At 71.1% G+C, this 55,647-nt stretch carries 53 protein-coding genes, 2 tRNA genes, 1 rRNA gene and 1 other RNA gene (1 of these 57 only partly in view); 36 read left to right on the forward strand and 21 right to left on the reverse strand.

Translation table 11 applies throughout. From position 1 onward, the window contains the following. Positions 1 to 91: ribosomal RNA gene (rrf, locus tag AB0M83_RS24900) — 5S ribosomal RNA — on the forward strand; the annotation flags it as partial. 217 nt (positions 92 to 308) lie between these two features. On the opposite strand, the gene AB0M83_RS24905 is transcribed toward rrf, so the two are convergent. Next, the gene (locus tag AB0M83_RS24905) at positions 309 to 749 is read right to left on the reverse strand and encodes an Lrp/AsnC family transcriptional regulator (protein ID WP_364520732.1); all 441 of its coding nucleotides are present in this window, start codon (positions 747 to 749) and stop codon (positions 309 to 311) included. A 111-nt stretch (positions 750 to 860) separates the two neighbouring features. On the opposite strand from AB0M83_RS24905, the gene AB0M83_RS24910 reads away from it, so the two are divergent. The 5 genes from AB0M83_RS24910 (at position 861) to AB0M83_RS24930 (ending at position 6,737) form a co-directional block, all read left to right on the forward strand. Next, positions 861 to 1,292: a rhodanese-like domain-containing protein gene (locus tag AB0M83_RS24910; RefSeq protein ID WP_364520733.1), complete on the forward strand. Its 432-nt coding sequence runs from the start codon at positions 861 to 863 to the stop codon at positions 1,290 to 1,292. A 19-nt stretch (positions 1,293 to 1,311) separates the two neighbouring features. Beyond that, positions 1,312 to 2,061, forward strand: coding sequence for a type 1 glutamine amidotransferase (locus AB0M83_RS24915; protein WP_364520734.1), 750 nt, complete (start codon positions 1,312 to 1,314; stop codon positions 2,059 to 2,061). 95 nt (positions 2,062 to 2,156) lie between these two features. Then, on the forward strand, positions 2,157 to 3,290 hold the full coding sequence (locus AB0M83_RS24920) for an inorganic phosphate transporter (RefSeq protein WP_364520735.1): 1,134 nt from the start codon (positions 2,157 to 2,159) through the stop codon (positions 3,288 to 3,290). Between the two features lie 30 nt (positions 3,291 to 3,320). After that, positions 3,321 to 6,296 (forward strand): bifunctional [glutamine synthetase] adenylyltransferase/[glutamine synthetase]-adenylyl-L-tyrosine phosphorylase, encoded by a 2,976-nt coding sequence (locus AB0M83_RS24925; RefSeq protein ID WP_364520736.1) that lies wholly within the window; start codon positions 3,321 to 3,323, stop codon positions 6,294 to 6,296. Between the two features lie 15 nt (positions 6,297 to 6,311). Further along, positions 6,312 to 6,737, forward strand: a complete 426-nt coding sequence (locus AB0M83_RS24930) for an acyl-CoA thioesterase (protein WP_364520737.1) — start codon at positions 6,312 to 6,314, stop codon at positions 6,735 to 6,737. A gap of 292 nt (positions 6,738 to 7,029) precedes the next feature. On the opposite strand, the gene glnA is transcribed toward AB0M83_RS24930, so the two are convergent. Next, positions 7,030 to 8,454 (reverse strand): type I glutamate--ammonia ligase, encoded by a 1,425-nt coding sequence (gene glnA / locus AB0M83_RS24935; RefSeq protein WP_364520738.1) that lies wholly within the window; start codon positions 8,452 to 8,454, stop codon positions 7,030 to 7,032. 270 nt (positions 8,455 to 8,724) lie between these two features. Here glnA and AB0M83_RS24940 point away from each other — a divergent pair, with 270 nt between their 5' ends. Then, the gene (locus AB0M83_RS24940; protein ID WP_364520804.1) at positions 8,725 to 9,114 is read left to right on the forward strand and encodes an RDD family protein; all 390 of its coding nucleotides are present in this window, start codon (positions 8,725 to 8,727) and stop codon (positions 9,112 to 9,114) included. Between the two features lie 58 nt (positions 9,115 to 9,172). Here the strand turns inward: AB0M83_RS24940 and AB0M83_RS24945 are convergent, their stop codons facing one another. Next, the gene (locus AB0M83_RS24945; protein ID WP_364520739.1) at positions 9,173 to 9,901 is read right to left on the reverse strand and encodes a DUF4191 domain-containing protein; all 729 of its coding nucleotides are present in this window, start codon (positions 9,899 to 9,901) and stop codon (positions 9,173 to 9,175) included. Positions 9,902 to 9,966: 65 nt separating this feature from the next. Between AB0M83_RS24945 and AB0M83_RS24950 the strand changes: the two genes are divergently transcribed. The 6 genes from AB0M83_RS24950 to AB0M83_RS24975 all read left to right on the forward strand — a co-directional run bounded on the left by AB0M83_RS24950 (position 9,967) and on the right by AB0M83_RS24975 (position 14,643). Then, entirely contained in the window at positions 9,967 to 12,048 is a 2,082-nt protein-coding gene (locus tag AB0M83_RS24950; RefSeq protein WP_364520740.1) for an ATP-dependent DNA helicase UvrD2, read from the forward strand. 273 nt (positions 12,049 to 12,321) lie between these two features. Next, positions 12,322 to 12,579: a hypothetical protein gene (locus tag AB0M83_RS24955; RefSeq protein WP_364520741.1), complete on the forward strand. Its 258-nt coding sequence runs from the start codon at positions 12,322 to 12,324 to the stop codon at positions 12,577 to 12,579. A 150-nt stretch (positions 12,580 to 12,729) separates the two neighbouring features. After that, the gene (locus tag AB0M83_RS24960) at positions 12,730 to 13,086 is read left to right on the forward strand and encodes a WhiB family transcriptional regulator (protein WP_086682990.1); all 357 of its coding nucleotides are present in this window, start codon (positions 12,730 to 12,732) and stop codon (positions 13,084 to 13,086) included. Beyond that, positions 13,083 to 13,337 (forward strand): hypothetical protein, encoded by a 255-nt coding sequence (locus AB0M83_RS24965; protein ID WP_364520742.1) that lies wholly within the window; start codon positions 13,083 to 13,085, stop codon positions 13,335 to 13,337. The genes AB0M83_RS24960 and AB0M83_RS24965 overlap by 4 nt, the downstream gene beginning before the upstream one ends. A 251-nt stretch (positions 13,338 to 13,588) precedes the next feature. After that, positions 13,589 to 14,461 (forward strand): methyltransferase domain-containing protein, encoded by an 873-nt coding sequence (locus tag AB0M83_RS24970; RefSeq protein WP_364520743.1) that lies wholly within the window; start codon positions 13,589 to 13,591, stop codon positions 14,459 to 14,461. Next, a complete protein-coding gene (locus AB0M83_RS24975; RefSeq protein WP_364520744.1) occupies positions 14,458 to 14,643 on the forward strand; it encodes a hypothetical protein in 186 nt (61 codons plus the stop codon). The genes AB0M83_RS24970 and AB0M83_RS24975 overlap by 4 nt, the downstream gene beginning before the upstream one ends. Positions 14,644 to 15,217: 574 nt before the next feature. Here AB0M83_RS24975 and AB0M83_RS24980 read toward each other — a convergent pair. The 3 genes from AB0M83_RS24980 to AB0M83_RS24990 form a co-directional block, all read right to left on the reverse strand. Continuing rightward, positions 15,218 to 16,102 carry a hypothetical protein gene (locus tag AB0M83_RS24980; protein WP_364520805.1) on the reverse strand — a complete coding sequence of 295 codons (885 nt, stop codon included), beginning with the start codon at positions 16,100 to 16,102 and terminating at the stop codon, positions 15,218 to 15,220. Between the two features lie 162 nt (positions 16,103 to 16,264). Continuing rightward, the gene (locus AB0M83_RS24985) at positions 16,265 to 17,605 is read right to left on the reverse strand and encodes an AarF/ABC1/UbiB kinase family protein (protein ID WP_364520745.1); all 1,341 of its coding nucleotides are present in this window, start codon (positions 17,603 to 17,605) and stop codon (positions 16,265 to 16,267) included. 60 nt (positions 17,606 to 17,665) lie between these two features. Beyond that, a complete protein-coding gene (locus AB0M83_RS24990; RefSeq protein WP_364520746.1) occupies positions 17,666 to 18,712 on the reverse strand; it encodes a hypothetical protein in 1,047 nt (348 codons plus the stop codon). A gap of 230 nt (positions 18,713 to 18,942) precedes the next feature. Between AB0M83_RS24990 and AB0M83_RS24995 the strand changes: the two genes are divergently transcribed. Then, positions 18,943 to 19,452, forward strand: coding sequence for a M48 family metallopeptidase (locus AB0M83_RS24995; protein ID WP_364520747.1), 510 nt, complete (start codon positions 18,943 to 18,945; stop codon positions 19,450 to 19,452). A gap of 385 nt (positions 19,453 to 19,837) precedes the next feature. On the opposite strand, the gene AB0M83_RS25000 is transcribed toward AB0M83_RS24995, so the two are convergent. Then, a complete protein-coding gene (locus AB0M83_RS25000; protein ID WP_364520748.1) occupies positions 19,838 to 21,202 on the reverse strand; it encodes a zinc-dependent metalloprotease in 1,365 nt (454 codons plus the stop codon). A 91-nt stretch (positions 21,203 to 21,293) separates the two neighbouring features. On the opposite strand from AB0M83_RS25000, the gene AB0M83_RS25005 reads away from it, so the two are divergent. After that, positions 21,294 to 22,400, forward strand: coding sequence for a S16 family serine protease (locus AB0M83_RS25005; RefSeq protein ID WP_364520749.1), 1,107 nt, complete (start codon positions 21,294 to 21,296; stop codon positions 22,398 to 22,400). On the opposite strand, the gene AB0M83_RS25010 is transcribed toward AB0M83_RS25005, so the two are convergent. Continuing rightward, complete coding sequence (locus tag AB0M83_RS25010) at positions 22,397 to 22,927, reverse strand: PPA1309 family protein (protein WP_364520750.1); 531 nt, start codon at positions 22,925 to 22,927, stop codon at positions 22,397 to 22,399. The genes AB0M83_RS25005 and AB0M83_RS25010 overlap by 4 nt on opposite strands. Positions 22,928 to 23,059: 132 nt before the next feature. Between AB0M83_RS25010 and AB0M83_RS25015 the strand changes: the two genes are divergently transcribed. Together AB0M83_RS25015 and AB0M83_RS25020 are read left to right on the forward strand one after the other, a co-directional pair. Further along, the gene (locus tag AB0M83_RS25015) at positions 23,060 to 26,083 is read left to right on the forward strand and encodes a UPF0182 family protein (RefSeq protein WP_364520751.1); all 3,024 of its coding nucleotides are present in this window, start codon (positions 23,060 to 23,062) and stop codon (positions 26,081 to 26,083) included. 67 nt (positions 26,084 to 26,150) lie between these two features. Beyond that, positions 26,151 to 26,224, forward strand: a tRNA-Met gene (locus AB0M83_RS25020). 279 nt (positions 26,225 to 26,503) lie between these two features. On the opposite strand, the gene AB0M83_RS25025 is transcribed toward AB0M83_RS25020, so the two are convergent. Then, entirely contained in the window at positions 26,504 to 26,854 is a 351-nt protein-coding gene (locus tag AB0M83_RS25025; RefSeq protein ID WP_364520752.1) for an FAD-dependent monooxygenase, read from the reverse strand. Positions 26,855 to 27,129: 275 nt separating this feature from the next. Here AB0M83_RS25025 and AB0M83_RS25030 point away from each other — a divergent pair. From AB0M83_RS25030 to AB0M83_RS25060, 7 genes are all read left to right on the forward strand, one after another. Then, a tRNA-Met gene (locus AB0M83_RS25030) sits at positions 27,130 to 27,206 on the forward strand. A gap of 379 nt (positions 27,207 to 27,585) precedes the next feature. Beyond that, positions 27,586 to 28,086, forward strand: coding sequence for a helix-turn-helix transcriptional regulator (locus AB0M83_RS25035; protein ID WP_155544585.1), 501 nt, complete (start codon positions 27,586 to 27,588; stop codon positions 28,084 to 28,086). Between the two features lie 63 nt (positions 28,087 to 28,149). Further along, on the forward strand, positions 28,150 to 29,253 hold the full coding sequence (gene prfB / locus AB0M83_RS25040; RefSeq protein WP_364520753.1) for a peptide chain release factor 2: 1,104 nt from the start codon (positions 28,150 to 28,152) through the stop codon (positions 29,251 to 29,253). Between the two features lie 111 nt (positions 29,254 to 29,364). Beyond that, positions 29,365 to 30,054, forward strand: coding sequence for a cell division ATP-binding protein FtsE (ftsE, locus tag AB0M83_RS25045; protein ID WP_364520754.1), 690 nt, complete (start codon positions 29,365 to 29,367; stop codon positions 30,052 to 30,054). Between the two features lie 54 nt (positions 30,055 to 30,108). Beyond that, entirely contained in the window at positions 30,109 to 31,002 is an 894-nt protein-coding gene (gene ftsX, locus AB0M83_RS25050) for a permease-like cell division protein FtsX (RefSeq protein WP_364520755.1), read from the forward strand. A gap of 46 nt (positions 31,003 to 31,048) precedes the next feature. Next, positions 31,049 to 31,531 carry an SsrA-binding protein SmpB gene (gene smpB, locus AB0M83_RS25055; RefSeq protein WP_013223156.1) on the forward strand — a complete coding sequence of 161 codons (483 nt, stop codon included), beginning with the start codon at positions 31,049 to 31,051 and terminating at the stop codon, positions 31,529 to 31,531. Next, positions 31,528 to 32,424, forward strand: a complete 897-nt coding sequence (locus tag AB0M83_RS25060; RefSeq protein WP_364520756.1) for an amidohydrolase family protein — start codon at positions 31,528 to 31,530, stop codon at positions 32,422 to 32,424. Before smpB ends, AB0M83_RS25060 begins: the two co-directional genes overlap by 4 nt. Here the strand turns inward: AB0M83_RS25060 and AB0M83_RS25065 are convergent. From AB0M83_RS25065 to AB0M83_RS25085, 5 genes are all read right to left on the reverse strand, one after another. After that, the gene (locus AB0M83_RS25065; protein WP_364520757.1) at positions 32,414 to 33,736 is read right to left on the reverse strand and encodes an acyltransferase; all 1,323 of its coding nucleotides are present in this window, start codon (positions 33,734 to 33,736) and stop codon (positions 32,414 to 32,416) included. The two genes, AB0M83_RS25060 and AB0M83_RS25065, sit on opposite strands and share 11 nt — an antisense overlap. A 93-nt stretch (positions 33,737 to 33,829) precedes the next feature. Continuing rightward, positions 33,830 to 34,054: a hypothetical protein gene (locus AB0M83_RS25070; RefSeq protein ID WP_364520758.1), complete on the reverse strand. Its 225-nt coding sequence runs from the start codon at positions 34,052 to 34,054 to the stop codon at positions 33,830 to 33,832. A gap of 117 nt (positions 34,055 to 34,171) precedes the next feature. Continuing rightward, positions 34,172 to 34,813: a response regulator transcription factor gene (locus AB0M83_RS25075; RefSeq protein WP_284749430.1), complete on the reverse strand. Its 642-nt coding sequence runs from the start codon at positions 34,811 to 34,813 to the stop codon at positions 34,172 to 34,174. A gap of 39 nt (positions 34,814 to 34,852) precedes the next feature. Next, on the reverse strand, positions 34,853 to 35,983 hold the full coding sequence (locus tag AB0M83_RS25080; protein ID WP_364520759.1) for a sensor histidine kinase: 1,131 nt from the start codon (positions 35,981 to 35,983) through the stop codon (positions 34,853 to 34,855). Next, a complete protein-coding gene (locus AB0M83_RS25085) occupies positions 35,980 to 36,654 on the reverse strand; it encodes a sensor domain-containing protein (RefSeq protein ID WP_364520760.1) in 675 nt (224 codons plus the stop codon). Before AB0M83_RS25085 ends, AB0M83_RS25080 begins: the two co-directional genes overlap by 4 nt. A 159-nt stretch (positions 36,655 to 36,813) precedes the next feature. Between AB0M83_RS25085 and ssrA the strand changes: the two genes are divergently transcribed. Continuing rightward, positions 36,814 to 37,182: a transfer-messenger RNA gene (gene ssrA, locus AB0M83_RS25090) on the forward strand. 1,164 nt (positions 37,183 to 38,346) lie between these two features. Then, entirely contained in the window at positions 38,347 to 38,556 is a 210-nt protein-coding gene (locus AB0M83_RS25095; RefSeq protein WP_364520761.1) for a hypothetical protein, read from the forward strand. Here AB0M83_RS25095 and AB0M83_RS25100 read toward each other — a convergent pair whose 3' ends face one another. From AB0M83_RS25100 to AB0M83_RS25110, 3 genes are all read right to left on the reverse strand, one after another. Continuing rightward, positions 38,557 to 39,753, reverse strand: a complete 1,197-nt coding sequence (locus tag AB0M83_RS25100) for a GGDEF domain-containing protein (protein ID WP_364520762.1) — start codon at positions 39,751 to 39,753, stop codon at positions 38,557 to 38,559. 181 nt (positions 39,754 to 39,934) lie between these two features. Further along, on the reverse strand, positions 39,935 to 41,152 hold the full coding sequence (locus AB0M83_RS25105) for an MFS transporter (RefSeq protein ID WP_364520763.1): 1,218 nt from the start codon (positions 41,150 to 41,152) through the stop codon (positions 39,935 to 39,937). Positions 41,153 to 41,249: 97 nt separating this feature from the next. Continuing rightward, positions 41,250 to 42,032 (reverse strand): IclR family transcriptional regulator, encoded by a 783-nt coding sequence (locus AB0M83_RS25110; RefSeq protein WP_364520764.1) that lies wholly within the window; start codon positions 42,030 to 42,032, stop codon positions 41,250 to 41,252. Positions 42,033 to 42,224: 192 nt separating this feature from the next. On the opposite strand from AB0M83_RS25110, the gene hutH reads away from it, so the two are divergent. From hutH to AB0M83_RS25145, 7 genes are all read left to right on the forward strand, one after another. Further along, positions 42,225 to 43,751, forward strand: coding sequence for a histidine ammonia-lyase (gene hutH / locus AB0M83_RS25115; protein WP_364520765.1), 1,527 nt, complete (start codon positions 42,225 to 42,227; stop codon positions 43,749 to 43,751). Between the two features lie 2 nt (positions 43,752 to 43,753). After that, complete coding sequence (gene hutU / locus AB0M83_RS25120) at positions 43,754 to 45,406, forward strand: urocanate hydratase (protein ID WP_364520767.1); 1,653 nt, start codon at positions 43,754 to 43,756, stop codon at positions 45,404 to 45,406. Further along, complete coding sequence (locus AB0M83_RS25125; protein WP_364520768.1) at positions 45,403 to 46,599, forward strand: allantoate amidohydrolase; 1,197 nt, start codon at positions 45,403 to 45,405, stop codon at positions 46,597 to 46,599. The genes hutU and AB0M83_RS25125 overlap by 4 nt, the downstream gene beginning before the upstream one ends. Further along, positions 46,596 to 47,951 (forward strand): formimidoylglutamate deiminase, encoded by a 1,356-nt coding sequence (locus AB0M83_RS25130; RefSeq protein ID WP_364520769.1) that lies wholly within the window; start codon positions 46,596 to 46,598, stop codon positions 47,949 to 47,951. Before AB0M83_RS25125 ends, AB0M83_RS25130 begins: the two co-directional genes overlap by 4 nt. Beyond that, a complete protein-coding gene (gene hutI, locus AB0M83_RS25135) occupies positions 47,939 to 49,084 on the forward strand; it encodes an imidazolonepropionase (protein ID WP_364520770.1) in 1,146 nt (381 codons plus the stop codon). Before AB0M83_RS25130 ends, hutI begins: the two co-directional genes overlap by 13 nt. A 107-nt stretch (positions 49,085 to 49,191) precedes the next feature. Further along, on the forward strand, positions 49,192 to 49,962 hold the full coding sequence (locus tag AB0M83_RS25140) for an FAD-dependent monooxygenase (RefSeq protein WP_364520771.1): 771 nt from the start codon (positions 49,192 to 49,194) through the stop codon (positions 49,960 to 49,962). Continuing rightward, positions 49,959 to 50,345, forward strand: a complete 387-nt coding sequence (locus AB0M83_RS25145) for an FAD-dependent monooxygenase (protein WP_364520772.1) — start codon at positions 49,959 to 49,961, stop codon at positions 50,343 to 50,345. Before AB0M83_RS25140 ends, AB0M83_RS25145 begins: the two co-directional genes overlap by 4 nt. Here the strand turns inward: AB0M83_RS25145 and AB0M83_RS25150 are convergent. Beyond that, the gene (locus AB0M83_RS25150; RefSeq protein WP_364520773.1) at positions 50,329 to 51,195 is read right to left on the reverse strand and encodes a lipase; all 867 of its coding nucleotides are present in this window, start codon (positions 51,193 to 51,195) and stop codon (positions 50,329 to 50,331) included. The two genes, AB0M83_RS25145 and AB0M83_RS25150, sit on opposite strands and share 17 nt — an antisense overlap. 81 nt (positions 51,196 to 51,276) lie before the next feature. Then, positions 51,277 to 52,695 carry an acyltransferase gene (locus tag AB0M83_RS25155; RefSeq protein WP_364520774.1) on the reverse strand — a complete coding sequence of 473 codons (1,419 nt, stop codon included), beginning with the start codon at positions 52,693 to 52,695 and terminating at the stop codon, positions 51,277 to 51,279. Between the two features lie 200 nt (positions 52,696 to 52,895). Here AB0M83_RS25155 and AB0M83_RS25160 point away from each other — a divergent pair, with 200 nt between their 5' ends. Further along, positions 52,896 to 54,020 carry an inorganic phosphate transporter gene (locus AB0M83_RS25160; protein ID WP_364520775.1) on the forward strand — a complete coding sequence of 375 codons (1,125 nt, stop codon included), beginning with the start codon at positions 52,896 to 52,898 and terminating at the stop codon, positions 54,018 to 54,020. Positions 54,021 to 54,028: 8 nt separating this feature from the next. Beyond that, the gene (locus AB0M83_RS25165; protein WP_364520776.1) at positions 54,029 to 54,250 is read left to right on the forward strand and encodes a hypothetical protein; all 222 of its coding nucleotides are present in this window, start codon (positions 54,029 to 54,031) and stop codon (positions 54,248 to 54,250) included. Here the strand turns inward: AB0M83_RS25165 and AB0M83_RS25170 are convergent. Beyond that, positions 54,232 to 54,978: a hypothetical protein gene (locus AB0M83_RS25170; protein WP_364520777.1), complete on the reverse strand. Its 747-nt coding sequence runs from the start codon at positions 54,976 to 54,978 to the stop codon at positions 54,232 to 54,234. The genes AB0M83_RS25165 and AB0M83_RS25170 overlap by 19 nt on opposite strands. Then, on the reverse strand, positions 54,975 to 55,184 hold the full coding sequence (locus AB0M83_RS25175) for a hypothetical protein (RefSeq protein WP_086863938.1): 210 nt from the start codon (positions 55,182 to 55,184) through the stop codon (positions 54,975 to 54,977). The genes AB0M83_RS25170 and AB0M83_RS25175 overlap by 4 nt, the downstream gene beginning before the upstream one ends. 26 nt (positions 55,185 to 55,210) lie before the next feature. On the opposite strand from AB0M83_RS25175, the gene AB0M83_RS25180 reads away from it, so the two are divergent. After that, positions 55,211 to 55,647 carry the 5' portion of a dienelactone hydrolase family protein gene (locus AB0M83_RS25180; protein WP_364520778.1) on the forward strand. Its footprint extends 271 nt past the window's final position, so the window shows 437 of its 708 coding nt (coding positions 1-437); its start codon is at positions 55,211 to 55,213; the stop codon falls past the right edge of the window.

The raw sequence follows: 55,647 nt of genomic DNA on the forward strand, positions 1-55,647 counted from the left end.
GCCCGGTCCCATTCCGAACCCGGAAGCTAAGCCTGATAGCGCCGATGGTACTGCAACCGAAGGGTTGTGGGAGAGTAGGACACCGCCGAACTTACTTAAGGGCAAGGGCCCCGGTTGAGAACCTATGGTTCTCCCGGGGCCTTTTCTCATGCCTGCATCCACTCAGCCCGACCGTCCAGGTACGCGAGCCGACTTTCTGGGTACGCGGGCCGACGGTCCGGGTACGTGTGTTGTCCGTTCAATCACGAGAGATGCCTTCCCAGACACGCGAGCTGCCTCCCCGATCACAGCCGCGAAGCCGCAGCCGGCTACGGCCGAGGCACCGGCCGGCTCCGCAGCGGGCTCGACAACACCAGCGACGTCGTCGTCTCCCCGTACCGCTGCACCTTCTCGACCAGCTCCTCCAGCTCCGCGGTGCTCCGGCACAGCACCCGCAGGATCCAGCACTCGTCTCCGGTGACGTGGTCCGCCGAGACGACCTGCGGCAGCGGCAACACGACCGTCCGGAACCGCGGCGTGTCCAGGCTCCGCACCCGGGCCCGCACCATCGCTTCGATCGGCAACCCCAGCTTCGTCGTGTCGACGCGGGCCGCGTAGCCCGTGATCACTCCGCGCTCCTCGAGACGGCGCACGCGCTCCGTCACCGCCGAGCCCGACAGCGACACCCGGCGGCCCAGTTCCGAAAAGCTGAGCCGGCCGTCCGCCTGGAGGAGCTCGAGCAAGTGCCAGTCGACGTCGTCGAGGTCCACCGTGATTCTCCCGGGTGTGCGGGGCCGGAACGGGGAAATCCCCGGCCGGCCCGGGCTTCCACGCCGATTCTGCCCTGTGTCCGGACGCCCGTGACCAGCAGGATTCAGGGCATGACCACCGCACGCACGCTCACCGTCCCCGCGCCGGCTCCCGAAGCCGCCATGACCTACTTCGGCGCCGAACTCGCCTTCGAGGTCGATCCCGACGATCTCGTCCGTGACCTCGAAGCCGGCCACACCGACGGCTACGTGGTCGTCGAGACGCGGTCCGAAGAGGCCTACGCCCAAGCCCGCATCCCCGGCGCCATCAACCTGCCCTACCGGGACATGACGGCCGAGACGACAGCTCACCTCGACAAGCAGCTCGTCTACGTCTGCTACTGCGAGAGCATCCACTGCAACGCCGCCACCAAGGGCGCTCTCAAGCTCGCCGAGCTCGGGTTCACGGTGAAACGGCTCTCCGGTGGCATCACCGCCTGGATCGCCGCCGGCTACCCCGTCGAAGGAGCCGGACAAACAGCCGGGATCCGCTGCGCCTGCTGAGCCACCTACCCTGAAAAGCGTGACACGACTGCTCATCATCCAGCCGGACGCGTCGGACCCGCTCGGCCCCCTCGGCGACTGGCTCACCGACGCCGGCGCGGAGCTCGACCTCCGACTGCTGCCGAAGGACGACCTGCCCGCCGACCCCGACGGCTACCAGGGCGTCGTCTGCCTCGGTGGCGGAATGGCCGCGGAGGACGACGCGGAACACCCGTGGCTCGCCGACGTCCGGCGCCTGCTGGCGAAGGCCGCGACGAAGAGGATCCCGACCCTGGGCATCTGCCTCGGCGCCCAGCTGCTGGCCGTCGCGACCGGCGGCCGCGTCGAGCCCGGGCCGGACGGGCCCGAGGTCGGTCCGCACCTCGTCGCCAAAAAGGACGCGGCGTGGACCGACCCGCTCTTCGCCGAGCTGCCGCTCATGCAGGACGTCCTGCAGTTCCACACCGACGCGATCACCCGGCTCCCGCCCGGCGCCGACCTGCTCGCTTCCGCGCCGCTGTACCAAAACCAGGCTTTCCGGTTCAACCGTTGTGTCTACGGTGTCCAGTTCCACATCGAGACGACGCCCGCCGTCGTCGAGAGCTGGGCCGCCGACGAGCCCGAGATGGCGGAATTCGCCCGTCCGGGCTCACTCGACCACGACGCGCTGATCACCGTGCACGCCGACATCGAAGAAACCTGGCGCCCGTTCGCGCAACGGTTCGTCCGGTTGGCCGCCGGAGAGCTCCAGCCCGCCGCCGACAGTCAACGCTCCTTACCACTGGCTTAACGCCTGGGATCACAATCAGCAACAGCCTGTTAACGCCAGGCGTCACCCGTCAGGTACCTTGCGGAAGGAGTCCCCACAAGGGTTCGGAGGTCGGGGTGGAGCCCTCGTTGCTGGTCGTGATCGTGGTAGTCACGGCCTTGGTTTTCGATTTCACGAACGGGTTCCACGACACCGCGAACTCGATGGCGACGTCGATCGCGACCGGGGCCCTCAAGCCCCGCGTGGCCGTCGCGATCTCGGCGGTGCTGAACCTGGTCGGCGCGTTCCTGTCGGTGGAGGTCGCGAAGACGATCTCCAGCGGTCTGGTGGACGACACGAAGATCGGCCCGTCGGTCGTCTTCGGCGGGCTGATCGGCGCGATCGTCTGGAATCTCGTGACGTGGTTCGTCGGCCTGCCGTCGAGTTCGTCGCACGCCCTGTTCGGCGGCTTGATCGGCGCCACCTGGGTTTCGGCCGGCGCCGACTCGGTCCACTTCGGAAAGATCGTCGAAAAGGTGCTCGTGCCGGCCGCGGCGAGCCCGGTGATCGCCGGCGTCGTCGCGATGCTCGCGACGTACTTCGTCTACCGCTTCCTCGTCCGCGGCCGCCCGGCCACGCGCGGGTTCAAGGTCGGCCAGGTCGTCTCGGCGTCGCTCGTCTCCCTCGCCCACGGCACCAACGACGCGCAGAAGACCATGGGCGTCATCACGCTCACGCTCGTCACCGCCGGCAGCCTGCCCGCGGGCGCGTCGCCACCCTTCTGGGTGATCATCAGCGCCGCCTGCGCCCTCGCGCTCGGCACCTACCTCGGCGGCTGGCGCATCACGCACACCCTCGGCAAGGGCCTCACGGACATCGAGGGCCCGCAGGGCTTCGCCGCCCAGACGAGCTCGGCGCTGGTCATCCTCGTCTCGTCCCGGCTGGGCTTCCCGCTGTCGACGACGCACGTGTGCTCCGGCGGGATCGTCGGCTCCGGTGTCGGCCGCCGGGAGGCGCCGGTGCGCTGGCGGATGGCGGGCCGGATGGTCCTCGCGTGGCTCTTCACGCTGCCCGCCGCGGCGATCGTCGGTGCGATCTCCGGCAAGATCGCCTCGCTCGGCGCCGCGGGCACCATCGCCGTCGGCGTCGTCGGAATCGGGGTGGGGGCCGGGATCTGGCTGCTCTCCCGTCGGCACCCCGTCACCGCACACAGCTTCCAGGTCCCCGAGCCGACGCCCGCCGGGACCGAACCGGGCCGGCTGGCCGCCTGAACCCGGTCGCCCGGGATACGGTGGTTCGTGATGGCAGACCGCGCGCGTTCGACCGCTTCGGCGGCGAGGTACGGCTTCACCGATGCCCGTGCCGAGGGTCAGTTGCGCGCGGCCGGCTGGTGGGACGACGGCGGTCCGGTCGAGGCCGCCGCCGACGTCCTCGCGGCGTTGTCCCGCACCGCGGATCCGGACCTCGCGCTGCGCGGGATCGACCGCATCCGCGAGGCCGACGAGGGTGAGTGGACCCGGCTCGAAGAGCAGCTGCGCGCCCACCGGACCTTCCGCGGCCGCTTCCTCAGCGTGCTCGGGACGTCGAGCGCGCTCGCCGACTTCCTCGCCGCGAACCCGGAGCAGTGGCAGTCGCTCACGAGCGACAAGTGCACGGACTCCGCCTGCTACCGCGAAAACCTGCGCGCGTCGCTCGTGCGTGAGGACGGTTCGGTCGTCACCGGCCTCGAAGCCGAGCAGGCCCTCAAGATCGCCTACCGCGGCCAGCTGCTCGGCATCGCCGCCGCCGACCTGGGCCACCTCGTCGAAGCCGGGCTCGAGCACCCGGGCTACGCCGAGGTCGCGGCGCAGCTGACCGAGCTGGCCGAGGCCGCGCTCGCCGCCGGGCTCGCCGTCGCCGAAGCCGAGGCCGGCGCGCCGGCCGAGGGCACCCTGGCGATCATCGCCATGGGCAAGTGCGGCGGCCGGGAGCTCAACTACGTCAGCGACGTCGACGTCATCTTCGTCGGCGCCGACGACCTCGGCGTCGCGACGCGGCTGGCCAGCACGACGATGCGGGTCGTCGGGAAGGCGTGCTTCGAGGTCGACGCCGCGCTGCGCCCCGAAGGCAAGGCCGGCGCGCTCGTCCGCACCCTGGAGAGTCACCAGGGCTACTACCAGAAGTGGGCCAAGACCTGGGAGTTCCAGGCCCTGCTCAAGGCGCGCCCGGTGGCGGGTGACGCCGAGCTCGGCCGGCAGTACGCCGAGATGGTCGCGCCGCTGGTGTGGTCGGCGGCCGACCGGGACAACTTCGTCGGCGAGGTGCAGCAGATGCGCCGTCGCGTCGAGGGGCACGTGCCGTCCGAACACGCCGAACGCGAGCTCAAGCTGGGCCGCGGCGGGCTGCGGGACGTCGAGTTCGCCGTGCAGCTGTTGCAGCTCGTGCACGGCCGCGTGGACGCCGACCTCCGCTCGCCGTCCACGATGGACGCGCTCGCCGCCCTCGGCGAAGGCGGCTACGTCGGCCGGCAGGACGCCGCCGAGCTCGGCGCGTCGTACGAGTTCCTGCGGATGATCGAGCACCGGCTGCAGCTGCGGCGGCTGCGCCGGACGCACCTGTTCCCCGCGACGTCGGACACCGACGAGCTGCGGATCCTGGCGCGGGCCAGCGGGATCAAGGCGAGCGGCGGGAAGAGCCAGGGCGAGGCGCTGCTGGCCGAGTTCCGCAAGCACGGCAAGGGCATCCGGCGCCTGCACGAGAAGATCTTCTACCGGCCGCTGCTGCAGTCCGTCGCGAACGTGCCGACCGAGGCGCTGCGCCTGACCACCAAGCAGGCCGCGAGCCGGCTGGCCGCGCTCGGCTACACCGCCCCCGACGGCGCGCTCCAGCACATCAAGGCCCTCACCTCCGGCGTCTCGCGGCGCGCCGCGATCCAGCAGGCGCTGCTGCCGGTGCTGCTCGACCTCCTGGCCGACACGCCCGACCCCGACGGCGGCCTGCTGTCGTACCGGAAGGTGTCCGAGGCGCTCGAAGACACCCCGTGGTACCTGCGGGTGCTGCGCGACGAGGGCACGGTCGTGGAGAACCTGGCGGCCCTGCTCGGCACGTCCCGGCTGGTGCCGGATCTGCTCGTGCGCGCGCCGGAGGTGCTGCGGCTGCTCGGCGACCCGGCCCGGCTGCTGGGCCGGACGCCCGCCGAGGTGGCGACGTCGCTGCGGGCCGCCGTCCGGCGTCAGCCCGGGTTGAACGCCGCCGTCGCGGCCGCGCGTTCGTTGCGGCGGCACGAGCTGCTGCGGATCGCGTGCGCCGACCTGCTCGGCCTGCTCGACGTGCCCGCGGTGTGCGAAGCGCTGTCCAGCGTGTGGGTGGCCGTGTTGCAGGGCGCGCTGGCCGCGGCGTTCCGGCAGCGCCAGGCGGAGCTGGGCCGCACGCCGGCGCGCATCGCCGTGATCGGGATGGGCCGGCTCGGCGGCGCCGAACTCGGCTACGGCTCCGACGCCGATGTCCTCTTCGTGTGCGAGCCGTCCGAAGGGGTCTCGGACGCCGACGCGGTGAAGTTCGCTTCGTCGGTCGCGGAGACCGTCCGGAAGATGCTGGGCGCGCCGAGCTCGGACCCGGCGCTGGAGGTCGACGCCGACCTGCGGCCGGAGGGCCGGAGCGGGCCGCTGGTGCGGACGCTGGAGTCGTACCGCGCGTACTACGCGCGCTGGGGCGAGGTGTGGGAGGCGCAGGCGCTGCTGCGCGCCCGGTTCGTCGCGGGCGACGACGACCTCGGCGAGCGCTTCATCGCGATGATCGACCCGATCCGCTACCCCGAGGGCGGCCTGGACGCGACGAAAGCGCGCGAGATCCGCCGCATCAAGGCCCGCGTCGAGACCGAGCGGATGCCCCGCGGAGCCGACCCGACCCGCCACACGAAGCTCGGCCGCGGCGGCCTCGCCGACGTCGAATGGACGGTCCAGCTCCTGCAGCTCCAGCACGCTTGTACGGTTCCGGGGCTGCGGACGACGTCGACGCTGGACGCGCTGGCCTGCCTGCCGGAGGCGGGGCTGGCCGAGCAGTCCGAAGCGGACTCACTGCGTGAGGCGTGGCTGCTGGCGACCCGGGTGCGCAACGCGGGGATGCTGGTGCGCGGCAAGGCCGTCGACGAGGTGCCGGGCGGGGGTCGCGACCTGGCCGCGGTGGCGCGGGTCCTCGGCCAGTCGGCCGCGGACGACCCCGGCGAGTTCCTCGACACGTACCGCCGCCTCACCCGGCGGGCGCACACCGTGGTGGAGCACCTGTTCTACGAGGCCTGACCTACAGTGGGGTTCGTGACTGAACGCGAGCCGTTCCGGACCCGGATCAAGGTCCGGCACTACGAGCTGGACACCCTGGGCCACCTCAACCACGCCGTCTACCACTCGTACGGCGAGGTCTCCCGCCTCGAGCTGCTCGAAGCGGCGGGCGCGCTGAAGGGACTTCCCGGCGTGGCATCGGTGCTGCTGGAGACGCACGTGGTGTTCCGCCGCGAGCTGCGCGCGGGCGACGAGGTCGACGTGACGTGCGACGTGAAGTTCGGGAGTGGCAAGACGTTCTCGATGGACTCGAACATCTACAAGGCCGACGGGACCCTGGCCGCGGAGATCACCTGCACGATGGGGCTGATGGACCTGGAGATCCGGAAGCTGGTGGCGGACCCGCGCGGAAAGTTCGAAGCCGCGGGCGCGGACCTGAAGCTGCTGTCGACCTCGGAATGAGAAACGCCGGCGGCGAGGGCTGTTCGCTCCTCGCCGCCCCGGGCCGGCGTCGAACGATGAACCCCGGGACGGCCAGGGCGACTGTCCCCGCACCAATGACCAGCAGGCCGAGGCCGGTCAGCACGTGCCGGTTTGAGGCGACAAGCGGATAAAAGAACGGGACGGCGGTCGGGGTATTCCCCTCGACCGCCGTCCCGTGTCCGGTGGGCCGTCACCCGTTGACCTTCACGGCCCGGTGACGGCCTGGCTGGGGCTCCGACCCGCGTAACGCCTGGTCAAAGCCCCGCGCCGATCACACGTCGTAGTACAGGGCGAACTCGTACGGGTGCGGGCGCAGCCGCAGCGGGTCGATCTCGTTCTCCCGCTTGTAGGAGATCCACGTCTCGATCACGTCCGGCGTGAAGACGCCGCCCTCGAGGAGGTAGTCGTGGTCGGCCTCGAGGGTGTCCAGCACCGTGCCGAGGTCGCCCGGGACCAGCTTGACGTTCTTGGCCTCCTCGGGCGGGAGCTCGTAGAGGTCCTTGTCGATCGGGTCCGCCGGCTCGATCTTGTTCTTGATGCCGTCGAGCCCGGCCATCATCATCGCCGAGAACGCCAGGTACGGGTTGCCCGAGGAGTCCGGGCAGCGGAACTCGGCGCGCTTGGCCTTCGGGTTGTTGCCCGTGATCGGGATGCGGACGCAGGCCGAGCGGTTGCGCTGCGAGTAGACCAGCGAAACCGGCGCCTCGAAGCCCGGCACCAGGCGGTGGTAGGAGTTCACCGTCGGGTTCGTGAAGGCCAGCAGGCTCGGCGCGTGCTTGAGCAGGCCGCCGATGTAGTGGCGCGCGGTGTCCGACAGGCCGGCGTAGCCCGACTCGTCGTGGAACAGCGGCTGGCCGTCCTTCCACAGCGACTGGTGGCAGTGCATGCCCGAGCCGTTGTCGCCGGCGAGCGGCTTCGGCATGAACGTCGCCGTCTTGCCCGCCGCGAACACCGTGTTCTTCACGATGTACTTGAACAGCTGCAGGTCGTCGGCCGCGTGCAGCAGCGTGTTGAACTTGTAGTTGATCTCGGTCTGGCCGGCGGTGCCCACCTCGTGGTGCGCGCGCTCGATCTCGAAACCGGTGTTCGTCAGGTTGCGGACGATGTCGTCGCGCAGGTCGGCGAAGTGGTCGACCGGCGGGACGGGGAAGTAGCCGCCCTTGAACTTCGTCTTGTAGCCCTGGTTGCCGCCGACCTCGTCGGCGCCGGTGTTCCACCAGCCCTCGATCGAGTCGATCTCGTGGAACGAGGCGTGCTCGGCGGAGTCGAAGCGGACCGAGTCGAAGATGTAGAACTCGGCTTCGGGGCCGAAGTACACGTTGTCGGCGACGCCGTACTCGGAGATGTACTGCTCGGCCTTGCGCGCGATGTTGCGCGGGTCGCGGCTGTACGCCTCACGGGTGAACGGGTCGTGCACGAAGAAGTTGAGCGCGAGCGTCTTCGCCTTGCGGAACGGGTCGATCCGGGCCGTCGCCGGGTCCGGCAGCAGCAGCATGTCGGATTCGTGGATGGACTGGAAGCCGCGCACCGAGGAGCCGTCGAACGCGAGACCCTCTTCGTAGGCCTCGTCCGTGAAGGCCTTCGCGGGGACCGTGAAGTGCTGCATCACGCCGGGCAGGTCGCAGAACTGGACGTCGATGACTTCGACGTCCTCATCGGCGATGAGGCGCTGGATGTCGTCTGGAGTAGTGGGCACCCTCGGTGACTCCTTCTCGTTCGAGCTCGTACGGCAGTGCTCTCTTCGGCTCACGCTAAGAGGGCGGTGTTGCCCGACCGTCACCCGTATGTTTCGCGGGTGTTAACGGGTGGGTGGATACCGGCTATCCGACCAGGGCGGATGTGGTCCGCGCCACCGGCATACCCTGGATGGGTGGCGAGATGGACCGGTGAATGGCTGCCCGGCACCGGCGAGGGCCGGCAGGACGCTGATCAGCGCGAGTCGCGCTGGCCGGGCGAGAAGTTCGGTTTGCCTGAATCGGGCGTGGGCTCGGCGGCGAGCGGGGGCGCGCGGCTGCTCGGGCTGGTCGTCGACCTCGTCATCGCGGCCCTGGTCACGGCCATCTTCCTGCACCCCAGCCTGCAGGACCCGGTCGCGATGCAGAACTTCAACCTCTGGTCCGGCGGCGTGTGGGCGGTCATCTCCGTCGTGTCCGCCGGCTTCTTCGGGTTCACCCCCGGGATGGCCGTCACCGGCATCCGCGTCGCCCGGCTCGACGGCGCCGCGCTGGTCGGCCCGCCGCGCGCGCTGGTCCGGGCGGTGCTGACGTTCCTGATCATCCCGGCGGCGGTCCGCAACGCCGACGGCCGCAGCTGGCTCGACCGGCTGACCGGCACCGTCGTCATCCGGATGCGCTGACCGCACCCACGAGAAAGGCCCCGTCCGGCGCGGACGGGGCCTTCGTCGTCGGGGCGGGTCAGCGACGGCGGATCGTGCGCTGGACGTTGCGCATCTTCGCGCCGGCCGGCATCGGGCCCTTCGGCATCGCCGCGCCGCGGTTGCCGAGCGCCGCCAGCTTCGCCTCCAGCGCGTCGACCTGGGCCGGCTTGAGGTTGCGGGGCAGCTTCATCAGGAAACCCTGGAGCTTCTTCAGCGGGATCTGGCCCTCTTCGTGGCCGATCGTCACGTCGTAGATGGGCGTCTCACCGACCAGGCGGGAGACGCGCTTCTTCTCCTGGGCGAGCAGCGTCTTGACGCGGTGCTGCGCGCCCTCGGCGACGAGCACCACACCCGGGCCGCCCAGCACGCGGTGCACGGCGTCGAGCTGCGTGGTCGCCGCGACGGTCGGCGTCACCTTCCACTTGCCGCGGAGGTTCTCCAGCGCCCACGCCGCGGCGCCGGGCTGGCCGTCGGCCTTCGAGTAGACGGTCTTCTGGACGCGCCGGCCGAAGATGATCATGGCGACCAGGGCGCCGAGCACCAGGCCCAGGGGCAGCAGCACCCACTGCGCGTCGAAGAAGAAGCCGACCCCGAACAGGACGCCGGCGACGACGACGATCGACCCGACCATCCATGGGATGAGCCACGGGTCTTCCTTGCGCTGCATCTTGAAGGCCTCGAAGAGCTGGCCCCGGCGGGCCTTGCTCGCCGCGCGCTTCTCCTTCTTGGCCTGCTTGGCCGCTTCCTTGTCCTGCTTACCCGCCATATGACCAGGATACGGCCGCGTGCCCCTGCCCCGATTCCCCGTCCCCCTCTGCGAGGATGCCGGACGTGACCGGCGTACTTTCACCCAAGAGCCTGAACCGTTTGCTCGATGGTCTCGACCCGGAGCAGCGCGCCGCCGCCAGTGCCCCGCGGGGGCCGGTCTGCGTGCTCGCCGGGGCCGGCACGGGCAAGACCCGCACCATCACCCACCGGATCGCCCACCTCGTCCGGTCCAGGCACGTTTCCGCCGGTCAGGTGCTCGCCGTCACGTTCACGACGCGGGCCGCGGGGGAGATGCGGACGCGGCTGCGCGGCCTCGGCGTCGAGGCCGCGCAGGCCCTGACGTTCCACGCCGCCGCCCGCCGCCAGCTGCGCTACTTCTGGCCGCGCGTGGTCGGCGACCGGCCGTGGGACCTGCTGGAGAACAAGTTCCGCTACGTCGGCCAGGCCGCGACCCGGGCCAAGCTCGGTACCGAGACCGAGGTCCTGCGCGACCTGGCGAGCGAGATCGAGTGGGCGAAGGCGTCGCTGATCAGCCCGGACGACTACCCGGCCGTCACCGCGCGCATCCAGCGCGACATCCCGGCGCCGGCCGCGCAGATCGCCCAGGTTTACCGCACGTACGAAGAGCTGAAGAACGCCGCGCAGGTGCTCGACTTCGACGACCTCTTGCTGCACACGACGGCGGTGCTCGAAGAGCACGGCGTCGTCGCCGAGGAGTTCCGCGACCGCTACCGCTGCTTCGTCGTCGACGAGTACCAGGACGTCACGCCGCTGCAGCAGCGCCTGCTCGACGCGTGGCTCGGCGGCCGCGACGACCTGACCGTCGTCGGCGACGCCAACCAGACCATCTACTCCTTCGGCGGCGCGTCGCCGAAGTCGCTGCTCGAGTTCACCCGGCGCTATCCGGACGCGACCGTCGTCCGGCTCGAGCGCGACTACCGGTCGACCCCCGAGATCGTCTCGCTGGCGAACCGGGTCATCGGTGCCGCGCGCGGGCGGCCGGCGGGTTCGCGGCTGAAGCTGATCGGCCAGCGCGCGCCGGGGCCGGAGCCGCGCTTCGCCGAGTTCGACGACGAGGCGGTCGAGGCCGAGGCCGTCGCGCGGCGGGTCCGCGAGCTGCTCGACGGCGGCGTCGCGGCGAGCGAGGTCGCCGTGCTGTACCGGGTGAACGCGCAGTCGGAGGCGTACGAGTCGGCGCTGACCGAGGCCGGCATCCCGTACCTGGTCCGCGGCGGCGAGCGGTTCTTCAACCGGACCGAGGTCCGGCAGGCGATGTCGGCGCTGCGGGCCGCGAGCGGCGACGGCAGCTCCGACCTGGTCACGACGGTGCGGTCGGTGCTTGCCCGCGTCGGGCTCACCGAGTCGCCGCCGGCGGGTGGCGCGGCCAAGGAACGGTGGGACGCGCTCCTGGCGATCGTCGAGCTGGCCGAAGAGCTGGCTTCGACGGTCGAGGACGCGGACCTGCCGCGCTTCAACGCCGAGCTCGACCAGCGCGCCGCGGCCCAGCACCCGCCGACGGTCGAGGGCGTGACGCTGGCGTCGCTGCACGCGGCCAAGGGCCTGGAGTGGGACGCGGTGTTCCTCGTCGGCCTGGCCGAGGGCACGATGCCGATCCTGCACGCCGGCGACGACGAGGCGGCGATCGAAGAGGAGCGGCGGCTCTTCTACGTCGGCGTGACGCGGGCTCGCGAGCACCTCTGGCTGTCGTGGGCGCTGGCCCGCACGCCGGGAGCGCGGCGCAACCGGCGGCGCAGCCGTTTTCTCTACGGCCTGATCCCCGAGGACCACCCGGCCGCCCGGGCGGCGCGCACCCAGCAGAAGCCGGCGACGCCGGTCAAGACGCGCTGCCGCGTCTGCGGCGGGCCGCTGCTGGAGACCCTCGACGTCAAGCTGGGCCGCTGCGGGAAGTGCCCGTCCACGGTGGACGAGGGGCTGCTGGAACGCCTGAAGTCCTGGCGCGGTGACCGGGCCCGCGAGCTGAAGGTGCCGGCCTTCGTCGTGTTCACTGACGCGACGCTGATGGCCATCGCCGAACAGCGCCCGGTGGACGAGGCGGCGCTGGTGTCGATCTCGGGGATCGGCGCGACGAAGCTGGAGCGGTTCGGCACGGAGATCCTCGGCGTCGTCCGGGCTTCGGTGGAGTAGCGCTGTCCGGTGCGGTGCCGCCGGGTCGCATCACCCGGGTGGCGGTGTCGCGCGATGTGGTGTTGACCGCGTCCGGACCATGATCGACGCGGCGAACCCGCTGCTCAGGGCCGATCTTCGTATCTTCGAGGATTTTCCGGTTAATTGAGTTGCCCCGGTGTGGTGGGGGGCAATAACCTGCCAGTACCGAGCCCGAAGGGCTCGCCTGGGGATCCACGTGACAGCGCCGCTCGGCGGCAGTGTGTGCAGAGTACAGAAGGAGGTGCCGGTGAAATGATCAACACCATGACGCTCACGAATCCGGGCACCCGTCTGTCCTGCGCCGCGGAAGTCGCGGTTGCTCAGCGCCCGGGCACCGGTGTGTCCGTGAGCGCGCACGGGGTCAGTGGCATGCGGCGCGTCGAGCGTCGTTGGGCCACCGGTGTCGTCGTCTTCGGGACGCAGGGCGTTCTCGCCGCGTACCCGCAGGCTGATCTGCCGACCATCAAGCAGTTCCGTGTTCCGTCGTCGATACGGGAGCGAAGTTCCTGACCTAGTCAGGACTAGAGGCTCACGAAGGCCGCGGAACCGGATAACCCGGATCCGCGGCCTTCGTGTTTTTGGCTGCACAACCCAAGAGGAACAGCGTTGCCCAGCTCCATCTCCCAACCGAAAACCCGTACGACACAAGGAGGAACTGCCATGTCTTCGGCCATCGCCTACACCTCGGGTGAGGCAATATTCGCCGACCTGCTCGACCCCATCGCCGTGCCGGACGCGGCTCTGCCCTGCCGTTCGGGCGACGCGGACCTGTGGTTCGCCGAGTCCCCGGCCGAGCTCGAGCGCGCGAAGGCGCAGTGCGCCGACTGCCCGGTGCGCGAGGCCTGCCTGGCGGGCGCACTGGCTCGCCGCGAGCCGTGGGGTGTCTGGGGCGGCGAGATCTTCGAGCGCGGTGTCGTCATCGCGCGCAAGCGGCCCCGTGGCCGCCCGCGCAAGAACGCCACCGTCGAGCCCGCCGCGGCCAAGGCCGGCGGCGATCACCGGAGCGCCGCCGCATGAGCGTCGAACCGGTTACCGCGAAGGACTACGAAGCGCGGATGCGTCCGCAACTGCAGTTGACGAAGACCGAGATCGAGGAGATCAGCGAGATGTTGCTTTACGAAGAACTGTCCCGGGCCCGAATACGGGATCTGGAAGAGGGGATCCGCGACCAGCGGGCCCGAGGTAGCGCGCGTGCCGTACGCCGCTGGACGCGAGTGGCCCGATGGGCGGCTCGCCGAGCGGAGCGGTACGAGCTGGACCAGAACTGAGCGCAGGCCCCTGCCGCCTCCGGGCGGCGGGGGCTCTCGTGCTGCCCGGGGCCTGGTGGCGCCTGGCGGTCGCGGGTGTGGGTGCCGGGTCAGGTTGTTCGGCGGCGAGCGTGTTCGGACGTGGTCGCTCGCGTAGCCGTGTGCTCGTTGTTCGGCGTCGCTACCCGGTCGCCGGTGCGGACCTGCGGGTATAGGTGGTTTGGCCTCCTTCGGGTGCGGTCCGGTCGCGTTCGCTGGTGTTGAATGGGGTGATGTCCGCACACAGCCACGACGACATCGACTGGGCGGACCGGCTCGCTCAGCTGCGCATGGCCGACGCGCTCGATGCCGGTGCGCTCGCGCCCGTCGCGCGGCGGTTGCTCGGGCGAGTGCCCGGGCGGCCGACCGTGCTCGACGTCGGGTGCGGAGCCGGCGGCATGAGCGTGCTCTTCGCGCGTGAGCTCGCCCGCGGCGACGGCGGCACCGTCGTGCTCCTCGACGCCACACCCGAACTGCTGGCCGAAGCACGGCGCGCCGTGACCGAGGCCGCCGGCGGGGACGTCGAGGTCGTCGGCGTCCACGGCGATCTCGCCGACCCGCGGGTGGCCGAGCGGGTGCCCGCCGCCGACCTCGTGTGGGCGTCGGGCGTCGTGCACCACGTCGGTGATCAGCAGGCCGCCTTGTGCGCGCTCGCCCGGCTGCTGCGGCCCGGCGGAGTGCTCGCCATCGGCGAGGGTGGTCTCGAAATGCGGTGCCTCCCTTGGGATGTCGGGGTGGGCCGGCCCGGGCTGGAGAACCGGCTGCTCGCCGCGCGGGCCGAGTGGTTCGCCGGGATGCGGGCCGGTCTTCCGGGCAGCGTCGCCATGCCCTACGGCTGGCCGCGTGCCCTTCGCGAGGCCGGGCTCGAGGACGTCGAGTCGTTCGGTGCGCTCATCGATCACCCCATGCCGGGTTCGGACCTGCTGCGCGAGTACGTCGTGCAGCGGGTCGGCTGGCTCGCCGAGTCGGCCGGGGACCGGCTCGATGCCGACGATCGCGCCACCGTCGCCGCGCTGACCGATCCCGGCGGCCCGCACTTCCTCGCCCGCCGGGACGACCTGTTCCTGTTCGGCGCCAAGGCGATCCACTGTGGACGGTTGCGGTGAGCGCGCCGGAGCCGGTCGCGTGCACGAGGTGCGGGCGCACCCGCGGCGCCGACGAGGACCCGGCTACGGCGCTCGCCTGGGTATCCAGCCGCGAGCGCGGCGGGCTGCGGTGGCTGTGCCCGGCCTGCGCGCGCCAGCACGTGCGAGACATCGAGGGCAAGCTGCCCGACGAGTACTGGTGATCGATCCGCGCTCCTGACGGGTGTGCGCCTGCGCCGGACGGCGTGAGGTGCCGCGCACGGAGGCGGGCGCACGGCCTGGCGGCGTAATGGCGCAGCCGGCGTGGGAGCCCCGGATGTGCGTGTGCCGTGGAATGGCTGGAGGTGCCGTGGGATGGCCGCGCCCTCCGGTCGGGCAGCGAGTGGATGCTGCCGGGGTGGGCTGAGCGGCGATGTGTGGGTTCGTGCCCTCCGGCGCTGCCGCGGGGCCGGCGGCTCGGCCGGGCGCCAGCGGACCAGCGGCACGATCGTGGCGATGATCAGCACATAACCGCCGATCCCGAGCCGGATCGGGCCGGTGGGTTGTGTGGTGCGCTGCGGCCGACTTGGCCGAGCCGCGGATGGGTGGGTTTGTATCCACCGGTCGGGTTGTTTGAGCAGTGCAGCCGAGATCGGTGGAGCGACGGATGCACGGGTTCGTCTCCGATGGGGGAGTTGTGCGGAGCGGTGCGGCCGACTTGGCCGAGCGGCGGGATGCCGTGGGTCGTGTCCACCGGGTGAGTTGTGTGAGCGGTGCCGCCGATGGCGGCTGTGCGGGTCATGCCGCGTCGCCGGTCGGGGTTGTCGGGACCGCTCGGACCTTCGGGCGCGGTGTGCGGGATGCCTCGCCGAATGCCTGGGCCAGCTCCCGCGCCACCTCGCGCGGGACCTGGCGCAGCTGGCGGACCGTGCAGCGGACCAGGACGATCCCCGTCGCCGCCAGGGCCAGGTGGGAGAAGCCGCCCGTGCCGGGGCCGCAGCGGTACTGCCAGGCCAGGCCGATCTCGTCCCACCACGCGTCCGCCTCGCCGATGCGGCGGCCTCGGCGGTCGCAGATCGTCACGTCCCAGATCGGCGGTGGGAGGCGCGCCGTGTCCAGAACCTGTGCGGCCAGGCCGTGGGCCTGGATCGGGCCCTCGTCCAGCTCGCGGAGCACCTTCCGGACCGCCGCCGTGCCGCGCTGCGGTCCTTCGGCCAGCTCCGTCAGCAGCTCCTGCCGGTCGCACAGGCCCCAGTAGAGCGGGAGCGTCAGCAGGTGGCGGATCCGCGCCGGGTCGGGCTCGGACCGCGCAAGGTCGAGCGCCGCCCGGGACGGCGGTGCGAACGGCAGCCCGTCGACCACCACCGGCGCCGGCATCCGGGCCGTGCGCGCCGCGCTCACCCCGTCGCACGCCGCCACCCGGCAGTGGTCCGGCACCAGCAGCCGGACCTCGTCGTCCGCCGGGCACTTCAGGCCGTGGGCCCGCAGCGCGTCGGCGCCCGTGATCACCACCCGCGGCCCGTAGCGCGCCAAGGCGGCGTGCAGCAGCTGCTGCCGCGTCGGGGCGTTGTTGCGCAGCAGGACGACACCGGGGTGCAGGCGGCGCCACGGCCCTCCGGGGCCGCAGAGCCGCCGGGTTCTTCGGTCGGATACCCCGGCCCTGCGTAGCTGTTCGAGGTTCATCACCTCGCACGAGCCGGGGTTACGGAGGGAAAGCGGGTCGGTGCATTGAGTAGCGGTCATGAACCGAGCATGACGGCTCCGCCAACCGGGTGGAACCCCGTTTCCCGCAGCTGTGGACAACTAGCCGGAAACCGTCCGTTCGCGGACCGGCCTGTGGACAACTCAGGCGGCGAAACCGGGCTGCCAGCGCTCCACGATGCCGCGCGCCGGGATCTCCGCGTCGAGCTGGCAGAGGATGCCCGTCGACCCGGCCGTCACCCGGTGGATCATCAGGTACTCGGGCGGCAGGTTGAGCGACCGCCCCACCCGGAAGTCGTTGCCGCGGCTGTCGCCGACCCGCCCCGCCTGCTTCTGCATCCACTTGCGCGTGAAGTGGAAGGTCGGCTCGGCCAGCGGCTCGGTGAACGGCGCCAGGTACGTGAGCACCTCGTCCGCGGTCAGGTCGCTGTCCGGCCGGATGAACCGGTTCTCCCGCAGCACGCGCATGAGCTCGGCGGACTCGCCGTCCAAGGCCAGCCGCGTCATCTCGCCCAGGTGGCGGGGGATGCCGTCGGGCAGCCGCGCCACGCCGCCGAAGTCGATGACGCACAGCCGGTCGTCGCCGGTGATCATGAAGTTGCCCGGGTGCGGGTCCGAGTGCAGCAGGTGGACGCGCTCGGGGGACGAGTAGTGGAACTCCGCCAGCAGCCGGCCCGCCAGGTTCCGGGTCTCGCGGTCGCCGTCCGCGATGACCTTCGACAGTGGCGTGCCGGTCACCCACTCCGTCACGACGACCTTGGGCGCGCTGGCCACCACGCGCGGCACCAGGATGCCGGGGTCGCCCTCGAACGCCTTCGCGAAAGCGCGCTGGTGCTGGGCCTCGGCCTGGTAGTCGAGCTCCTCGTTCATGCGCTCGGCGAGCTCGGCCAGCAGCGGCTTGACCTCCGTGCCGGGCACGAACGCCTGGAACAGCCGGCTGAACCGCTGCAGCTGCCGCAGGTCGCTGCGCAACGCTTCGTCGGCGCCCGGGTACTGCACCTTGACCGCCACCTCGCGGCCGTCGTGCCAGACCGCGCGGTGGACCTGGCCGATGCTCGCGGCCGCCGCCGGCTCGTCGTCGAACGAGGCGAACCGGCTGCTCCAGGTACGGCCGAGCTGCTCGGCGAGCACGCGGTGGGTCTGCCGGGCGGCCATCGGCGGCGCCGCGGCCTGCAGCTTCGTCAGCGCCTCGCGGTAGGGCTTCGCCATGTCGTCCGGCACCGCCGCCTCGAACACGCTCAGCGCTTGGCCGAACTTCATCGCCCCGCCCTTGAGCGTGCCGAGCACCTCGAACAGCTGCTCGGCGGCCTTCGCCGAGAGCGTCGCGTTGACTTGCTCCGCGCTTTGTCCCGCCAGCCGCTTGCCCCACCCGCCGACCGCCCGCCCGGCGATCCCGAGCGGCAGACTGGCGAGCTTGGCGGTACGGGCGGCACCCTTGCGCGGCATCGCGGGGTCACGATCGCCTGGGTCGCGGAAGTCGGTCACCCCAGCGATTCTGCCTTGTGACTTCGGCGGCGCGCAGCCTGCTCGCGACGTCTTAGTGGCCTACGTCTCCTGGTGCACCTCCGGGGCCCCGCACCCGCACCGCGGGTGCGGGGGCCAGCCGCGGTGGCGGATGCGGCCGTCGAAGGCGTCGATCTCGAGGGTCGCGTTCCACGCCGGCGGCGCCGGTTCGGCGGGGGAGAGCAGCCGCATGGCCTGCGCGACGGCCAGCGACGCGCAGGCGTGGACCGCCCCGAGGTCGGGCCGCTGGTGCCGGCCGGTCAGCTGCCCGGCGACGCGGGGCCAGCACGGGTCGAGGTCGGTCCGGTGCAGGTCGGCGCAGCGCAGGCACGAACTGCGGCCCGGGACGACCAGCGGCCCGACGATGCCCGTGCCGTCGCGGACGCGGACGGCCATGTGCGGGACGCCGTCCTCCATCAGCTCGGCGACGACCTCCGGCGCCGGGACGATGGCGTCGGTCAGCAGCGTCAGCTCGGGGTACCGGTCGTGCAGGCGGGTGACGCGGACGCCGGGATCGACGCGGCGGAGCAGGTCGCCGAGGGCCTGCCGCCGGGATCGTCCCAGGTCGGCTTCGGTGAAGCCGGTGCCCAGGTCGTGCTCGGTCACCGTGCCGGGCAGCTGCGGCTCGACGTGCCCGATCCCGGCGTTGGCCAGCAGCACGGCGACCGCGACCGCCACCCGGCCGTTGCCGTGCACGGTGATCGCGGTGGCGCGCCGCCGGTCGCTCAGCGCGGCCTGGTGGTGGCGCGCCCGCAGCGACCAGAGGCCGGTTTCGCCGCGCAGACCCGGGCCCTCCGGGCGCCCCGCGTCGGTGACCAGGCCGAGCGCGGCCAGCTGCCGCAGCAGCGTGCGCAGCTGATCGCGATGTTCGCTCTCGGCGAGCAAGAGCCCCTCGACGGGCTTGCTGCCGTCGAGTTTCCGCAGCCGCGCGACGAGGCGTGGCGGCAGGCCTTCGACGATCACGCCGTGGCGCGGGTCGAGCCCGAGCTGGATCTCGCGCGGGCCGCGTTCGAGCACCATGATGCCCGGGAGCAGGGCGGGATGGGTCGGCAGGAGCACCGGAGGCATGTCCGCGGTCGAGAGGATCATGTCCGCAGGATGGCACCCGGCGGCGACGGTCAAGCCCCTGAAGACGCCGGATCGGCCGAGTTGTCCACAAGTGAAAGGGCCTGTGGACAACTCGGCTCTGTGACCTCAACGCGCTCGGAGTTGTCGGTGCCTGGCCTTACCGTTGTCGGGTGGTCGAAGCACAGATGCCTTCACTGAGAGGCCGGGGGGAAACGAACCCCCCGTCGGACACACCCGGACACAGGGTCGAAGTGCGGCGCAGCCAGCGCCGGCACCGGACGGTCACCGCGTACTGGAAGGACGACACGCTGGTCGTGCTCATCCCCGCGCGGATGACCAGGGCGGAGGAGAAACACTGGGTCGCCGAGATGGAGCGCAAGCTCCTGCGCCCGGAGCCACGTCGTCCGGCGCCCCCGAAGACGTCGGACGAAGCCCTGCTGGCGCGCTGCGCGCTGCTGTCGGGCAAGTACCTGGACGGCACCGCGATGCCGGCGAGCGTCCGCTGGGTGCCGCCGATGCGCACGCGGTGGGCGTCCTGCACCCCGGTCGACGCGACCATCCGCGTCAGCGACCGGCTGCGGAAGGTCCCGCCGTGGGTCCTGGACTACGTGCTGGTGCACGAGCTGGCGCACCTGCGCGAGCCCGGGCACGACGCGGCGTTCTGGGCCTTGGTGCGGCGGTACCCGAAGACCGAGCGGGCGATGGGATACCTCGAGGGGCTGGCGGCCGCCGCCGGGTGGGGGATCGACATCGAGGAGTGACCGCGGCCGGGGTTGACCTGCGGTGGTGGGTCATCCCGGTCGCGCCGGTGCGGTGGTGGCCGGGCGCTGGACTCCCCCCGGCTCGGTGGCCGGCCACGCATCCGGAGAGGTCGGCCCGCGTACCTGGACGGTCGGTTCGCGTACCCAGGTAGTCGGTTCGCGTGCCTGGGTAGACGGTTTGCGTTCCTAGAGGGTCGGCCCGCGACCTGGGCGGACGACTCGCGTACCTGAGGGGTCGGCTCACGTACCTGGACGGTCGGCTCGCGTACCTAGATGGTCGGCTCGCGTGATTGGAGGGTCGACTCGTGTGATTGGGGGGTCGACACGGGTGTAGACGAAAACGGGCGCCTCGCGGATCGCGAGGCGCCCGGTTCCGGGGACCAGCTCAGCTCTTGGTGTCGCCGTCCTCGGTGTCGTCACCTGCGGACTCCCGGCCTTCGCGCTCCGAGCGTTCCGTGCGCTCCAGCTCCGCGATCGGGTCCAGATCGTCCAGCGAGCCCGCTTCGCCGACCCGGTCCGCGAAGTCGATCGGCTCGTCCAGGTCCTCCGCCGTCGGCATCAGGTCCGGGTGGGACCACAGGCCGTCGCGCTTCTCCAGACCGTGCCGGTCGCCCACCAGCTTCCACAGGTTCGACGCGTCCCTCATGCGGCGGGGGCGCAGCTCCAGGCCGACCAGGGTGGCGAACGTCTGCTCCGCCGGGCCGCCCGTCGCGCGGCGGCGGCGGAGGGTCTCGCGCAGGGCGCCCGCTCCCGGCAGCCGGTCGCCGACCGCGTCGGCCACCACCACGTCCACCCAGCCCTCCACCAGGGCGAGCAGCGTCTCGAGGCGCCTCAGCGCGGCCTTCTGCTCCTCCGTCGTCTGGGGCTCCAGCAGCCCGGACGACATCGCTTCCTCGATGCTCGCCGGGTTGGCCGGGTCGATCCGGCCGGCCAGCGATTCGAGGGCCGACGTATCCACGGAGATGCCGTGCGCGAACTCCTCGACCGTGGCCAGCAGGCGCTGGCGCAGCCACGGCACGTGCGTGAACAGCCGCTGGTGCGCGGCCTCGCGCGCGGCCAGGAACACCAGGATCTCGCTGTTCGGCAGCTCCAGGCCCTCGGCGAACTTCTCGATGTTCGCCGGCAGCAGCGCGGACGTCCCGGCCGGGGCCAGCGGCAGGCCGATCTCCGACGCCGTCAGCATCTCCGACGCCAGCTGCGCGAGCGCCTGGCCGAGCTGGGACCCGAAGGCCATCCCGCCCATCTGCCCCATCATCTGCAGCAGCGGACCGGCGGCTTCCTTGGCCTCGGCGGGCAGCGCTTCCATCCACGCGCCCGACACCTGGCGGGCGACCGGGTCGCACAGCCGCTGCCACGTCGGCAGCGTCTTCTCGACCCAGGTCCGCGGCGACCAGGCGACCGCCGACGTCGCGCCGGCCGGGAACTGGGTGGCCGCGTCCAGCCACAGCTCGGCGAGATGGGCGGCGTCGCGCACGGCGGCGTTCGAGTCGTCTCCGCCGGAGAAGCCGAGGCGGCTCTCGCCGGTGTTGCCGGCGCTGCCCAGGGTCTGGAGGGCGATCTGCTTGGCGAGGTCGTAGTTCACCGGCCCGGTGGAAGTGCCGGCCTGGCTGAGCATCTGGCCCAGCTGGCTCAGCATCTGCCCGAGCTGGTTGAAGGCCTCGGCGCCGGACTGCTGTCCGCCTTCCGAGGGGTCGTTCTCACCTCGTTTGTCGGGATCGGAAGGTCCGAAGCCGAACGGGGGTTTGCTCATGCGTCCACCGTACGCGGGTCGGGAAGCCTCAAGCGCGCCATGTGCGTGGCCTTCACCGAGAAGCGAACACGGTCACCGTACGCTGTCGGTCGTGACCAAGTCCTCCGAGCAGACCGTGCCCGCGAAGAGCAGCCCGGACCCCGGTGCCGAGGCCGGCGGTGACCCCCGGCGGATGACCCGCCGAGGCTGGACGCTCGTGGTCAGCGGCTCGCTGTTCCTCGTCTTCGTGGTGCTGGGTCTGGTCGTGCCGGTGCCGTTCGTGGCGATCAGCCCGGGCCCGACCTACGACACGCTGGGTCGCGACGCCGCGGGCAATCCGGTCATCCAGGTCACCGGGCACGAGACCCATCCGACGACCGGCGAGCTGCGGATGACGACCGTCTCGCTGCACGACGGCGTCACGCTCTTCCAGGGTCTCGGCTTCTGGGCCAGCGGCCGCTACGCGCTCGCGCCGCGCGAGGAGTACTTCAAGCCGGGCGAGACGAACGAACAGGTCAAGCAGGAGAACATCCAGCAGCTGCAGGACTCGCAGTCGAACGCTCAGGTCGCCGCCCTGCGCAAGCTCGGCTACCCGATCAAGGTGCTGGCGAAGCAGATCGTCTCCGGCAGCCCGGCTGACCACGTCCTCGCCCCCGGCGACAAGCTGATCACGGTGAACGGCAAGAAGATCGTCGAGGCCGCGGACGTCCGGGCCGCGCTGGCCGGCACCCTGCCCGGCCAGACCGTGCAGATCACCTTCCAGTCGGACGGGCAGCCGGAGCGCACCGTGCCGCTCACCCTCGCCTCCCGCCCCGACCGCAAGGAGGGCTTCATCGGGCTCACCGCGGCCGACCGCGCCGAGGTGCCCTTCAACGTCAACATCTCCCTCCAGGACGTCGGCGGGCCGTCGGCCGGGCTGATGTTCACCCTCGCCATCATCGACCGGCTCAAGGGCGACGACATCGCGGGTGGGCGGCACATCGCCGGCACCGGCGAGATCACCGAGACCGGCGAGGTCGACCCGATCGGCGGGATCTCGTTCAAGGTCGTCGGCGCGCGCGAGGCCGGCGCCACCGACTTCCTGGTGCCCGAGCACAACTGCGCCGAGGCCAAGACCAACGCGCCGGACGGGCTCAACCTCATCAAGGTGTCCACACTGGACGACGCGCTCGCGCAGCTGGCGAACCTGAAGGCGGGCCGCCCGACGGCGTCCTGCTAGGGGAGGAGCGTCGCTTTGAGGGCCTCGAGGAGGTTCGGGGCGAGGTCGGGACTCTCGACGATCTCGTCGATCGCCTCCTCGTCGCCGATCCCGCGCAGCCGCATGACGCACGCGCCCTCGCCGTCGCGCAGGATCGCGGCCACCAGGCGGGCCTCCGTCCGCCGCGGGTGGTCGGCGGCCGCGCGGCGCAGGCTGTCCGCGTCGGCCTCCGCGACGTCCGGCAGCTCCGACTCCGCGCCTGGCGGCAGCACGATGATCTCCTGGGCGAGCGCGCACCCGATCACCAGATCGGGCCACGCGATCCGGGCCAGCGCGTCGGCGAGGTCGCCCTCGGGCAGTGCTTCCTGTGCCACCGGCGTCAGCGGGTTCGCCCGGTCGAGCTGGCCGGCCAGCTCCGGCTGCTCGTCCAGCAGTGCCGCCGTCGGCACCAGCGCGAACAGCTGCGGCGGCTGGTCCCAGCCGCCCGCGGCCATGAACTCCTCGACCTCGCGAGCGAGAGCGGCCACCCCGGCCTGCTGCGGTTCCATGCGCACATGGTGTCAGGCCGGTCCTCGCGACGACGCCGCGAGTCCGGTTTGGGCGGGTCCCGGGAACTTCCCCGGGCATCCGTAGAGTTAGGGAATCAGGGGGCGCGTGCGCCCCTGTTCAAGTGCTGACGAATGACAGGAGCGTGCACCGTGGCGACTCGGCCCCCGGTGAGCCTGCCGAAGCTGTCCCGGCGGAGCCGGATCCTCCTCATCATCGCCGCGGTGATCGTGCTGGCGCTGCTGCTCGGGGCCCGCTTGCTCGACACGTACGTCGACTGGTTGTGGTTCGGAGAGGTCGGCGCGCGTTCGGTGTTCACGACCCAGGTGGTCACCCGCGTCATCTTGTTCTTCGCGGTCGGGCTGCTCGTCGGCGGCGCGCTCGCGATCAGCCTGATGATCGCCTACCGGACCCGCCCGGTGTTCGTGCCGATCTCCGGCGCCGACGACCCGCTGGCCCGCTACCGGTCCGCGATCGTCGCGCGCATCCGCCTCTTCGGCATCGGGATCCCGGTGCTCACCGGCCTCATCGCCGGCCTGTCCGCCCAGAGCGACTGGCAGGTCGTGCAGCTGTTCCTCAACGGCACCTCGTTCGGCCAGACCGATCCCGAGTTCGGCAACGACGTCGGCTTCTACGCCTTCGATCTGCCCTTCTACAACTGGCTGCTCGGCTGGCTGTTCATCGCCGTCGTCATCTCCTTCTTCGGCGCGCTCATCTCGCACTACGTGTTCGGCGGCATCCGGCTGGCCGGCAAGGGCGGCCAGCTCGCCGGCCCGACCCGCGCGCAGCTCGCCATCACCGTCGGCCTCTTCGTGCTGCTGAAGGCGGCCGAGTACTTCTTCGACCGGTACAACCTGCTGCTGTCCGACCGCGGCGCGCCGCTGTTCATCGGCGCCACCTACACCGACCTGAACGCGGTGCTGCCGGCGAAGCTGATCCTGCTGTGCATCTCGGTGATCTGCGCGATCGCGTTCTTCGCCGGTGCTTTCCTGCGCAACCTGCAGCTGCCGGCGATCGCCCTGGTGCTGCTGATCCTGTCGAGCATCCTCGTCGGCGTCGCGTGGCCCGCGGTCCTCGACCAGTTCTCGGTGAAGCCCAACGCGAACGAGAAGGAAGCGGCGTCGATCCAGCGCAACATGGACGCCACGCGCCGCGCCTTCGGCCTCACCGACGTCCAGTACCAGCCCTACACGGGCAGCGCGTCGGCCACGCCGGACCAGCTCAAGGCCGACGCCGGGACGATGTCGAACATCCGGCTGCTGGACCCGAACATCCTTTCCGACACCTTCACCCAGCGGGTCGGCCGCGAGAACTTCTACGGCTTCCCGGCCAAGCTCGACATCGACCGCTACACAGTCAACGGCGTGACGCAGGACTACATCGTCGCCGCCAAGGAGATCAAGACCGAGGGCCTCACCGGCAACCAGACCAGCTGGATCAACAAGCACCTCGTCTACACCCACGGCAACGGCTTCGTGGCCGCGCCCGCGAACACGATTGACCGCGCGGTCAAGGACGCCAACTCCGACGGCGGCTACCCGATCGCCACCACCAGCGACACGCAGAACCCCGGCGGCGCCGGTTCGCCCGGCCCCGGCCAGCCGGGCATCGAGGTCAAGGAACCCCGCATCTACTACGGCGAGCTGTCCGCCGCGGACTCCGACTACGCCATCGTCGGCGGCACCTCCGGCAACGCGCCCGGCGAGTACGACACCGCCACCGACCGCTACACCTACAAGGGCACCGGCGGCGTCTCGATCGACAACTGGTTCAACCGCCTCGCCTTCGCGGCCGAGTACGGCGAACGGAACATCCTGTTCTCCGACGCCATCGCGGACAACTCGAAGATCATGTACAACCGCGACCCGCGCGAGCGCGTCAGCAAGGTCGCGCCGTGGCTGACCCTCGACGGCGACCCGTACCCCGCGGTCGTGGACGGCAAGATCCAGTGGATCATCGACGGCTACACGACGCTCAACAACTTCCCGTACGCGCAGCAGACGCAGCTCGGCGCGGCCACCAACGACTCGCTCAACGGCGTCGCCCGCCAGGCGAACAGCTCGATCAACTACATCCGCAACTCGGTCAAGGCCACCGTCGACGCCTTCAACGGCACGGTGAACCTGTACTCGATCGACGACAAGGAACCGGTCCTCAACGCGTGGGAGAAGGTGTTCCCCGGGCTCGTGAAGCCGAGCTCCGAGATCTCGCCGGACCTGCGGGCCCACTTCCGCTACCCCGAGGACCTCTTCAAGATCCAGCGTGAGCTGCTGTCGCGCTACCACGTCAGCAACCCGCAGGAGTTCTACTCGCAGCAGGCGTTCTGGAGCGTCCCGCAGGACCCGACGGCCGAAGGCGGCTCCAACCCGGCCGCGGCCGGCGCCGCCAACCAGCCCGGCTACTACGTCCTCGCCGACACCCCGGGCCAGAGCAAACCGACGTTCCAGCTGACCAGTTCGCTCACCGGTCTGCAGCGGCAGTACCTCGCGTCCTGGATGTCGGTCTCCTCCGACGCGAACGACTACGGGAAGATCCGCGTCCTCCAGCTACCCAGCGCGGCCACCGGCGCCACGCAGGTCGACGGTCCGGTCCAGGTCCAGAACCGGTTCCAGAGCGATCCACGGGTGGCGCAGGACCGGACGCTCTTCAACAACCCCAACGTCATCCCGATCTACGGCAACCTGATCACGCTGCCGGTCGCCCAGGGCTTCCTCTACGTGGAACCCGTGTACATCCGGCAGCGCAACCAGAACAGCTATCCACAGCTGGCCCGCGTGCTCGTCTCGTACGGCCCGAAGGTCGGCTACGGCGCGACGCTCCAGGAAGCCCTCGACCAGATCTTCGGCGCCGGCACGGGCGAGGCGACGACCACGCCACCCCAGGCGGGGCAGCCCACGACGCCGACGACACCCACCACTCCCACCACACCGACGACCACGCCACCCAACACCAGCGGCGGCAACACGGCACTCGACAAGGCCGTGACGGACATCCAGTCCGCTCTGGCCAAGCTGCGGGCCGCCCAGCAGTCGGGCAACTTCACCGACCAGGGCGCGGCTCTGGCGGCGCTGGATGCGGCGGCCAAGGAGTACGAAGCGGCCAAGACCGCGGCGCCGGGGACCAGCACCCCGCCGCCGAGTTCGCAGCCGGGAGGGTGACGTCAGTTACCAACGGGGTACCTGCTTTGCACCGCCAGGAAAGGGTGGCGTAAGGTAGGTACTACGACGCGGGGTGGAGCAGCTCGGTAGCTCGCTGGGCTCATAACCCAGAGGTCGCAGGTTCAAATCCTGTCCCCGCTACGGATGTGGGAGGCGTGTGTCGGCGGAAATCGCCGGCCGCGCCTCCTTCGCATTTCCCCCTGGGGGTCGAACCCCCAGACCCCCGCCAAGGGGGCTTCGCCGCCCCTGGACCCCCCTGGCGCTTGGTTGCGTTAGCTTGTCAGCCAGCCTTCTGTTGAGCCTGTTGTGTTGCCACGTAGCCGTCGGGGCGGATCAGGACTCGCGTCAGGTCGGGCCAGGGGAGTTCGGGGACCTTGGCTACGACTACCTCTGTGTGGGGTGGGAATGCCGGGGTTTTCGTCAGCAGGATGAACTTTCCACTGTGGAACGAGTCGCCGGCGAAGCCGTTGCCCAGCTTGAAATGCAGGAGCGCTGGACCTCCGGGATGCCCGCCAGGAGGACTCGGCCCACCCGGTACCTCGCCGCCAGGCGGCTGTCGTCTGGGAACCGCGGGTTCCAGCGGATCTCGTTGATCTCCGCCTCCTCGCCGAACCGTTCGCGCACGGCTGTGCGGACCTCCTCCTCCGGCACCTCGGCCCGGAGGTCGGCCGGGCGGTTCAGCCGGTCGCCGTAGCTGAGGCGGTCCTGGTTCGGCTCGCCCAGGGGGTCGCTCGACGTGACTGGTTCCCCCAGTTCCTTAGCATCGTTCAATTGCCAAGCGCTGGGAGGCCGTCACGCACGGCGCGTGGGCCCTGCGACGGATGACGCCGTCCTATCGCGACGGCGGGAAGGTCTTCGCCGGCACCTACGTCGGGGACGCGGGGGCCTCCTTGCCGACGTCGGCCCCGGTTCGAGGACGGCCCGCAGATGGTCCTCAGTGGAGCACGACAGTGGCTCGGGGTGGAGTAACGCCTGGTCAGCGAGTTCAGGTACCCCGGTGAAAAGCCGGTCGCCACCCCGTGTAATCTATTCAAGTACCACAACGGCGCGGGGTGGAGCAGCTCGGTAGCTCGCTGGGCTCATAACCCAGAGGTCGCAGGTTCAAATCCTGTCCCCGCTACCACGAAGAGGCGCGTTCCCGGAAAATTCGGGAACGCGCCTCTTTTGTCATGTTCGCACGAGTTTCACTGCCGACTTTTCCGTGAAACCGTCGAATCACTGCGGATCCCACGATGTGAACCCCGTTTCCCCGCGGTTGCGGTGCGTGTCCGGAGTCGGCCAAGCGGGGAGAACCGCCCGCCGGACTCACCTGCCTGGCGGCGCCGGGACGGCTCTCGTGCGGCTGGTTGGACCAAAGTGCCGCCCCGGTGGTTGCGCAGCGTATCCGGGGTCCACAGTGGACCTGGTCGCATTGGGCCGAACGAGGGGATCTGTCTAGCCACAATGGACAGATCTGCTGACCACTGTGGACACAGCGGCCGATAAGTGGGAATCTAGGGGACGTGTCCGAATTGAATGCAACAGCCGCCGCCCTGCTCGGTCTGCTCCACGACGGTCCCGCCACCGGCGGGCAGCTCGTCGCGGGAGCGGGTGAGCGATTCGGCGCCTTCTTCAGCGTCACCCGCAGCCAGGTGTACCGGGAGCTCCCGGCGCTGTCCAAAGAAGGTCTCGTCCGGCTCGGCAAGCAGGGCCCGCGCTCCAGCCAGCAGTACCTGATCACCGCCGCCGGCAAGAAGGCCTTCAAGGCCTGGCTGACGTCCGAGGCCGGTCCCGACCACCTGCGCAGCCCGCTCATCCTGCGGCTCGTGCACGCGGCGTCGCTGACCGCGAAGCAGCGCCAGGTGCTGCTCGACTCGGCCCGGACGAGCTACAGCCAGCAGCTCGACGACGCGAAGGCGGCCACCAAGGCGGCCGACGGGCCCTACGAAAAGGCCGTCGCCGAGTTCGCCCAGGCTCAGGCCAAGGCCGCGCTCAAGCTGCTCGACGCCATCCCCGCGGCCTGAGGTTCGCGCGCCCACGACCGGCCCTCGCGACCGGTCGTGGGTTTTGCCGTAACCTTGACAAACGTGAGTGATGAGTTCGACGCGGCACTGAAGGACCTGACCGGCAAGCTGACGCAGATCGAGTCGGTGATGGACCTCGACGCGTTGCGCGCCCAGGTGGCCGACCTGGAAGAGCAGGCATCGAGCCCCACCCTCTGGGACGACCCGGAGGCGGCGCAGAAGGTGACGAGCCAGCTGTCCCACCGGCAGGGTGAGCTGCGCCGGGTCAGTGAGCTGCGCCAGCGGCTCGACGACCTCGGCGTGCTGTACGAGCTCGCCGAGGCCGAGGGTGACGCCGGCAGCATGAGTGAGGCCGAAGGTGAGCTCGCCGACCTCGGCAAGGCCATCGACGGCCTCGAGGTCCGCACCCTGCTCTCGGGCGAGTACGACGACCGCAACGCCGTCGTCACCATCCGCTCCGAGGCCGGCGGCGTCGACGCGGCCGACTTCGCCGAGATGCTGCTCCGCATGTACCTGCGGTGGGCGGAACGCCACGGCTACCCGACCGACGTCTACGACATCTCCTACGCCGAAGAGGCGGGCATCAAGTCGGCGACGTTCAAGGTCACCGCCCCCTACGTCTACGGCACCCTCTCCGTCGAACAGGGCACGCACCGGCTCGTCCGGATTTCGCCGTTCGACAACCAGAGCCGCCGCCAGACGTCGTTCGCGCACGTCGAGGTGCTGCCCGAGGTCGAAGAGGTCGACCACGTCGACATCGCGGAGAAGGACATCCGCGTCGACGTCTACCGGTCGTCCGGCCCGGGTGGACAGAGCGTCAACACGACCGACTCCGCGGTGCGCATCACGCACCTGCCGACCGGCATCGTCGTCTCCTGCCAGAACGAGAAGTCGCAGCTGCAGAACAAGGCGGCCGCGCTCAAGGTCCTCCAGGCCCGGCTGATGCTGCGGAAGAAGGAAGAGGAGCGCGCCGAGATGGACGCGCTCAAGGACGGCGGCTCCAGCTGGGGCAACCAGATGCGCTCCTACGTGCTGCACCCCTACCAGATGGTCAAGGACCTCCGGACCGAGTTCGAGGTCGGCAACCCGTCCGCGGTGCTCGACGGCGACATCGACGGCTTCCTCGACGCCGGCATCCGCTGGCGGAAGCAGTCGGCCGCCGTTTAACGGTGCAGGGGGTGTTCGCGCGACCGCTCACCGTGCGCAAACACCCTTTGCTCCACCCGGGTGGACCGGGCAACCGGGGCTTCACGAGACCGGTGGGTAGTATGCCGAATCGTGATCCGGCTCGAAGAGGTTTCCAAGGTCTACAAGACCTCGACGCGGCCCGCGCTCGAGCGGGTGTCCGTCAACATCGAAAAGGGTGAGTTCGTCTTCCTGATCGGTCCCTCGGGATCGGGGAAGTCGACCTTCCTCCGGCTTCTGCTGCGCGAAGAGACGCCGAGCAAGGGCCGCGTGATGGTGTCGAACTTCGACGTCGTCAAGCTGGCCCGCCGCCGCGTCCCCCGCCTGCGGCAGACCATCGGCTGCGTGTTCCAGGACTTCCGCCTGCTGGCCAACAAGACCGTCGCCGAGAACGTCGCGTTCGCCCTCGAGGTCATCGGCAAGCCCGCCCCGACCATCAAGAAGGTCGTGCCCGAGGTGCTCGAGCTCGTCGGCCTCGACGGCAAGGCCGACCGGCTGCCCAACGAGCTCTCCGGTGGTGAGCAGCAGCGCGTCGCGATCGCGCGCGCGTTCGTCAACCGGCCGCTGGTGCTGCTCGCCGACGAGCCGACCGGGAACCTGGACCCCGACACCAGCCAGGACATCATGCTGCTGCTGGAGCGGATCAACCGCACCGGCACGACCGTGCTGATGGCGACCCACGACCACGGCATCGTGGACTCGATGCGGCGCCGCGTCGTCGAGCTGCAGCTCGGCCGGGTCATCCGCGACGACGCCCGCGGCGTCTACGGCATCGGTCGCTGACCCCGGCACTCCCCGCCCCGCCAACGCCCCCGACCTCAAGGACCAGACCCCGACATGCGCGCCAGTTTCGTCTTCAGCGAGGTCATCACCGGCCTGCGCCGCAACATCACGATGACCATCGCGATGATGCTGACCACGGCCGTGTCGCTCGCCATGCTCGGCGGCGGCCTCCTGGCCGTGCGAACGATCGACAAGATGAAGTCCAACTTCCTCGCCGACGTCGAGGTTTCGGTCTACCTCACCGACGACATCAGCGCGACCGACAAGAACTGCACGCAGTCGCTGTGCCAGTCGCTGCGCACGTCCTTGCAGAGCAACGACGGTGTCGAGTCGGTCGTGTTCGAGAACCGCGACCAGGCCTTCGACCGGTTCAAGAAGATCTTCGAGAGCCAGCCGGAGCTCATCCAGCTGACCGGGCCGGAGTCGCTGCCCGCGTCGCTGCACGTGAAGCTGAAGGACCCGGACCGCAGCGAGTCGATCGTGCAGGAGTACGGCACGAAGCCGGGCGTGCGGAAGGTCGACGACCAGAAGAAGTTCCTGGACCGCGTCTTCAACGCCTTCAACGGTGTCCGGAACATGGCGTTCGGCGCCGCGCTCATCATGGCCATCGCGGCACTGCTGCTGATCGCCAACACGATCCAGGTGTCCGCGTTCACCCGCCGCACCGAGGTCGGCATCATGCGGCTGGTCGGCGCGACGCGGTGGTACACGCAGCTGCCGTTCCTCTTGGAGGCGGTGGTCGCCGGCGCGGTCGGTGCGGTCCTCGGGATCATCATGCTGATCATCACCAAGGCCGGGTTCCTCGACTCGGTGTTCACCGGGGACGTGTTCCCGAAGATCACCATGCTGGAGCTGCTGTTCCCGGTGGCGCCGATCCTGCTCGGGGTGTCCGTGGTGATCTCCGCCATCACCGGCTACGTCACGCTGCGGCTGTACGTCCGGCACTAGTTTTAACCAGCTGCTCGTCGTTTCGAGAATCACGTAGAGTGGTCGTATGCCCAAGGAACGTGGCCAGAAGGTGATCGTGTCGAACCGCAAGGCGCGGCACGATTACTCCATCCTCGACACCTACGAGTGCGGTCTCGTGCTCGTCGGCACCGAGGTGAAGAGCCTGCGCGAGGGCAAGGCGTCCCTGGCGGACGCGTTCGCGACGGTCGACGACGGCGAAGTGTGGCTGCGCAACGTGCACATCCCGGAGTACACGCAGGGCACGTGGACCAACCACATGCCGCGGCGGACCCGGAAGCTGCTGCTGCACCGGCGTGAGATCGAGAAGCTCATCGGCAAGACCAAGGAGAGCGGGCTCTCCCTGGTCCCGCTGTCGATGTACTTCAAGGACGGCAAGGTCAAGGTCGAGATCGCGCTGGCCCAGGGCAAGAAGGCCTACGACAAGCGGCAGACGCTCGCCAAGCGCGACGCGGACCGCGACATCAGGAAGGCCATGGGCCGCGCGCTGAAGGGCCGGTTCACGGAGTGACGGCCGGCCCGGCGGATGACGGTGATGTTGCTCGGTGGACGGCGTCGCTGGGCCTGCCGGGCCTGGTCGACCTGCACGTCCACTTCCTGCCGAAACCGGTGATGGACAAGGTCTGGGCGTACTTCGACCGGGCCTCGACGCACTACGGCACCGACTGGCCGGTGCACTACCGGACGTCCGAAGAGGAGCGGCTGGACACCCTGCGCTCGCTGGGTGTCCGCCGCTTCGCGCCGCTCGTCTACCCGCACAAGCCGGGCATGGCGCAGTGGCTGACCGAGTGGGCGCTCGAGTTCGCGGCGCGGGTTCCGGAGGCGGTGCCGACCGGGACGTTCTACCCCGAGCCCGGCGCCGGGTCCGCTGTGGACGGTGCGTTGCGCGCCGGCGCCCGGGTGTTCAAGGCGCACGTGCAGGTGGGCGCGTACGACCCGCGTGACGAGCTGCTGAACCCGGTGTGGGGTGCGCTGGCCGACGCGGGCGTCCCCGTCGTCGTCCACTGTGGACACGGTCCGTTGCGGGGCGACTTCACCGGGTTGTCGGTCTTCGAAGAGGTCCTGGCGCGGTACCCGAAGCTGACGGCGGTGCTCGCGCACGCGGCGATGCCCGAGTTCGGGACGGCGTTCGACCTGCTGGCGAAGTACCCGCGCGTGCACCTGGACACGACGATGGTCGGGGTCCCGTTCGCCGAGCGGATGTCGCCGTTGCCGCCGGACTGGACCGCGCGGCTGGCGGACGTCGCCGACCGCGTCGTGCTCGGCACCGACTTCCCGAACATCCCGTACTCCTACGCGACGCAGCTGCAGGCGATCGCCGGCTGGGCAGCCGACGATCGCCTGGGGGAGCCCTTCCTGCGGGCCGTCCTGCACGACACCCCGCTGCGGCTGCTCACCGCCTGACGGCGGTCCGTTCGCTCACGGCGACCGCGCGGCCCAGCAGGTCGATCACCGGAACCTGCTTGCCCGCCAGGAGGAACCCGGCGACCGCGAGGACCAGCCACGGCACCGGGCCGTGCGCGATCCCGTCCGAGAGCGGCGCGAACCCGTGCGCGGCCAGGCCGAGCAGACCACCGGAGATCATCAGCCCGGCGACGACCAGCTGCGGTACCCGCGCGGTGATCGCGGCGGTGTCGCGCTGCATCTCGAAGTGCGAGAACAGCCGCAGCAGGCCCAGCAGCACCAGCCCGCACACCGCGAACCACGCGGGTGCCATGACGAGCCAGAGCAGCGTGCCCGGCTCGGGCGTCTCGTAGCCGAGGCCGTAGACCGTCACGCCCGCCACCACGATCAGCGCCGGCATGTGCCAGAGGTAGACGCTCATGAACCGCGCGCCGAGCCAGCCGAGCGCGTGCCCGACGCCGGGACGTTCGGCGAGCGCGTTGAGCTGCGGGCGGAAGGCGAGCAGCAGGCCGATCTGGCCCACGGCGAGGAAGGCGAGCAGCACGGTCGGCGGGCTCATGTTCGACACGGGCGCGCCCGGCATGCCGATCATGCTGGCCGGGTACGGGCCGAAGGCGACCAGCGCCGCGGTGATACCGAAGCCGGCGGCCGACAAGCCGAGCGCCGCGCGGCGGGTGAGCGAACCGAGCCGGCCTTCGACGTAGTGGAAGCCGAGCTGGTGGACGGCGACCCAGACGAAGATCGCGTTGGCGTACCCGACGTAGCCGAGGTCGTTGAAGCGCGCGACGTCGACGAGGACACCGGCGACCCCCATGACCAGCGGAACCTTCAGGCCCCAGCGCCGGTGCGCCGCGACCATCAGCGGCGTGAGGAGCACGACCAGGACGTAGACCGCGAGGAACCACAGCAGCTGCGCGGCGATCGCACTGGCGACCTGCACCGGCTGCGGCGGGATGCCGAGGCCGCGCAGGAAGTCCGGCATGACGAGCCAGACGGCCATCAGCGGCAGCACCGGCAGCATCAGCCGCTTGAGCCGCGCGCCGAGCCACTCGCGCGTCGACTTCGCGCGGCGGTAGGAGATCAGGTTGGCCGCGCCGCCGGCGAAGAAGACCAACGGCATGACCTGCGACAGCCAGGTGACCACCCACCAGCCGGGTGTCGCGAGCGCGTTGCCGGTGGCGAGGGTGCCGCCGGAGTAGGAGAGCACCGGCATGACCCAGTGCTGGGCGATGACGGCGAGGATGGCCCCCGCCCGGACGACGTCGAGAAACCTGTCCCGGCCGCCCCGTGCGACCCCCTGGCTTGTCTGCATGCGCTAAGCCTGGCCGGTTCGACCTGCGGGAACAGCGGTGCTGACCGGCGTCTTCGGGGTGCTGTTCACCCCCGGTCGATGCGGGGGTTCTCCCTACCTCAGGCCGTCGGGCTCGGGTTCGTGCTGCGTCGCTGTGACGCGGTACTCCCAGCCGTGCTCGGTGAGGCCGAGCTCGTAGCGGGTTTCGATCTTCGGGCCGCCGTGCAGGTGGATGTGCCGGATGACGGTGCCGGGCACGGGTTCGGCGTCCCCGAGCTCCTGGACGCGGCCGTCGAGCGGGCCGCCGAAGAAGCGGACGCAGCGTGACTCGTCGGGCATCTGCGGGCTCCTCTCCGGCGGGTCCGCTCATGGTAAGTGAGCGGTGTGGGGGGTGCCGCCCGCGGAACGGGTGACCCTATGTCCACTTTACGGGACTTTTGGTCACCGTCCGTCGGATCAGCGGCCCAGATAGGTCAGCACCGCCCGCACCCGCCGGTGTTCCTCCGCGCTCGCCTCGAGGCCGAGCTTCGAGAAGATGTTGCCGATGTGCTTCTCCACCGCGCCGTGCGAGACCACCAGGGAGTTCGCGATCGCCGTGTTCGACAGGCCCTGGGCCATCAGCCCCAGCACCTCGGACTCGCGGGCGGTCAACGCGTCCAGGGGGTTGCGGCGGCCGCGGGCCATCAGCTGGGCGATCACGTCCGGGTCGATCGCCGTGCCGCCGTTGGCCACGCGGCGGACCGCGTCCAGGAACTCGTCGACGTCCGCCACCCGCTCCTTCAACAGGTAGCCGACCCCGCCGGCGCCGCCCGACAGCAGCTCCACCGCATAGGACTCCTCGACGTACTGCGAGAGCACCAGCACCGGCAGCCCCGGGATTTCCTTGCGCGCCGCCAGGGCCGCGCGCAAGCCCTCGTCGGTGAACGTCGGGGGCATGCGGACGTCGACGATCGCCAGGTCAGGACGATGTTCCTTCAGCGCGCCGAGCAGGTCGTCGCCGTTGTCGACGGCCGCGACCGTCTCGATGCCCTCGTCGGCGAGCAGGCGGGTCACCCCGGCCCGCAGCAGCACGGCGTCTTCGGCGATGACTACCCGCATCCGGCCCCCAAGCTCGTGGATGAACGGGGTCCAGCCTATTCACCACTGGCAAGGGAGGTCGGCCCGGATCACGGTCGGCCCGCCGGCCGGGCTGACGACCGTGATCACGCCGTCGATCGTCGCGGCGCGGTCGGCCAGCCCCGCCAGCCCGCCGCCGGGACGCACCTCGGCGCCGCCGTGACCGTTGTCGGTGATCTCGACGACGACGTGGTCGTCGGTCCGCCACACCTTCACTTCCGCTTCGGACGCTCCGGAGTGCTTCGCGATGTTCGTCAGCGTCTCGCCGACGATGAAGTACGCCGTCGTCTCCACCGCGGCCGGCGGCCGCGGATCCACAGTCACCGTCACATCCACCGGGATCGGTGACTTCGCCGCCTGCGCCGACAACGCCGCGTCCAGCCCGCGGTCGCCCAGCACCGCCGGGTAGATGCCGCGCGCCAGGTCCCGCAGCTCCGACACGGCCAGCTTCGCGTCCGAGTGCGCCTCGTCGATCAGCTCCCGCACCAGGTTCGGATCCTGGTCGAACTTCGACTTCGCCCGCCCGAGGCTCATCGCGACCGCGACCAGCCGCTGCTGCGCGCCGTCGTGGAGGTCACGCTCGATGCGGCGCCGCTCGGCTTCGGCCGCGTCGACGCCCCTCGCCCGCGAAGCCTGCAGCCGTTCGGCCTTCTGCTCCAGCCGCGATGTGCGGTCCGGCCCCAGCAACGCGAGACCCAGCTCACCGTGGAGCCAGCCCACCCACGGCGTCACCCAGATCGCCATCGGCAGCAGCACGATCGACGCGATCGCGATCCCCAGCTCCGCACACGCCAGCGGGAACGCCGCCATCAGGTACGCCAGGTCACGCCACGTCGTCGGATCGCTCAGCCGCACCATCCAGCGCCGCAGCAGCGGCAGGCCCTCCTGCGAACGCCGCTCCACCGGCGGCAACGGCACCCGCAGCATCGACCCCAGCCAGGCCCGCTCCCGATCCGCCGACCACCGGATGAAGCTCGTCGTCGCCAGCAGGATCGGGAACCCGACCCACACCACCGCCGTCCCGACCCCCACCGCGATCCCGACCACGATCAACACGAACTGCAGGATCCGGAAGAAGAAGCTCACGATCATGTACACGATCGTGCGAGCCGGGTTCGGCCGCGGGTGCTCCAGCTGTCGCGCCTCGGTCATCCCGCCACCAGGTTCTTCTCTTCCGCGTCTTCCCACCAGCGCTCCATCCGACGACGCTGGGCCACGGTCGTCCCCAGCAGCGCGTTCGCCAGCCGCGCGTGCACCCCCGCCAGCGCCTTGGTCAGCGCCACCGACAACGCGATGAACAACACCCCCAGCGCTGCCCACGGTAGCGCTTCCACCGTCGAATCCACGGCCAGCCACCGTACGTCGTACGACGGGAAGTAGTACGCGCCGTCCGGCAGCCACCGGAAGTAGATCGGCAGCCCGGCCAGCGCCAAGCTCGTCGACCAGAACGTCGTCACCAGCACGAATTCGATGACACCCAGCGGGAAGAGGAGGAAGAAGTAGGTCAGGTCCCGCCACGTCGACGGGTCCTTCAGCCGCCCCTTCCACCGGTTCTTCTGCCCCTCGGCCGGCAACGGCAGATACGGAAGATCGATGTACCGGTCCAACAGGGCGTAAACCCGCGCACGCTCCAGGCGGGCGGCCCCCCGCACCGCCAAAACCAAGAGCGCGAGCAGGCCCACACCCACCCACACCACCGCGGTCCCCAGCCCGGCCGCCGCGAACGACGTCAGCAGCGTGAACGCCACAATTCCCATCGGCAAGTTCATCAGCAGGAACACCACCGACCCACCGAACGGCGGATCCCGCCTCTCGCTACCCATGACCAGGCTCCCTTCATCCCACGATGGTTCCCAGCCTCGCGGTTCGAGCGCCCGGCCGACATGGTGCGCGCGGGCATCCCCGCAGTAGGGCTGGCCCTACCCACCTGGGACTAAAGAGCTGGCGCGACGCGTTATGATGTACAGGTTGTGTCCCACCAAGGGGGTGAACGGTTTCGACTTTGGACGTTGATTCAGGAGAAGCGTGCCGGTGCAGGCGAGAGACCACCGTTAAGCGTCATCGCAACCAAATAAGCGCCGACTCCAGTCAGCGCGAGTACGCCCTCGCCGCCTGAGCGAGTGCGTCTCTGTCGGCCCGGGTTCGCCTCCGGCCCGGGTACCGGCATCAGCTAGGAGGCTCAGCGACTGTCCCGGCCACGGGGAACAGTCGTGAAGCAAACAGTGGCTGGGCTCGTCACCTCGGCTTGTTCGCGTGACTGAGGGAGCCAAGCAGAGACGTAGCGGACTGCGCACGGAGAAGCCCTGTTGATACGCCAGAGGACCCGGGTTCAATTCCCGGCACCTCCACCTTCGAGAAGGCCCTCGCTCCTTCGGAGCTTGGGCCTTCTCTTCGGTTTCGTCCATGTCCTCTGGGGGTCGAACCCCCAGACCCCCGCCAGGCAGGCTTCGCCCCCTGGACCCCCTCCCCGGGGGCTTCGCCCCGGGACCCTGCTTTTCGGGCTTCGCCCTCTTTCCGGGGGCTTCGCCCCCTGGACCCCGCCTTTGGGGCTTCGCCCCTTGCCCCCGTCCCCCGGGGCTTCGCCCGGGCCCTGCCTTTCGGGCTGCGCCCTCTCTTCGGGGGCTTCGCCCCTCGCCCCCTTTCGGCTCCGGCTGGCGCCTCGCCACAGCCCGCGCCGCTGCTTTTTGCGTGCCCGTAGGCAAGTGGACGCGCGTACACGCACCGACGCGGACCCAGACTCCCCCGCACCCCGATCCGAAGCCAGAACACGGCCGGCAGTGCCGGGTCAAGGCACGCTTTCCCGCCTTGACGCGGTGCTGTCGGCCGTAGTCACAATCAGGGCTTCGGGGTGCCGGAAGGGCTACGGGACCCGCCAGGTGCGCGAGCCGACGGTCCGGGTACGCAAGCCGACCGTCTGGGTACGCGAGCCGACCCGCCAGGTGCGCGAGTCGACGGTCTGGGTGCGAGAGCCGACCGTCTGGGTGCGCGAGCCGACTCACCAGATACGCGAGCCGACGGTCTGGGTACGCGACTCGACCCGCCAGGTACGCAAGCGGCCCGCCGGGGTACGCGAGCCGACCCGCCAGGTACGCGAGCCGACCGCTGGGATACGCGAGCCGACGGTCTGGGTGCGCGGGTCGGCCCGCCGGGGTACGCGAGCCGACCCGCCAGGTACGCGAGCCGACCGCCGGGATACGCGAGCCGACCGCCGGGGTACGCGAGCCGACCATCCACCCTCGCCGCCCCACCTCCCGCATGCCCCCGGCCAGCAGCGCCGGCTACCGCTCCAGCCCCCTCCCTCCCTCCCTCCGAACTCGGCCCGGCCCCATAACCAACTATCCGTCTACCTGCTACTCCATCCCTTTAGCCCACCCGAGCGGACAGCCCCTAACCCACGCCACACGCCGTGTTCAGGGGCTTGTGATGGGGCCCACTTGTGGGTGAAGTTTTTGTGAGTGTCATGCTTAGGACCCGACCATGGCTCCGCACCCGTGGAGTCGGAAGTAGGTGGCCAGATGACCTGGGCCCGTTCCAACGGCAGCTCGACCGCCAATGATGAAGACAGCCGGATGGGCGTTATCCGGGCCGAGGAGGCCGTGAGGCTCGCCGAACAGAACGATCGGGCCGTCATCACCGTGGCCGGGCACTCCTCCAACGTCACTGACTGCACCGAGCTTCTTGCCATGCTCGGGCTCGATGCCGGGCGACGGCACAAGATCGCCTGATCACACCAGGTCCGCTACGTGGACCACCTTGTTACGACCCGTGGCCTTCGCGTGGTACAGCGCCGTATCCGCCGCGTCCAACAGACGCTGCAGGGAGGTCCCTGCCTTCGGGTAGACCGCCATGCCGATCGAGGTCGACAGGCCCGTTATCGACAGCTGGCCCGCCGGGACCGTCAGGGCCGCGATGGCCCGGCGGATGCGCTCTGCCACCGCTCCGATGTCCGGGTGGGCGATGCCCGGCAGCAGCACCACGAACTCTTCGCCGCCGAAGCGTCCTACCGCGTCGCCGCGGCCGCGGACCGCTGAGATGATCGCCTCCGCCACCGCTCGCAACACCGCGTCGCCCGCCAGGTGGCCGTAGGTGTCGTTGACCTGCTTGAAGTGGTCGAGGTCCAGCATCAGCAAGCCGAACGTCGAGTGCTGGCGCGCGGCCGCAGCCAGGGTGCGCTCCGCCAGCGCGTGCCAGCCGCTCGTGTTGTACAACCCCGTCTTCTCGTCGCGGTGGGCCGCCACCTCCAGCTGCTTCACCAGCACCGTCCGGTGCAACAGCAGCAACGGCGGGAGCACCAGCACCACCAGACCCGGCAGCATCGCCAGCGTCACCGCGTTCAGCGCGCCCAGGCAGAGCGTCGCCACCTCCAGGCCGTTGTCCGACCACGTGCCGAACAACGCCTCCGGTGTGCGGCCGACCTCGCGGCGAGCCGGGAGCACCAGCAGGGCGTTGACCACGAAGAACGTCGCTCCGGCCGCCGCGATCGCGAACGTTCCGGCCCAGCCGTGCGTGAACGCCGAGCGCACGTCCGGCGCGCCTGAGAGCCGCAGGACGGCCTGGGCCGCGTAGCACGAGAGCAGGATGATGGCCGCGTTGCTGACCGTCCTCGACACCGGCACCCGCTGCAGGCGGTACCAGCTGCGGATCGCCAGGTGCGCGTACAACCCGCAGACCAGCACCGCCAGCAGCACCGGCGGCAGCAGCAGGACGCCGGCGAACGTCCACACCGACGTCATGTTGATGTGCGGCGTCCCCGACACCCGGCGGCGGATGCGCTCGACCCGGCGGCCCGTCTCCGACTGGACCACGCCCAGCACCAGCAGCACCACCAGGATCAGCAGCGTCCGGCGGTCGACGGCGACCGGGAACGGGCGCAAGGTGAGGACCACCGCCACCGCTTCGCTCAGCAGGCAGTAGACGACCACCCTCGGACCCTGACGCCACAGCGCCCAGCCCCGTGGAGCCACGAGGACGTCACGAAAGCGGGATATACCGCGCGGGGCTCCGGCGCCGGTCTGCATACTCATGGTGTCCGGCCGGTGACGGAGCCGGTCCGGCCCGAAGAGCCGAAGGGAGGCGCGCCATGTGCGGACGCGACAACTGAGGTCATGGTCCCTCCAGCCCGACCCGGCGCCACGCCCTCGCGATCGGCACGGCCACCGCGGCACCCGCCGCCCCGGCCGCGGCGATGGTGTGCGCCGGGCCCAGCACGTCGGCCAGCGCGCCCGCCGCGGCCGCACCGACGCCCTGCACGGTGATCAGCCCCGCCGAGTTCACGCCGGCGCACTGCGCGCGGTGCTCGTCCGGCACCCGCCGCATGAACGACACCGTGCCCTGGATGTTGTAGCCCGTGGCCAGCAGCCCGGACGCCGCCAGCAGCACCACCGACGGCACCAGACCCGGCCGGAAGACGAACACGACCAGCGGTAACCCCGCGGCGATCCCGAGCCAGCCCAGCACACGGACCTGCGCGCGTTCCGGGACCCACTTGCCGAACACGACACCGCCGAGCACGCTGCCCGCCGGGTCCGCTGCCATGAGCAGCCCCACCAGTGCCGCGCCCGCCCCGATCCCGGCCGCGTACGGCGCGGCCAGCGCCTCCGGCACGACGTAGAACCCGGCCAGCCAGTTCAGCGCCACCAGCGTCCGCAACGCCGGGTCACGCCAGATCAGCCGGATCCCCGCCGAGGTCGTCGAGAGCCAGGCCGGCCGGACCGCCTGCGCGACCGCCGCGCGCCGTCGTACGCCAGTGACCAGGAAGATTGCCGAGAGCAGGAACGTCACCGCGTCCAGCGCCAGGGCCGCGGACGGCGCGAGCGCGGCGATCAGCAGCCCGCCCCCGGCGAACCCGGCCAGCTGCGCGCCCTGGATCGTCACGTTCCGCAGGGCCATCCCGACCAGGTAGCGCTCGCCTTCGAGCACCGAGGGCAGCAGCGCCTGCTGCGCCGCCTTGAACGGCCCGCCGAGCGCCGTCATCACCGCGACCAGCACGCACAGCACCCACAGCGGGACACCGGGGATCGCGATGACGCCGACCAGCGCGGCCCGGGCCAGATCGGCCACGACCATGACGTCCCGGCGCGGCCACCGATCGCCCGCCCCGGCGAGCAGGATCCCGCCGAGCAGCGACGGCACGTAGGTCAGGGCGTAGGTGAGGCCGGTCAGCGCCGCCGAGCTGGTGCGCTGGTAGACGAGGACCGCGAGCGCGACGCGGGCGAGCTGGTCACCGCAGACGGACAGCAGCTCGGCGAACCACATCGCCCGGAACTCGGCGACGCCGAGGACCGCGCCGAACCCCACCCTCGTCGACCGTGCGTCATCCATCGCCGGTGCCCCTCAAGACCGCTGTTCAGCCACGGTAATAACCCAGCGGAGTGGAATCGAGCCGTTCGGTGACAGTTGCCCCGATCGCAGCAGCGCGTCAGCCCGGGTGGCCGCCGATGCGGCTGGTCAGCTCGGCCGCCGTCGCGGCTACTTCGGCTGCCAGGTCCGGCCACGTCTCCGGGCACGGTTCCGCCGTGCAGTGGTGGCGCAAGGTCACGCTGATCGCCGCCAGGGGGCGGGCGCCGTGGTCGAAGACCGGGGCTGCCACCGAGGCGAACCCCTGCGTGACGTGGCCGTCCTCGACCGACCAGCCGAGGCGGCGCTCCGCCGTCAACGTCCGGCGCAGCTCGGCCAGGGTGCGCGGCCCGCGGCCGGTGCGGAGCACGAACGCCGACGCCGACGGGAACAACGCCCGGACGTGCGGTGCCGGCAGGTGGCGCAGGATCGCGCGGCCGGACGCCGTCAGCTGGGCCGGCAGCCGGACGCCGACCTCGGTCACCAGCGTCTCCGGGCGGGCCGGGCGCTCCTTGATCAGGTACAGGGACTCGTTGCCGTGCAAGACACCCAGGTGCGCGGTGTGGCCGGCGCGGTCGACGAGCTTGCGCAGCAACGGCCCGGCCAGGCGTTCCAGAGGGTCGTGGCGCAGGTACGCCGAGCCGAGTTCGAACGCGGCGATGCCCAGTCCGTAGCGGCGTTCCGCGGGCAGGTGCACGACGAAACCGGCCGCTTCGAGCTCGCTGAGCAGGTGATAGGTCGTCGAGCGGGGGAGCCCTGCTTCGCGCGCGATCGCCGACGCGGTCACCGGGCCTGGACGGGTCGCCAGCAGGCGCAGCACCGCCAAGCCGCGGCGCAGCGCCGGAACCTCGCTGCTCTCGCCCACGGCTCACCTCCTCAAGCGCCCCAAGGCGGCCTTGGTTGCGTCTCACGCACCGAAGGCCGCCTTGGGTGCGTCTGACGCACCGAAGGCCACATTGGGGCGCTCGGGGCCAGGGTAGCTCCGGAGTCTGGGATATCAGACAGAACCACTCGGTGGGGCACTCCACCAGCGGTTCCGAAGGGGTGCAATGAGCCCATGCCGGAAAAAGTGCTCCTGGGCCCGGAACCGCTGACCGCCGCCCAGGTCGTCGACGTCGTCCGCGGCCACGCGCCCGTCGGGCTCACGGACGCGGCCGAGAAGAACCTCGCCGCCACCCGCCAGCACATCGAGAACCTCGCCCACGCCGTCACGCCCACCTACGGCGTCTCGACCGGCTTCGGCGCGCTCGCCACCCGTCACATCCCCGTCGAAAGCCGGACCGCGCTGCAGCGCAGCCTGATCCGCTCGCACGCCGCCGGGGCCGGGCCCGCCGTCGAAACCGAGGTCGTGCGCGGCCTGATGCTGCTGCGCCTGCGGACCCTCGCCAGCGGCTACACCGGCGTCCGCCCGGGCACCGCGCAAACGCTTGCGGCCCTGCTCAACGCCGGCATCACCCCGATCGTCCACGAGTTCGGCTCCCTCGGCTGCTCCGGTGACCTCGCGCCCCTCGCCGCCGTCGCGCTCGCGATGATGGGTGAAGGCGAAGTCGTCCACAACGGCGTCACCAAACCGGCCGAAGAAGCGCTGAAGCAAGCCGGCATCGAGCCGGTCGTCCTCGCCGAGAAGGAGGGCCTCGCCCTCACCAACGGCACCGACGGCATGCTCGGCATGCTCCTGCTCGCCGCCGCCGACCTGCACCGGCTGTTCGACATCGCGGACCTCACCGCCGCGATGAGCGTCGAGGCGCTGCTCGGCACCGATCGCGCCTTCGCCGCTGACCTCCAGGCGCTGCGCCCGCACCCCGGCCAGGCAAAATCCGCCGCGAGGATGTGGCAGGCGCTGCAGGGCTCGAAGATCGTCGAGAGCCACCGCGGCCCGGACTGCAACCGCGTCCAGGACGCCTACTCGCTCCGCTGCGCCCCGCAGGTCCACGGCGCCGCACGCGACAGCCTCGCGCACGCCGAGCTCGTCGGCGACCGCGAGCTGATGTCCGCTGTGGACAATCCCGTCGTCCTCGCCGACGGCCGCGTCGAGTCCAACGGCAACTTCCACGGCGCGCCCGTCGCGTACGTGCTGGACTTCCTGGCCATCCCGGTCGCCGACGTCGCCAGCATCGCTGAGCGCCGCACCGACCGGATGCTCGACAAGGCGCGCTCCCACGGCCTGCCGCCGTTCCTCGCCGACGACCCCGGTGTCGACTCCGGCCACATGATCGCGCAGTACACGCAGGCCGCGATCGTCAGCGAGCTCAAGCGGCTCGCCGTGCCCGCGTCCGTCGACTCGATCCCGAGCAGCGCCATGCAGGAGGACCACGTCTCCATGGGCTGGTCGGCCGCGCGGAAGCTGCGCAAGGCCGTCGACGGCCTGACCACCGTCCTGGCCATCGAGCTGCTGACGGCGGCCCGCGCGCTGGACTTCCGGGCGCCGCTCGAGCCGTCTCCGGTCACCGGCCGCGTCCGGGACCTGCTCCGCACGAAGGTCGCGGGCCCCGGCCCCGACCGGCACCTGGCGCCCGAGATCGCGGCCGCCGAAGAACTCGTCCGCTCCGGCGCCGTCCTCGACGCCGCCCGCCTGGAGGTCTGAGAATGTCCCGCGTAGTCCGTGCCGCCCGCGGCACCCAGCTCACCGCCAAGTCGTGGCAGACCGAAGCCGCGCTGCGGATGTTCCACAACAACCTCGACCCCGACGTCGCCGAGCGGCCCGAGGACCTCGTCGTCTACGGCGGCACCGGCAAGGCCGCCCGCAACTGGGCCAGCTTCGACGCCATCACCCGCGAACTGACCACTTTGGACGTCGACGAGACGCTGCTCGTGCAGTCCGGCAAGCCGGTCGGCGTGTTCCGCACGCACGAATGGGCGCCGCGCGTGCTCATCGCCAACTCGAACCTGGTCGGCGACTGGGCGACCTGGCCGGAGTTCCGCCGCCTCGAGCAGCAGGGCCTGACCATGTACGGCCAGATGACCGCGGGTTCGTGGATCTACATCGGCACCCAGGGCATCCTCCAGGGCACGTACGAAACGTTCGCCGCGGTCGCGAAGAAGAAGTTCGGCGGGTCCCTGAAGGGCACGCTCACCGTGACCGCCGGCCTCGGCGGCATGGGCGGCGCGCAGCCCCTCGCCGTCACCATGAACGACGGCGTCGCCCTGGTCATCGAGTGCGACCCGCAGCGCGCGCACCGCCGCGTCGAGACGCGCTACCTCGACGAGGTCGCGGACAACCTCGACGACGCGATCGCCCGCGTCACCAAGGCCAAGCAGGAGAAGCGGCCGCTGTCCGTGGGTGTCGTCGGCAATGCCGCCGAGGTGCTGCCGGAACTGCTGCGCCGCGACGTCGAGGTCGACATCGTCACCGACCAGACGTCCGCGCACGACCCGCTTTCGTACCTGCCCAAGGGCGTCAGCGTCGAGGACTGGCACGACTACGCGGCCAAGAAGCCCGACGAGTTCACCGACCGCTCGCGCGAGTCGATGGCCGACCACGTCGACGCCATGCTCGGCTTCCTCGACAAGGGCGCCGAGGTCTTCGACTACGGCAACTCCCTGCGGGGCGAGGCGAAGCTCGGCGGCTGCGAGCGCGCGTTCGACTTCCCCGGCTTCGTGCCCGCCTACATCCGGCCGCTCTTCTGCGAGGGCAACGGCCCGTTCCGCTGGGCCGCGCTCTCGGGCGACCCCGAGGACATCGCCGCGACCGACCGCGCGATGCTGGAATTGTTCCCCGAGAACGAATCCCTCGCCCGCTGGATCAAGCTCGCCGGCGAGCGCGTGGCCTTCCAGGGACTGCCGGCCCGGATCTGCTGGCTCGGCTACGGCGAACGCCACCTGGCCGGGCTGCGGTTCAACGAGATGGTCGCCAGCGGCGAGCTGAAGGCGCCGGTCGTCATCGGGCGCGACCACCTCGACTCCGGCAGCGTCGCCTCGCCGTACCGCGAAACCGAGGGAATGGCCGACGGCTCCGACGCGATCGCCGACTGGCCGCTGCTCAACGCCCTGGTCAACACGTCTTCGGGTGCGAGCTGGGTGTCGATCCACCACGGCGGCGGCGTCGGCATGGGCCGGTCCATCCACGCCGGGCAGGTCAGCGTCGCCGACGGGACGCCGCTGGCCGCGCAGAAGCTGGAGCGCGTGCTGACCAACGACCCCGGCATGGGCGTCATCCGGCACGTCGACGCCGGCTACGACCGCGCGGCCGAAGTCGCCGACGAGCGCGGGGTGCGCGTGCCGATGCGAGACAACGCGTGAGTGCTTCCGGTTTCCTCGCCGAGATCGGCGACGTCGGACGCGACCCGAAGCGCGGCGGCTACTCGCGGCACGCGTTCGACGGGCCGGAACAGGACCTGCGCGCGTGGTTCGTCGAGCGCGCGCTGGGCCTCGAACTCGACGTCGAGACCGACCGCAACGGCAACATCTGGGCCTGGTGGGGCCCGCCGGGGCGGGGCGCCGTCGTCACCGGCAGCCACCTCGATTCGGTGCCCGGCGGGGGCGCGTTCGACGGCCCGCTCGGGGTCGCGAGCGCACTCGCCGCCGTGGAATCCTTGCGAGCCAAGGGGTTCCGGCCGCGCAAGCCGCTCGCCGTCGTGGTGTTCGCCGAGGAGGAGGGCGGCCGCTTCGGTGTCCCGTGCCTCGGCTCGCGGCTGCTCACCGGCACGATCGACGTCGACAAGGCGCGCGGCCTGCGGGACGCCGACGGGGTCACGTTCGCCGAGGCGGCCGCGAAGGCCGGCTTCGATCCCGCTCGAATGGGACCGGACCCGGAGCGGCTCGACCGGATCGGCCGGTTCGTCGAACTGCACGTCGAGCAGGGGCGCGGGCTGATCGACCTCGGTGCGCCGGTCGCCGTCGGGAGCACGGTGATCGCGCACGGCCGGTGGCGGTTCTCCTTCGCGGGACAGGGCAACCACGCCGGCGCGACGCTGCTGGCCGACCGTGCCGACCCGATGCTGCCCGCCGCCGCGACCGTCACCGCCGTCCGGCGGCTCGCCTCGGGTGTGCCGGACGCGCGGGCGACCGTCGGCCGGCTCGTGCCGACACCCGGTGGGACCAACGTCATCGCGTCCACTGTGGACCTGTGGCTGGACGCGCGGGTGCCCGGCCAAGGCACGCCGGGGCTGGTCGCCGAGATCAGCCGGGCGGCATCGGACGCGGCGGAGGAGGAAGGCTGCCGGGTCGAAGTGACGCGCGAGTCCTATTCCGGCGATGTCGTCTTCGACGACGCCCTTCGGCATGACCTCGGCGGCTGGCTCGGCGGGCCGCCGGAGCTGCCGACCGGCGCCGGCCACGACGCAGCCATCCTGGCGGGGTTCGTCCCGGCCGGGATGCTCTACGTGCGCAACCCGACCGGGATCAGCCACTCGCCGGAGGAGTTCGCCGAGGCCGGCGACGTCGAAGCTGGTGCCGCGGCGCTGGCCACCGTGCTGGAGCGGCTGTCGCGATGACGCTCAACCCGCGGGGGCGCCCCCCGTTTCCAGCCTATCGCTCGGCACCGACAGTTTTCTGGTGCGAACAGGCCTGGCTGCCCGGCGGGATCGCCCGCGGAGTGCGGATCGAGGTCTCGGACGGGCGGATCGCCGCTGTCGTGCCGGACTCGCCACGCGCCGGAAACGTCCTGAGTGGACTGACTTTGCCCGGGTTCGCGAACGGTCACTCGCACGCGTTCCACCGGGCGTTGCGCGGCCGGACGCATCACGAGCGCGGCACCTTCTGGACGTGGCGCGAGCGGATGTACTCGCTGGCCGCGCGGCTCGACCCCGACACGTACTACCGCTTGGCACGCGGGGTCTACGCCGAGATGGTGCTCGGCGGGTACACGAGTGTCGGCGAGTTCCACTACCTGCACCACGCCCCCGGCGGGAAGCCGTACGCCGACCCGAACGCGATGGGGGAGGCGCTGCGCCAGGCCGCGGCGGACGCCGGGATCCGGCTGACGCTCCTGGACACGTGTTACCTCGCGGGCGGCATTGGCGTCGAGCCGGACGAGGTCCAGCGGCGGTTTTCCGACGGCTCGGCCGACGCGTGGGCTTCGCGCGTGGCCGCGCTCGAGGAAGATGGCCTGTTCCGGGTCGGCGGCGCGATCCACTCCGTGCGCGCTGTCCCCGAAGACGAACTGTCCGAAGTGGACAACGCCGTGCCGGAAACCCGGCCGCTGCACATCCACCTGTCCGAGCAGCGAGCCGAGAACGAGCAGTGCGAAGCGGCCACCGGGTGGACCCCGACCGGGCTGCTGTGGGACAACGGCGTACTCGGCGAACGGCTCACCGTCGTCCACGCGACCCACCTCACCGACCGGGACGTGCGGTGGCTCGGCGAGTTCCGGGTCGGGGCGTGCTTCTGCCCGACGACCGAACGCGACCTCGGCGACGGCATCGGCCCGGCCCGCGCGCTGCGCGATGCCGGGGTGCGGCTGAGCATCGGCAGTGACTCCAACGCCGTCGTCGACGCCTTCGAGGAGACGCGGGCGCTGGAGCTGGACGACCGGCTGGCCAGCGAGGAGCGCGGCCGGTTCACCGCCGAAGAACTCCTCGAAGCGGGCACCGACCACTCCGCGATCGGCTGGCCCGAGGTCGGTGCGCTCGCCGTCGGCCGGGGCGCGGACTTCGTCACGGTCGGCCTGGACTCGGTCCGGACGGCCGGGATCGAGCCGTCCGGGGTCCTGTTCGCGGCGTCCGGGGCCGACGTCCGGCACGTCGTCGTCGCGGGCCGTGAAGTCGTGCGCGACGGATCGCACCTGCTCATCGAACGGCCGGAAACCGTGCTGGCGAAGGAGATCGAGACGCTGTGGCAATCCTGATCACGGGCATCGGCGAGCTGACGACGAACGATCCCGAGCTGGGTCGCCTGACCGACGCGGCCCTGGTCATCAACGACACGAAGGTCGCCTGGGTGGGGCCGGCGGCCAACGCCCCGGACGCGGACGAGCGCGTCGACGTCGGCGGCCGCGCGGTGCTGCCCGGCTGGGTCGACAGCCACACGCACCTCGTCTTCGCCGGCGACCGCACCGCCGAGTTCGAGGCGCGGATGGCCGGAAAGCCCTACACGGCGGGCGGAATCGCGATCACGGTCGGCGCGACGCGGGAGGCGTCCGACGAGCAGCTGGCGGCGAACCTGCGTCACCACGTCGACGAGGCGGCTCGGCAGGGGACGACCTGCCTGGAGACCAAGACGGGCTACGGCCTGACGGTCGCGGACGAGGCCCGGAGCGCCCGGATCGCCGCGGAGGTGGCCGACGAGGTCACGTTCCTCGGTGCGCACCTCGTGCCGCCGGGCGCCGACGCGGAGTCCTATGTGGACCTGGTGTGCGGCGAGATGCTCGACGCCGTCGCGGGGAGCGTGCGGTGGGCGGACGTCTTCTGCGAGACCGGCGCGTTCGACGAGGCGCAGTCGTCGCGGGTCCTGAAGGCCGCGGCCGGGCGCGGGCTCGGTCTGCGCGTGCACGGCAACCAGCTCGGCGAAGGCCCGGGCGTGCGGCTGGCGGTGGAGCTCGGCGCCGCGAGCGTCGACCACTGCACGTACCTTTCGGACGCCGACGTCGAGGCACTGGCCGCTTCCGGCACGGTGGCGACTTTGCTGCCGGCGTGCGACTTGTCGACCCGCCAGGCCCTGGCGCCGGCGCGCCGGCTGCTCGACGCGGGCGCGACCGTGGCGCTGGCGAGCAACGCGAACCCGGGCAGCTCGTACACGACGTCGATGGCGTTCTGCGTCGCGACGGCGGTGCTGCAGATGCGCATGACGGTCGAGGAAGCGGTCTGGGCGGCGACGGCGGGCGGGGCGAAGGCGTTGCGCCGCGACGACGTCGGCGTGCTGCGGCCCGGCGCGCGGGCGGACGTCCATGTCCTCGACGCGCCTTCGGTGACGCACCTGGCCTACCGGCCCGGGGTGCCGCTCACGAAATCGGTGTGGCGCGCCGGAGTTCCGGTGCGCTAACGTCGGGCGCGAGGACGCGCGAAGACACAGTCCGGTATGGGTTAGTCCGGGCGGCACCAGCAGGCTTACCTGTGCGTCCCTTCCTCGGAAGCGACGAAGGGACAGCTGTGTCTGTGATCATCATCGGTGCCGGTCTGGGCGGCCTGAGCCTCGCCCACGGGTTGCGCCGCGCCGGAATTCCGTGCCAGGTCTACGAACGCGACGAGTCGGCCGGTGCGCGGAAGCAGGGCTACCGGCTGCACATCGGCGGCGCCGGCGATGCGGCGCTGAGCGAGGTGCTGCCTCCGGAGCTGCACGAGCTCTTCCGCGCCACCGCGGGCCGGGCGCTGCCGCACACGAACGTCTACGACGACCGGTTGCGGCTGCTGACCCGCCTGGAAGACGAGGGCACGCACCTCAACATCAACCGCTTCACGCTGCGGCAGATCCTGCTGCACGGCCAGGAAGTCCGCTACGGCAAGCGATTCACGCACTACGAGACCGACGATGACGGCGTGACAGCGCATTTCGCCGACGGGACCGCCGCGCGCGGCAGCCTGCTGGTGGGCGCGGACGGGATCACCTCGCCGGTGCGGCGGCAGTACCTGCCGCACGCCCGGGTCGTCGACGCCGGGCTCGTGCACCTCTACGGCCGGATCCCGCTCACCCCGGAAACCCGGGCGCTGTTCGAACCCGAAATGTTCGCGGTGTTCTCCATGATGCTGGGCCCGGACCGCACGATGGCCGGCTTCGCGCCCGTCGACTACCCAGAACCGGTCGCCGACGCGTGCGCGCGGCTGGTGCCGGACCTGCGGCTGCGTGACGACCGGCCGTACATGACCTGCTCGGGGCCCGCTGGGAAGTCGTCGGCCACTCCGAGGCCGAACTCGCCGCGATGACCCCGGGCGACCTGCAGAAGGTCGCGCTCGGCCTGGTCGACGGCTGGCACCCCCTGGCCCGCGCGATGGTCGGGCACTGGGACGTCCCGGCGACGTTCCCGCAGCCGATCCGCACGAGCGTGCCGATCGGGCCGTGGGAACCGTCGCGCGTGACGCTGGTCGGTGACGCGATCCACGCGATGAGCCCGGCCGGCGGCGCGGGCGCCAACACCGCGTTGCGCGACGGTGCGGCCTTGGCGTCCGCGCTGGCCGGGGCCCCGCTGCTCGAGGCCGTGGCGGCCTACGAGACTGCGATGGTGGGCTACGGGTTCGCGGCCGTGCGGGAGTCCGCCGAAAACGGCCGCCGGTACCTCGGGCAGAACCCGCTCACAGCGGAAGCGTGAACGGCGTGCACGTCGGCGTGTAGGACGCGTCGAGCGCGTGCAGGATCAGGCCGGTGACGTTCGGGTCGACCGCCTGGCTCAGGTGCCCCGAAGCGTCGGACGGGCAGAAGTCCTGCAGCACGATGTCGGTCGCGCCCGGCTCGTTCAGGATGCCGCTCGTGTACGGCGTGACGACCTCGTCGTACTTGCTCACGATGCTCGTGTACGCCGGCCCGGCCACGTGCACGCCGCCGCGGGCCAGGTCGTCCAGGAACGCCGAGGGCGCCAGGTATTCCGTGCACGCGCCGCACGCCGTGCGAAGAACCGTCCCCAGCCCGGGCACCGACGTCAGGAGCGCCTTCGCCAGCGCGTCGAGGCCACCGAGCGTGGTGCCGCGGTAGTTCGCGCCGAAGCCGACGAAGTGCGCGACCTTCGCCGCGCCGCCGCCGTACTTCAGGTAGTACGCGGGCATCGTGCTGCCCTCGGAGTGCCCGACGATGTCGGCCTTCGCCGCGCCGGTCGTGGCGCGCACCCGGTCGACGAACCGGCCGAGCTGCGCGGCGCTGTCGCGCATCGACGCGAGGCCGCCGACGCCGGGGCCGAGGATGCCGGTGCCGTACGTCAGCGAGAAGACGCAGTAGCCCTGGGTGGCGATCTTCGGTGCGTGGAAGAACCAGTTGACGGTGTCGTTCGCGCCGAGGCCGTGCACGAGCACGACGGGTTCCGGGTGCGCGGCCGACGGACGGCAGCCCCAGTCGTTCCAGCCGCTGCCCGGCGCCGCCTCCGCGACCGCCGGAGCGACCGCGCCGAAGGTGAGCGCCGCGGCGAGCACGGTCAGGATTCGCTTGGCACCGCCGTTGGTGACCCGCATTCCGTTGCCTCCAGTTACCCGTCAGTACGTGACGCAGATCATGATCGGTCACATCCCGCTGGAGGCGAGCTGGGAGAACGCTCAGAGTCGCTCGGTGTTCGTTGTGATGGGTGACGACGACGGCTTGCGGGCGCCGACGACGATCCCGGCCGCCGCGACCAGGCCGCAGAGCCACGCGAACCAGTCGCCGAAGCGGGCGTAGAGGGTCTTGCCCGGCCCGACCGGGACGTCGGCGACGACCACCGTGAACGGGCGTCCGCCGGTGTGGGCGTCGGCGAGGACGTGGCCCTGCGCGTCCGCGATCATCGGTGTGCCGCGCGCCGCGCTCCACGCCACCGAGAAGCCGTTCTCGACGCCGCGGACCAGGGCGGTGCGACTGTGCTCCCAGCCGTCGACGTCCTCGTCGGACGCCGGGATGAGGACCAGGCCCGTGCCGGCTTCGCCGTACTCGCCGCTGGGGCCGGCGAAGTTGACGTCCATGCACACCATGAGCCCGATCCCGGCGAGGTGCGCGAGTGCGGTGCCGGACGCGATGTTCGGCGAATCCCCGTTGTGCCACTTGTGGTATTCGACCGGAGTGCCGGACGGCGGCACGGCGAGAGCCGCGTTGAACCGGCCTTCGGGGGTGGTGTCGAGGACGCCGGTGACGACGTCGAGATTGCGCACCCGGGCGACTTCCGTGAAGGCCTCGACGAGCCGGGGACGACTGGCCTGGTCCACCGCGAAGGCCGCTTCCGGCAGCACGACGGCCTGGACGCCGTCCGGCAGCCGGCGGATCTGGTCCACATAGGACTGGATGAGCGCCTGGCCGTCGGGTGTGGCGACGTCGACCGCCCAGCGGCTCTGTCCCGGCGCGACCAGGGCGATCCGCGTCGAAGGCCCGGTGGGTGCCGGAACGCTCCAGAAAACGAGCGCGCCCAGCGCGGCGGCCACGGCGACCAGCCCGGTCAAGCGGGACCGGGCGCGCACGCCGGGGGCGAGCGCGGCGGCGACGGCGGCCGGGACGAACAGCACCAGGAACTCCACGCCCCAGCCGCCGGTGACCGCGGCGAGCCGCAGGACGTCCGGCCGGTCGGCCTGGGTGGTCATCAAGGTGCCCATGAGCCCGGTCTGGTTGAGCAGGGAAACGCCGTAGAGCGCGACGGTCCACAACGCGGGGGCGGCCAACGCCGCCAGAAAACCGTGGCCGCGGCGGACCAGCAGCCGGAACAGCCCGGCGGCCAGCGCGAACAGGAGCGCGCTGCCGCCGAGGATCCCGATCGCCGCGGGGCGCGGGACCGCCAGCGAGTGCCAGAAGTAGCTCCAGCTGCCGGCGCTGCCCGCGAGGTACGCGATGAACGCGCAGCCGAGCGCGGGCACGCCGGGGACGCGGGGCGCGAGCAGGAGGACCGGCAGTGGTGCCAGCCACGCGAGCTCGGGCACCGGATCCAGGCCCGTGCCGAAGAAGAACAACACGGCCGACGCCACCGTCGCGACGACCGCCCACCCCAGCTTGTTCATCCCTGCCCCTTTCGTCCGGCATCGACCGTCGCAGGTGCCGGCGCCGGCCGCACTGGGCTGGACTACCGCATTGGGGGTGAGGCAGACCCCACCTGGTTCATGGAGAGTTCAGGGAGCTGTCACTCGACAGGGATCGGAGCGGCTCCTGTTGATCAGTAGCGTTGCTAACGAACCACCTCCGGTACCGGAAGAGGGCCGCCATGGACTTCTCGCTCATCGTGCTGGTGGTGATCGTCGCGGCGCTGGCCTTCGACTTCACCAACGGCTTCCACGACACGGCCAACGCGATGGCCACGTCCATCGCCACCGGCGCCCTGAAACCGCGGGTCGCGGTCGCCGTGTCCGCCGTGCTGAACCTCGTCGGCGCGTTCCTCTCGATCGAAGTCGCGAAGACGATCTCCGGCGGCATCGTCGACGACACGAAGGTGACCCCGGTGATCATCTTCGCCGGGCTGGTCGGGGCCATCGTGTGGAACCTGGTGACCTGGCTGATCGGGCTGCCGTCGAGCTCGTCGCACGCGCTGTTCGGCGGGCTCATCGGCGCGACCTGGATCGCGTCCGGCTCGGACGCCGTCCACTTCGGGAAGGTCGTCGAGAAGGTGCTGATCCCCGCGCTCGCCTCGCCGGTCGTCGCCGGGATCGTCGCGACGCTCGGCACCTTCCTCGTCTACCGGATCACGGCCCGCGCGAAGCAGGGCACGGTGGGCCGGACCTTCAAGGCCGGTCAGATCGCTTCGGCGTCGCTGGTGTCGCTCGCGCACGGCACGAACGACGCGCAGAAGACCATGGGCGTCATCACGCTGACGCTGATCGCGTCCGGCTCGCTCGCGCCGAACTCGGGTCCGCCGCTCTGGGTGATCCTGACCGCGGGCACCGCGATCGCGCTGGGTACCTACCTCGGTGGCTGGCGGATCATCCAGACGATGGGCAAGAAGCTCACGGAAATCCAGACGCCGCAGGGCTTCGCGGCCGAGACGAGTGCCGCGGCGGTCATCCTGACCTCGGCGCACCTCGGGTTCGCGCTGTCCACCACGCACGTCTGCTCGGGCGGCATCATCGGCTCCGGTCTCGGCCGCAAGCTCGCCGAAGTCCGCTGGGGCGTCGCGGGCAAGATGGTCGTGGCCTGGGCGCTGACGCTGCCCGCCGCCGCGATCGTCGGCGCGGTCGCCGCCGAGGTGTCGACGCTCGGGACGTGGGGCACCGTGCTGATCGGCCTCGCCGGGGTCGTCGTCGCGGTGGGCATCTACCTCGCGTCGAAGCGGAACCCGATCAACGCCAACACCGTCAACGAGTCCGAGCCGGTCGCTCAGCCGGCCAACGCCTGAGGAGCGCCGTGCACATCGATTGGGGTTCCCTCGGTCTCGTCTTCGTCGTCGCGCTCGCCTCGGTGGTCGTGCTGACGAGCCTCTTCTCCTTCGCGGTGGTGGGGCTCTCCCAGCGCGAGGCGGCCCGCGAATCGGGTGGCTCGGGCACCGGTCCGCTGGCCGGGGCGGTCCTCTGCTTCGCGCTGTGCCTGGCGATCGTCGGTTACGGGATCTACTTGATCGTCGCCTGAGCGCGTTCCCGGAAGCCGTCCGGGAGCCCGCCGAGCAGGGGCTTGAGCGTCTCGCGGCGGGCGTCGCCCAGGTGGTTCAGCAGGTCGAGCGCCGGGGTCCACAGGTCTTCGTCGGCCCCGGCGGTGGTGATCAGCCGGCCGAGCCGGTGGGCCGGGAGCAGGCCGACGACGTGGTCGATGCGGTTCTTGTCGTCGAGCACGAACGCGATCCGCAGCAGGCCGGGGTCGTCGATCTCCTCGAGGGCCCGCCGCACGGTCGGGTCCGGCAGGTGCCCGACGAACCGGCCGAGGGTGATCCAGTCTTCCTTGCGCGCCAGCTCGGCCGCCACCGCGAGCACGGTTTCCAGGGGGATGCGCGAGATGATCGCGCTCGCCCGCCGCGGGTCGAGCTCGGCCGCGACCTCGGCGAGGAACCGCGGGTGCAGCCGCTTGGCGACGTCGACGCCGCGCGCGACGTCGACCACCCCGGCGATGCGGGCGCAGAGCAGCGGGCCGAACACCTTCTCGGCGATCTTGGCGAGCACCCCGCCGGGCAGCAGCCGCGCGGCCAGGGCCATCCGCTGCAGCACGGCGCCGTTCGCGTCGAACAGCGTGTCGGTGACCTGCACGCGGAACGCCTGCAGGTCGTCGGCGTCGACGCGGGCGAGGTACTCGAGCCGGGCGGGCTCGACACCCAGGACCCGGGCGAGTTTGAGGATCTCCGCTTCGGACTCGTAGCTCGCGGTCACAGCCCGACCGCCTTCCGGACCGCTCCGCGCAGCAACGCGGGGACGTACCGGAGGCCCTCTTCGCCCGCTTCGGCGAGCGCTTTCGCCTGCCGCCTGCGCGCGTCGCGCAGTGCGTCGGCGAGGTCCTGCCGCTCGTGCTCTTCGAGGGCCTCGATGCCTTCGGGGAGGTAGCCGCCCAACTGCTCGGCGAGTGTGCGCTCGGCCATGGTGGATCATGATGCATCATGCGGACATGACCATCGAGACGTCCACGGTCCGTGTCGGCGACCTCTCCGCGTACCTGGCCCGCCCGGCCGGCGGCTCTGGGCGGGGGATGCTGCTCCTGCCGATGATCACCGGCATCGGCGAGCAGGTCCGGGCCTGGGCCGGCGAGCTGGCCGAGCGCGGCATCACGGCTTTGACCTGGGACGTCTTCCACGGCGCGAGCACCGACAACACCTCCCGCGAGGACCTCGGCGCGAAGCTGGGCGAACTGCGTGACGAGCCGGCTTTGGCGGAGCAGACGGCCTTGCTCGACCACCTGCTCGGCGATCTCGGCTGCACGTCGGCCGGGGTCATGGGCTGGTGCCTCGGCGGCCGGTTCGCGCTCCTGCTCGCCGCCCGCGACCAGCGGCTTTCCGGCGTCGTCGCGTACCACCCGACGGTCCGCGAGCCGGCGCCGCCGAACCA

The sequence above is a fragment of the Amycolatopsis sp. NPDC051106 genome (genome assembly GCF_040682775.1).
GTDB lineage: Bacteria > Actinomycetota > Actinomycetes > Mycobacteriales > Pseudonocardiaceae > Amycolatopsis.

What these genes read in the sequence shown, in the direction of transcription:
- AB0M83_RS24910 (WP_364520733.1), top strand. Translation starts at nt 861, where the DNA reads ATGACCACCGCACGCACGCTCACCGTCCCCGCGCCGGCTCCCGAAGCC.
- AB0M83_RS24925 (WP_364520736.1), top strand. Translation starts at nt 3,321, where the DNA reads ATGGCAGACCGCGCGCGTTCGACCGCTTCGGCGGCGAGGTACGGCTTC.
- AB0M83_RS24945 (WP_364520739.1), bottom strand. Translation starts at nt 9,901, where the DNA reads ATGGCGGGTAAGCAGGACAAGGAAGCGGCCAAGCAGGCCAAGAAGGAG.
- AB0M83_RS24955 (WP_364520741.1), top strand. Translation starts at nt 12,322, where the DNA reads ATGATCAACACCATGACGCTCACGAATCCGGGCACCCGTCTGTCCTGC.
- AB0M83_RS24960 (WP_086682990.1), top strand. Translation starts at nt 12,730, where the DNA reads ATGTCTTCGGCCATCGCCTACACCTCGGGTGAGGCAATATTCGCCGAC.
- AB0M83_RS24965 (WP_364520742.1), top strand. Translation starts at nt 13,083, where the DNA reads ATGAGCGTCGAACCGGTTACCGCGAAGGACTACGAAGCGCGGATGCGT.
- AB0M83_RS24970 (WP_364520743.1), top strand. Translation starts at nt 13,589, where the DNA reads ATGTCCGCACACAGCCACGACGACATCGACTGGGCGGACCGGCTCGCT.
- AB0M83_RS24980 (WP_364520805.1), bottom strand. Translation starts at nt 16,102, where the DNA reads ATGAACCTCGAACAGCTACGCAGGGCCGGGGTATCCGACCGAAGAACC.
- AB0M83_RS24990 (WP_364520746.1), bottom strand. Translation starts at nt 18,712, where the DNA reads ATGATCCTCTCGACCGCGGACATGCCTCCGGTGCTCCTGCCGACCCAT.
- AB0M83_RS25000 (WP_364520748.1), bottom strand. Translation starts at nt 21,202, where the DNA reads ATGAGCAAACCCCCGTTCGGCTTCGGACCTTCCGATCCCGACAAACGA.
- AB0M83_RS25010 (WP_364520750.1), bottom strand. Translation starts at nt 22,927, where the DNA reads ATGGAACCGCAGCAGGCCGGGGTGGCCGCTCTCGCTCGCGAGGTCGAG.
- AB0M83_RS25015 (WP_364520751.1), top strand. Translation starts at nt 23,060, where the DNA reads ATGACAGGAGCGTGCACCGTGGCGACTCGGCCCCCGGTGAGCCTGCCG.
- ftsX (WP_364520755.1), top strand. Translation starts at nt 30,109, where the DNA reads ATGCGCGCCAGTTTCGTCTTCAGCGAGGTCATCACCGGCCTGCGCCGC.
- smpB (WP_013223156.1), top strand. Translation starts at nt 31,049, where the DNA reads ATGCCCAAGGAACGTGGCCAGAAGGTGATCGTGTCGAACCGCAAGGCG.
- AB0M83_RS25065 (WP_364520757.1), bottom strand. Translation starts at nt 33,736, where the DNA reads ATGCAGACAAGCCAGGGGGTCGCACGGGGCGGCCGGGACAGGTTTCTC.
- AB0M83_RS25070 (WP_364520758.1), bottom strand. Translation starts at nt 34,054, where the DNA reads ATGCCCGACGAGTCACGCTGCGTCCGCTTCTTCGGCGGCCCGCTCGAC.
- AB0M83_RS25075 (WP_284749430.1), bottom strand. Translation starts at nt 34,813, where the DNA reads ATGCGGGTAGTCATCGCCGAAGACGCCGTGCTGCTGCGGGCCGGGGTG.
- AB0M83_RS25080 (WP_364520759.1), bottom strand. Translation starts at nt 35,983, where the DNA reads ATGACCGAGGCGCGACAGCTGGAGCACCCGCGGCCGAACCCGGCTCGC.
- AB0M83_RS25085 (WP_364520760.1), bottom strand. Translation starts at nt 36,654, where the DNA reads ATGGGTAGCGAGAGGCGGGATCCGCCGTTCGGTGGGTCGGTGGTGTTC.
- AB0M83_RS25095 (WP_364520761.1), top strand. Translation starts at nt 38,347, where the DNA reads ATGACCTGGGCCCGTTCCAACGGCAGCTCGACCGCCAATGATGAAGAC.
- AB0M83_RS25105 (WP_364520763.1), bottom strand. Translation starts at nt 41,152, where the DNA reads ATGGATGACGCACGGTCGACGAGGGTGGGGTTCGGCGCGGTCCTCGGC.
- hutH (WP_364520765.1), top strand. Translation starts at nt 42,225, where the DNA reads ATGCCGGAAAAAGTGCTCCTGGGCCCGGAACCGCTGACCGCCGCCCAG.
- hutU (WP_364520767.1), top strand. Translation starts at nt 43,754, where the DNA reads ATGTCCCGCGTAGTCCGTGCCGCCCGCGGCACCCAGCTCACCGCCAAG.
- AB0M83_RS25130 (WP_364520769.1), top strand. Translation starts at nt 46,596, where the DNA reads ATGACGCTCAACCCGCGGGGGCGCCCCCCGTTTCCAGCCTATCGCTCG.
- AB0M83_RS25145 (WP_364520772.1), top strand. Translation starts at nt 49,959, where the DNA reads ATGACCCCGGGCGACCTGCAGAAGGTCGCGCTCGGCCTGGTCGACGGC.
- AB0M83_RS25150 (WP_364520773.1), bottom strand. Translation starts at nt 51,195, where the DNA reads ATGCGGGTCACCAACGGCGGTGCCAAGCGAATCCTGACCGTGCTCGCC.
- AB0M83_RS25155 (WP_364520774.1), bottom strand. Translation starts at nt 52,695, where the DNA reads ATGAACAAGCTGGGGTGGGCGGTCGTCGCGACGGTGGCGTCGGCCGTG.
- AB0M83_RS25160 (WP_364520775.1), top strand. Translation starts at nt 52,896, where the DNA reads ATGGACTTCTCGCTCATCGTGCTGGTGGTGATCGTCGCGGCGCTGGCC.
- AB0M83_RS25175 (WP_086863938.1), bottom strand. Translation starts at nt 55,184, where the DNA reads ATGGCCGAGCGCACACTCGCCGAGCAGTTGGGCGGCTACCTCCCCGAA.